Source organism: Herbaspirillum camelliae (assembly GCF_001929405.1).
Taxonomy (GTDB): domain Bacteria; phylum Pseudomonadota; class Gammaproteobacteria; order Burkholderiales; family Burkholderiaceae_D; genus Herbaspirillum; species Herbaspirillum seropedicae.
This window is the reverse complement of record NZ_KV880769.1, coordinates 2,096,254-2,151,931: the sequence shown is the minus strand read 5'-3', so window position 1 is coordinate 2,151,931 and position 55,678 is coordinate 2,096,254. Positions and strand designations below refer to the sequence as shown.

At 62.7% G+C, this 55,678-nt stretch carries 55 protein-coding genes (1 of these 55 cut by a window edge); 30 read left to right on the top strand and 25 right to left on the bottom strand.

The genetic code is table 11. From position 1 onward, the window contains the following. From mnmA to bfr, 8 genes are all read left to right on the top strand, one after another. Positions 1-853 carry the 3' portion of a tRNA 2-thiouridine(34) synthase MnmA gene (mnmA, locus tag BGK68_RS09630; protein ID WP_075256917.1) on the top strand. It extends 254 nt beyond the left edge of the window, so the window shows 853 of its 1,107 coding nt (coding positions 255-1,107); its start codon lies beyond the left edge, outside the window; the stop codon is at positions 851-853. A gap of 219 nt (positions 854-1,072) precedes the next feature. Then, complete coding sequence (hemP, locus tag BGK68_RS09625) at positions 1,073-1,261, top strand: hemin uptake protein HemP (protein ID WP_041310121.1); 189 nt, start codon at positions 1,073-1,075, stop codon at positions 1,259-1,261. Positions 1,262-1,354: 93 nt separating this feature from the next. Further along, complete coding sequence (locus BGK68_RS09620; protein ID WP_013232730.1) at positions 1,355-1,678, top strand: hypothetical protein; 324 nt, start codon at positions 1,355-1,357, stop codon at positions 1,676-1,678. Positions 1,679-1,708: 30 nt separating this feature from the next. Beyond that, positions 1,709-1,939, top strand: a complete 231-nt coding sequence (locus BGK68_RS09615; RefSeq protein WP_075256916.1) for a (2Fe-2S)-binding protein — start codon at positions 1,709-1,711, stop codon at positions 1,937-1,939. Positions 1,940-1,948: 9 nt separating this feature from the next. Continuing rightward, a complete protein-coding gene (locus tag BGK68_RS09610) occupies positions 1,949-2,647 on the top strand; it encodes an energy transducer TonB (protein ID WP_075256915.1) in 699 nt (232 codons plus the stop codon). 53 nt (positions 2,648-2,700) lie between these two features. Continuing rightward, positions 2,701-3,432 carry a MotA/TolQ/ExbB proton channel family protein gene (locus tag BGK68_RS09605; protein WP_075256914.1) on the top strand — a complete coding sequence of 244 codons (732 nt, stop codon included), beginning with the start codon at positions 2,701-2,703 and terminating at the stop codon, positions 3,430-3,432. After that, on the top strand, positions 3,432-3,848 hold the full coding sequence (locus tag BGK68_RS09600; RefSeq protein ID WP_075256913.1) for an ExbD/TolR family protein: 417 nt from the start codon (positions 3,432-3,434) through the stop codon (positions 3,846-3,848). The genes BGK68_RS09605 and BGK68_RS09600 overlap by 1 nt, the downstream gene beginning before the upstream one ends. 276 nt (positions 3,849-4,124) lie before the next feature. Beyond that, positions 4,125-4,604, top strand: a complete 480-nt coding sequence (bfr, locus tag BGK68_RS09595; RefSeq protein WP_075256912.1) for a bacterioferritin — start codon at positions 4,125-4,127, stop codon at positions 4,602-4,604. Positions 4,605-4,671: 67 nt separating this feature from the next. On the opposite strand, the gene BGK68_RS09590 is transcribed toward bfr, so the two are convergent. Beyond that, positions 4,672-5,286: a glutathione S-transferase family protein gene (locus BGK68_RS09590; protein WP_075256911.1), complete on the bottom strand. Its 615-nt coding sequence runs from the start codon at positions 5,284-5,286 to the stop codon at positions 4,672-4,674. A gap of 214 nt (positions 5,287-5,500) precedes the next feature. Between BGK68_RS09590 and purB the strand changes: the two genes are divergently transcribed. The 8 genes from purB to BGK68_RS09550 all read left to right on the top strand — a co-directional run bounded on the left by purB (position 5,501) and on the right by BGK68_RS09550 (position 12,119). Further along, the gene (gene purB, locus BGK68_RS09585; RefSeq protein WP_075256910.1) at positions 5,501-6,868 is read left to right on the top strand and encodes an adenylosuccinate lyase; all 1,368 of its coding nucleotides are present in this window, start codon (positions 5,501-5,503) and stop codon (positions 6,866-6,868) included. Between the two features lie 323 nt (positions 6,869-7,191). After that, positions 7,192-7,716: a cytochrome b gene (locus BGK68_RS09580; protein ID WP_075256909.1), complete on the top strand. Its 525-nt coding sequence runs from the start codon at positions 7,192-7,194 to the stop codon at positions 7,714-7,716. Positions 7,717-7,774: 58 nt separating this feature from the next. After that, on the top strand, positions 7,775-8,338 hold the full coding sequence (locus BGK68_RS09575) for a YceI family protein (RefSeq protein WP_075256908.1): 564 nt from the start codon (positions 7,775-7,777) through the stop codon (positions 8,336-8,338). Between the two features lie 91 nt (positions 8,339-8,429). Continuing rightward, positions 8,430-9,002 (top strand): YceI family protein, encoded by a 573-nt coding sequence (locus BGK68_RS09570; RefSeq protein WP_075256907.1) that lies wholly within the window; start codon positions 8,430-8,432, stop codon positions 9,000-9,002. Between the two features lie 220 nt (positions 9,003-9,222). Then, the gene (pdxH, locus tag BGK68_RS09565; RefSeq protein ID WP_075256906.1) at positions 9,223-9,858 is read left to right on the top strand and encodes a pyridoxamine 5'-phosphate oxidase; all 636 of its coding nucleotides are present in this window, start codon (positions 9,223-9,225) and stop codon (positions 9,856-9,858) included. Positions 9,859-9,920: 62 nt separating this feature from the next. Further along, the gene (locus BGK68_RS09560; protein WP_075256905.1) at positions 9,921-11,129 is read left to right on the top strand and encodes an SAM-dependent methyltransferase; all 1,209 of its coding nucleotides are present in this window, start codon (positions 9,921-9,923) and stop codon (positions 11,127-11,129) included. Positions 11,130-11,312: 183 nt separating this feature from the next. Beyond that, on the top strand, positions 11,313-11,588 hold the full coding sequence (locus BGK68_RS28665) for an integrase core domain-containing protein (RefSeq protein WP_075256904.1): 276 nt from the start codon (positions 11,313-11,315) through the stop codon (positions 11,586-11,588). A 69-nt stretch (positions 11,589-11,657) separates the two neighbouring features. Next, complete coding sequence (locus BGK68_RS09550) at positions 11,658-12,119, top strand: hypothetical protein (protein ID WP_233149275.1); 462 nt, start codon at positions 11,658-11,660, stop codon at positions 12,117-12,119. 46 nt (positions 12,120-12,165) lie between these two features. On the opposite strand, the gene msrA is transcribed toward BGK68_RS09550, so the two are convergent. Continuing rightward, positions 12,166-12,699 (bottom strand): peptide-methionine (S)-S-oxide reductase MsrA, encoded by a 534-nt coding sequence (msrA, locus tag BGK68_RS09545; RefSeq protein WP_075259758.1) that lies wholly within the window; start codon positions 12,697-12,699, stop codon positions 12,166-12,168. A 325-nt stretch (positions 12,700-13,024) separates the two neighbouring features. Here msrA and BGK68_RS09540 point away from each other — a divergent pair, with 325 nt between their 5' ends. Together BGK68_RS09540 and BGK68_RS09535 are read left to right on the top strand one after the other, a co-directional pair. Continuing rightward, positions 13,025-15,019: an acyltransferase family protein gene (locus BGK68_RS09540; protein WP_075256903.1), complete on the top strand. Its 1,995-nt coding sequence runs from the start codon at positions 13,025-13,027 to the stop codon at positions 15,017-15,019. A gap of 120 nt (positions 15,020-15,139) precedes the next feature. Further along, a complete protein-coding gene (locus tag BGK68_RS09535; RefSeq protein ID WP_013232715.1) occupies positions 15,140-15,649 on the top strand; it encodes a flavin reductase family protein in 510 nt (169 codons plus the stop codon). Positions 15,650-15,717: 68 nt separating this feature from the next. Here BGK68_RS09535 and BGK68_RS09530 read toward each other — a convergent pair whose 3' ends face one another. The 10 genes from BGK68_RS09530 to BGK68_RS09485 all read right to left on the bottom strand — a co-directional run bounded on the left by BGK68_RS09530 (position 15,718) and on the right by BGK68_RS09485 (position 25,684). Next, on the bottom strand, positions 15,718-16,455 hold the full coding sequence (locus tag BGK68_RS09530; RefSeq protein WP_075256902.1) for an OmpW/AlkL family protein: 738 nt from the start codon (positions 16,453-16,455) through the stop codon (positions 15,718-15,720). A gap of 320 nt (positions 16,456-16,775) precedes the next feature. Continuing rightward, positions 16,776-17,819: an L-threonylcarbamoyladenylate synthase gene (locus BGK68_RS09525; protein ID WP_075256901.1), complete on the bottom strand. Its 1,044-nt coding sequence runs from the start codon at positions 17,817-17,819 to the stop codon at positions 16,776-16,778. 11 nt (positions 17,820-17,830) lie between these two features. Then, the gene (locus tag BGK68_RS09520; RefSeq protein WP_075256900.1) at positions 17,831-19,036 is read right to left on the bottom strand and encodes a 5-(carboxyamino)imidazole ribonucleotide synthase; all 1,206 of its coding nucleotides are present in this window, start codon (positions 19,034-19,036) and stop codon (positions 17,831-17,833) included. Then, positions 19,033-19,530 carry a 5-(carboxyamino)imidazole ribonucleotide mutase gene (purE, locus tag BGK68_RS09515; RefSeq protein ID WP_075256899.1) on the bottom strand — a complete coding sequence of 166 codons (498 nt, stop codon included), beginning with the start codon at positions 19,528-19,530 and terminating at the stop codon, positions 19,033-19,035. The genes BGK68_RS09520 and purE overlap by 4 nt, the downstream gene beginning before the upstream one ends. A gap of 4 nt (positions 19,531-19,534) precedes the next feature. Next, positions 19,535-20,431: a phosphoribosylaminoimidazolesuccinocarboxamide synthase gene (locus BGK68_RS09510; RefSeq protein WP_075256898.1), complete on the bottom strand. Its 897-nt coding sequence runs from the start codon at positions 20,429-20,431 to the stop codon at positions 19,535-19,537. Positions 20,432-20,522: 91 nt separating this feature from the next. Next, positions 20,523-21,587 carry a class II fructose-bisphosphate aldolase gene (fba, locus tag BGK68_RS09505; protein WP_013232709.1) on the bottom strand — a complete coding sequence of 355 codons (1,065 nt, stop codon included), beginning with the start codon at positions 21,585-21,587 and terminating at the stop codon, positions 20,523-20,525. Positions 21,588-21,613: 26 nt separating this feature from the next. Then, a complete protein-coding gene (gene pyk / locus BGK68_RS09500) occupies positions 21,614-23,047 on the bottom strand; it encodes a pyruvate kinase (protein WP_075256897.1) in 1,434 nt (477 codons plus the stop codon). A 218-nt stretch (positions 23,048-23,265) separates the two neighbouring features. Next, positions 23,266-24,456 carry a phosphoglycerate kinase gene (locus tag BGK68_RS09495; RefSeq protein ID WP_075256896.1) on the bottom strand — a complete coding sequence of 397 codons (1,191 nt, stop codon included), beginning with the start codon at positions 24,454-24,456 and terminating at the stop codon, positions 23,266-23,268. 122 nt (positions 24,457-24,578) lie between these two features. Then, on the bottom strand, positions 24,579-24,902 hold the full coding sequence (locus tag BGK68_RS09490; RefSeq protein WP_013232706.1) for an AzlD domain-containing protein: 324 nt from the start codon (positions 24,900-24,902) through the stop codon (positions 24,579-24,581). Beyond that, complete coding sequence (locus BGK68_RS09485; RefSeq protein ID WP_075256895.1) at positions 24,899-25,684, bottom strand: AzlC family ABC transporter permease; 786 nt, start codon at positions 25,682-25,684, stop codon at positions 24,899-24,901. Before BGK68_RS09485 ends, BGK68_RS09490 begins: the two co-directional genes overlap by 4 nt. Before the next feature lie 163 nt (positions 25,685-25,847). Between BGK68_RS09485 and BGK68_RS09480 the strand changes: the two genes are divergently transcribed. From BGK68_RS09480 to BGK68_RS09460, 5 genes are all read left to right on the top strand, one after another. Further along, positions 25,848-26,768: a branched-chain amino acid transaminase gene (locus tag BGK68_RS09480; RefSeq protein ID WP_075256894.1), complete on the top strand. Its 921-nt coding sequence runs from the start codon at positions 25,848-25,850 to the stop codon at positions 26,766-26,768. Positions 26,769-26,865: 97 nt separating this feature from the next. Beyond that, positions 26,866-27,066 (top strand): zinc-finger domain-containing protein, encoded by a 201-nt coding sequence (locus BGK68_RS09475; RefSeq protein ID WP_013232703.1) that lies wholly within the window; start codon positions 26,866-26,868, stop codon positions 27,064-27,066. Positions 27,067-27,130: 64 nt separating this feature from the next. Continuing rightward, positions 27,131-27,562 carry a YybH family protein gene (locus BGK68_RS09470; protein WP_013232702.1) on the top strand — a complete coding sequence of 144 codons (432 nt, stop codon included), beginning with the start codon at positions 27,131-27,133 and terminating at the stop codon, positions 27,560-27,562. 55 nt (positions 27,563-27,617) lie between these two features. Beyond that, positions 27,618-28,610 carry a YheT family hydrolase gene (locus BGK68_RS09465; RefSeq protein ID WP_075256893.1) on the top strand — a complete coding sequence of 331 codons (993 nt, stop codon included), beginning with the start codon at positions 27,618-27,620 and terminating at the stop codon, positions 28,608-28,610. Further along, entirely contained in the window at positions 28,603-29,211 is a 609-nt protein-coding gene (locus BGK68_RS09460) for a DUF2946 family protein (protein ID WP_075256892.1), read from the top strand. The genes BGK68_RS09465 and BGK68_RS09460 overlap by 8 nt, the downstream gene beginning before the upstream one ends. Before the next feature lie 17 nt (positions 29,212-29,228). Here BGK68_RS09460 and BGK68_RS09455 read toward each other — a convergent pair whose 3' ends face one another. Further along, positions 29,229-30,785, bottom strand: a complete 1,557-nt coding sequence (locus tag BGK68_RS09455; protein WP_075256891.1) for a M48 family metalloprotease — start codon at positions 30,783-30,785, stop codon at positions 29,229-29,231. 107 nt (positions 30,786-30,892) lie between these two features. Between BGK68_RS09455 and moaC the strand changes: the two genes are divergently transcribed. Then, complete coding sequence (gene moaC, locus BGK68_RS09450; RefSeq protein ID WP_075256890.1) at positions 30,893-31,399, top strand: cyclic pyranopterin monophosphate synthase MoaC; 507 nt, start codon at positions 30,893-30,895, stop codon at positions 31,397-31,399. Positions 31,400-31,464: 65 nt separating this feature from the next. Here the strand turns inward: moaC and BGK68_RS09445 are convergent, their stop codons facing one another. The 6 genes from BGK68_RS09445 to recA form a co-directional block, all read right to left on the bottom strand. After that, positions 31,465-31,971: a pilin gene (locus tag BGK68_RS09445; protein WP_075256889.1), complete on the bottom strand. Its 507-nt coding sequence runs from the start codon at positions 31,969-31,971 to the stop codon at positions 31,465-31,467. A gap of 183 nt (positions 31,972-32,154) precedes the next feature. After that, positions 32,155-32,880 carry a TerC family protein gene (locus BGK68_RS09440; RefSeq protein WP_075256888.1) on the bottom strand — a complete coding sequence of 242 codons (726 nt, stop codon included), beginning with the start codon at positions 32,878-32,880 and terminating at the stop codon, positions 32,155-32,157. A gap of 162 nt (positions 32,881-33,042) precedes the next feature. After that, positions 33,043-33,924, bottom strand: coding sequence for a succinate--CoA ligase subunit alpha (gene sucD / locus BGK68_RS09435; protein WP_008325558.1), 882 nt, complete (start codon positions 33,922-33,924; stop codon positions 33,043-33,045). Positions 33,925-34,024: 100 nt separating this feature from the next. Continuing rightward, a complete protein-coding gene (sucC, locus tag BGK68_RS09430; RefSeq protein WP_075256887.1) occupies positions 34,025-35,185 on the bottom strand; it encodes an ADP-forming succinate--CoA ligase subunit beta in 1,161 nt (386 codons plus the stop codon). Positions 35,186-35,718: 533 nt separating this feature from the next. Beyond that, entirely contained in the window at positions 35,719-36,183 is a 465-nt protein-coding gene (gene recX / locus BGK68_RS09425; RefSeq protein ID WP_075256886.1) for a recombination regulator RecX, read from the bottom strand. 349 nt (positions 36,184-36,532) lie between these two features. Then, complete coding sequence (gene recA / locus BGK68_RS09420) at positions 36,533-37,594, bottom strand: recombinase RecA (RefSeq protein WP_075256885.1); 1,062 nt, start codon at positions 37,592-37,594, stop codon at positions 36,533-36,535. A 409-nt stretch (positions 37,595-38,003) separates the two neighbouring features. Here recA and BGK68_RS09415 point away from each other — a divergent pair, with 409 nt between their 5' ends. After that, positions 38,004-39,632: a tetratricopeptide repeat-containing response regulator gene (locus BGK68_RS09415; RefSeq protein WP_075256884.1), complete on the top strand. Its 1,629-nt coding sequence runs from the start codon at positions 38,004-38,006 to the stop codon at positions 39,630-39,632. 2 nt (positions 39,633-39,634) lie between these two features. Continuing rightward, complete coding sequence (locus tag BGK68_RS09410) at positions 39,635-40,243, top strand: sensor histidine kinase (RefSeq protein WP_075256883.1); 609 nt, start codon at positions 39,635-39,637, stop codon at positions 40,241-40,243. 421 nt (positions 40,244-40,664) lie between these two features. On the opposite strand, the gene BGK68_RS09405 is transcribed toward BGK68_RS09410, so the two are convergent. Continuing rightward, positions 40,665-41,627 (bottom strand): Tim44 domain-containing protein, encoded by a 963-nt coding sequence (locus tag BGK68_RS09405; protein ID WP_075256882.1) that lies wholly within the window; start codon positions 41,625-41,627, stop codon positions 40,665-40,667. A gap of 211 nt (positions 41,628-41,838) precedes the next feature. Then, positions 41,839-42,252, bottom strand: coding sequence for a hypothetical protein (locus tag BGK68_RS09400; protein ID WP_075256881.1), 414 nt, complete (start codon positions 42,250-42,252; stop codon positions 41,839-41,841). A 314-nt stretch (positions 42,253-42,566) separates the two neighbouring features. Here BGK68_RS09400 and BGK68_RS09395 point away from each other — a divergent pair, with 314 nt between their 5' ends. The 4 genes from BGK68_RS09395 to BGK68_RS09380 are packed head-to-tail and all read left to right on the top strand — an operon-like array spanning position 42,567 to position 47,218. Further along, positions 42,567-43,280 (top strand): response regulator, encoded by a 714-nt coding sequence (locus BGK68_RS09395; protein WP_075256880.1) that lies wholly within the window; start codon positions 42,567-42,569, stop codon positions 43,278-43,280. 42 nt (positions 43,281-43,322) lie between these two features. Continuing rightward, positions 43,323-44,891 (top strand): sensor histidine kinase, encoded by a 1,569-nt coding sequence (locus tag BGK68_RS09390; protein WP_075256879.1) that lies wholly within the window; start codon positions 43,323-43,325, stop codon positions 44,889-44,891. Between the two features lies 1 nt (position 44,892). Continuing rightward, a complete protein-coding gene (locus BGK68_RS09385) occupies positions 44,893-45,177 on the top strand; it encodes a DUF4212 domain-containing protein (protein ID WP_075256878.1) in 285 nt (94 codons plus the stop codon). After that, positions 45,167-47,218 carry a sodium:solute symporter family protein gene (locus BGK68_RS09380; protein WP_075256877.1) on the top strand — a complete coding sequence of 684 codons (2,052 nt, stop codon included), beginning with the start codon at positions 45,167-45,169 and terminating at the stop codon, positions 47,216-47,218. Before BGK68_RS09385 ends, BGK68_RS09380 begins: the two co-directional genes overlap by 11 nt. Positions 47,219-47,238: 20 nt before the next feature. On the opposite strand, the gene BGK68_RS09375 is transcribed toward BGK68_RS09380, so the two are convergent. The 4 genes from BGK68_RS09375 to BGK68_RS09360 all read right to left on the bottom strand — a co-directional run bounded on the left by BGK68_RS09375 (position 47,239) and on the right by BGK68_RS09360 (position 55,579). Further along, positions 47,239-48,174: a transglutaminase family protein gene (locus BGK68_RS09375; protein WP_075256876.1), complete on the bottom strand. Its 936-nt coding sequence runs from the start codon at positions 48,172-48,174 to the stop codon at positions 47,239-47,241. 10 nt (positions 48,175-48,184) lie between these two features. Beyond that, complete coding sequence (locus tag BGK68_RS09370; RefSeq protein WP_075256875.1) at positions 48,185-50,686, bottom strand: circularly permuted type 2 ATP-grasp protein; 2,502 nt, start codon at positions 50,684-50,686, stop codon at positions 48,185-48,187. 94 nt (positions 50,687-50,780) lie between these two features. Next, the gene (locus BGK68_RS09365) at positions 50,781-54,158 is read right to left on the bottom strand and encodes a transglutaminase family protein (RefSeq protein ID WP_075256874.1); all 3,378 of its coding nucleotides are present in this window, start codon (positions 54,156-54,158) and stop codon (positions 50,781-50,783) included. A gap of 194 nt (positions 54,159-54,352) precedes the next feature. Further along, the gene (locus tag BGK68_RS09360) at positions 54,353-55,579 is read right to left on the bottom strand and encodes a polyhydroxyalkanoate depolymerase (RefSeq protein ID WP_075256873.1); all 1,227 of its coding nucleotides are present in this window, start codon (positions 55,577-55,579) and stop codon (positions 54,353-54,355) included. Positions 55,580-55,678 lie beyond the last annotated feature (99 nt).

Here is a 55,678-nt window from a genome sequence, read left to right as displayed (position 1 = left end):
GCGTGAATACCAGGCCGGCCGCACGCCCAACCCGGACGTGCTGTGCAATGCCGAGATCAAGTTCAAGGCCTTCCTCGATCACGCCATGAAGCTGGGGGCCGACCTGATCGCCACCGGCCACTATGCACGCGTGCGCCAGGGGCCACAGGGCGACTTCCAGCTGCTCAAGGCACTCGACGCCAGCAAGGACCAGAGCTATTTCCTGCATCGCCTGAACCAGGAACAGCTCTCGCGCACCGTCTTCCCCTTGGGAGAGATCCACAAGACCGAGGTGCGCAGGATCGCCGAGCAGTTGCAGTTGCCCAATGCCAAGAAGAAGGACTCGACCGGCATCTGCTTCATCGGCGAGCGTCCCTTCCGCGAATTCCTGAACCGCTACCTCTCCTACCAGCCCGGCCCGATCAAGACCGCGGACGGCCAGACCGTGGGGGAGCATGTGGGCCTGTCGTTCTACACGCTGGGCCAGCGCAAGGGCATCGGCATCGGCGGCCTCAAGGCGCACCAGAATGCCGATGGCCATGGCGATGCCTGGTACGTGGCGCGCAAGGATGTGGAAAACAATACCCTCTACATCGTGCAGGGCCATGACCATCCCTGGCTGCTCTCGCCCACCCTGTCGGCCGGCCAGGTCAGTTGGGTGGCAGGCCATGCGCCGCAAATGGCCGCATTGTCGGCCAAGACGCGCTATCGCCAGACTGATGTACCCTGCGGCTTCAGCGATGCCGGCGCCAGCTTCTCGCTGGCCTTCGACACCCCGCAATGGGCGGTCACTCCGGGCCAATCGGCTGTGCTGTATGACGGCGATGTCTGCCTGGGCGGGGGCATCATCGAAACCGGAGCCCTGCCGGACTGAAGTTTCCCATCAGCAATCGAATTGGACGCCCTGCAGCGATTTCGCTACAGGGCGTTTTCTTTTTGGCAATATTGACATCCACTGTAGGCTGGAACTGTTTCCCTGACGCAGCCAAATGATAAAAATTATCAATCACATCGATAAAAGGGCTTGCAATCCCGCCGCAAATGGCAAATAATCTAAATAAGAATTGTTCGCATTTAATAGGAGGTGATTGTAATGAGCCAACTGAACGACCACAGCATGGAACGTCGCAACAAGCCGGGCACCACCGCCAACGGAACGCCGATCACCCGCATCAAGAGCACGGACCTGTTCCGTCAGATGCGTGAACTCGAGATCGATCACGGTGGTCGCATCTACAAGTTGCGACTGACCCAGTTGAACAAGCTGATCCTGACGGCCTGAGCCGTCCGGTATCAGACCAGGTGGATAAACAGGCCAGCCAGCGTTGATCGTCAGACGCGTCGCCAGCCAAGCTAGCCTAGTGAGGAGAGTTTGATGGTTACCGACAACATGACGTCCGCATTCGTGGAACCCAACGGCGCGCCGGCACAACCTGAACTTCTGGTTTCCGCCGTACTGCATCTGATGTCGCACTACACCGCCAACAACAGCCAGGAAACGCAGAGCTGCGTGAAACTGGCCTCGGTCATCGAGAGGCACCTGAAGGCCTTGGCGGAATTGCCCAACCTGGCGCCGGTCTTGCGGGCGACGTGCCAGCAACTGTCGGAACAGTGGGCCACCGTAGTGGAGCGGACGATGCCGCCGCCGGAAAAATTCAATTTCTTCTCGCGCATGGTTGCAGGAGCGAGATCCGCATAGGGCCTGTTGAAGCAGGCAGCGAGGCGTACAATGATCGTATGTGTTTGTAACAACATCTCCGAGGGAAAGATCCATCAGGCGGTCGATGCAGGCATGACATCCATGGCCGAGTTGCGCAAGCAGCTCGGCGTTGGCACTTGCTGCGGCAAATGCCATTCCTGTGCCAAGAACGTCTTGCGTGAGTGCCTCAGCAGTGCACGTCAAACACAACAACAGGGTGTGCGGCCGGTGGTTTTCCACCCGTCGCTGGCTGCCGCCTGAACCAGATCAATGAACGCCACGTCACCTCTACTCATGAGCATGTCCCCACCCAGCGCGCTGATGCGCCAGGTACGCAAGATTGGCCCGCTGGGCCTGATTATCCTGTTGCATATCGCTTTCTTCTGGGCGCTGCAAAGCGGCCTGGTCAAGCAGGCCGTCAATGCCGTGCCCAAGGAAGTGATCGCCACCTTCATCGTCCCCGAGAAAGCGCCTGAGCCGGCCCCGCCCAAGGCCCAACCGGCGCCGCCCAAGGAAGTGAAGATCGTCAAGAAGGCGGTAACGCCGCCCAAGCCCATCCCGGTGACCGAAACGCCCGCCCCCACGGCCATCACGGCGCCCCCGCAGCCGCCGCAGCCTGCCGCCCCGGCACCGCAGGTCGCCGCCGAACCGACTCCGGCGCCCGCCGCGCCGCCCGGACCGGTACTGCCCAAGCAGATCACCTCCGGCATCGAATACATCGAACGCCCCAACCCGACCTATCCCAGCGTCTCGCGTCGCATGGGCGAGGAAGGCGTGGTGGAATTCCGCGTGACCGTCAATACCAGCGGCCGCGCCGAGAAGGTCGAGATCACCAAGTCCTCGGGCTATTCGAGGCTGGACGACGCCGCCCGCAACGCCATCATGCGCGCCGTCTTCAAGCCCTACATCGAGAATGGCAAGGCCATTACCGTCAGCACCGTAGGCAGCCTGGCCTTCCGCCTGAACTGACAGCCGCTTTCGTATCACCATCCCCATCATTGACAGAAATAGAAGGAAACATCATGGAAGTTAGTCCGTACGGTCTGGAAAGCCTCTGGGCGCAAGGCGATTTCGTCACCAAGGGCGTTGCCGTCCTGTTGCTGGCCATGTCGATCGCATCCTGGTACGTGATCATCACCAAGGCGCTGCAGCTGCTGCGCTTCCGCAAGGCCTCGGCGGCCGCTGGCCACCAGTTCTGGGACACCACCAGCCTGCCCGAAGGTGTAGCCACCCTGGGCCAGGACAATCCCTTCGCGGATGTAGCCAAGGCCGGCGTGACTGCAATGAGCCACCACACCGCCCACAAGGGCCATCTGCACGACCAGCTCTCGGTGAGCGACTGGGTCACCCTGTCGCTGCGCCAGGCCATCGACGAGGCCTCCGGCAAGCTGCAGACCGGCATGGCCGTGCTGGCATCGGTAGGCTCCACCGCTCCCTTCGTGGGCCTGTTCGGCACCGTCTGGGGCATCTACCATGCACTGGTGTCCATCGGCACCACCGGCCAGGCCAGCATCGACAAGGTGGCCGGCCCCGTGGGCGAAGCCCTGATCATGACTGCGCTGGGTCTGGCCGTGGCCATCCCCGCCACCTTCGGCTACAACGCCCTGGTGCGCGGCAACAAGACCACCATCGCCAAACTCAACAAGTTCGGCTTCGACCTGCACGCCCTGTTCGTCACCGGCGCCCGCACTGCCGGTGAAGACGGCCAGCCCAATGGCGGCAAGGCCAAGCTGACCGCCGTCGGGAGGGCATGATGGCGATGGGTTCCCTGTCCGATTCGGACGACGATTTCAACCCGGAGATCAACACCACGCCGCTGGTGGATGTGATGCTGGTGCTGCTGATCATCTTCATCATCACCATTCCGGTCATGAACCATGCAGTCAAGATCGACCTGCCCAAGGCCAGCAGCCAGCCGGACCAGGTCAAGCCGGAAAGCATCAACCTGTCCATCGATGCCGGTGGCAATGTGTTCTGGAATGAGGAAAAGATCGACAGCGGTGAATTGAGCGTACGCATCGCCGCCGCCGCCCAGAAGCAGCCGCAACCCGAACTGCATCTGCGCGCCGAACGCACCACCCAGTACGAGAAGGTGGCGCAGGTGATGTCGGCGGCGCAATCCGGTGGATTGGCCAAGATCGGCTTCGTGACGGATCCTGACAAAAAATAACCTTTTGGCCGCCCGCACAGGATGCGGGTAGCCAATGCCAACGGCAGCAAACATCCTGCCCTCAAGGCTTTACAATAAGAACCTCTTTCGCTTGGCGAAGGGGGTTTTTTTTTGATATTTTTGGCAAGCGGCAATAGAGGCAAGAATGATTCCCGCTAATTGTTGATGATGAATTGAAACTCCTGGGCTATGATCCCGTCCGTCCGCAGCCAGGCAGCTCTACGTCACCCAGCAAAGCGGTCTCTTTCATCCACATTTCTCGTACAAAGGCGTCCCATGAAAGGCGATCCCGCAGTCATCAAATTGCTCAACGCTCAACTGACCAATGAGCTCACCGCCATCAACCAGTATTTCCTGCATGCACGCATGTACAAGCATTGGGGCCTGGACAAGATCGGCGCCAAGGAATACGCCGAATCCATCGGCGAAATGAAGCACGCCGACAAGTTGATCGACCGCATCCTCATGCTCGACGGCCTGCCCAACCTGCAGGCCCTGCACAAGCTGATGATCGGCGAGAACACCCAGGAGATGCTGCAATGCGACCTGAAGCTGGAGCAAGCCGCCCAGAAGACGGTCAAGGAAGGCATCGCCACCTGCGAACAGCATGGTGACTACGTCTCCCGCGAGCTGTTCCAGATGATCCTGGACGACACCGAAGAACACATCGACTGGCTGGAAACCCAACTGGACCTGATCGACAAGGTCGGCATCCAGAATTACCTGCAGAGCCAGATGTCCCCGGCCGACGAATAAGCGGCGACAGGCAAACAAAAAGCGCGCTTCAGAAGCGCGCTTTTTGTTTGCCCGGGACCAGGACCGCTCAGATGTGCGGCGCCGTGTCCTTGAAGGAAACCCGCTCGGACACCTTGTCGAACAGGCGCGCCAGCATGGGATAGTCCTCGCGCCAGGCCAGGTCGGGAAAACGGAACGCCAGCCAGCCCAGCCCACAGCACACCGCCACATCGGCCAGCGAATAATGGTTGCCGACACAGAAGGGCTTTTCGCCCAGGCCGTCCGCCATCGCCTTCAAGGAAGCCTCGACCTTGCTCCATTGGCGCTTGATCCATTCCGGGCTTTGCTGCTTGGTTGGACGCAAGGTCTTTTCCAGACGCACCAGCACGGCCGCGTCCAGCATGCCGTCGGCCAGCGCTTCCCAGCATTTGATCTCGGCGCGCTCGCGGCCATTGGGCGGCAGCAGCTTGCCTACCGGCGTGAGGGTATCCAGGTACTCGACGATCACGCGGGAATCAAACATCGCGCCACCATCGTCCATCAACAGACAAGGCACCTTGCCAAGGGGATTGCTTTGCTGGATGGTGGTCGACGCGCTCCAGACATCTTCCAGGATGAATTCGTAATCGATCTTTTTTTCGGCCATCACGACGCGCACCTTGCGCACGAACGGACTGGCATTGGAGCCGATGAGTTTTAGCATAGCGTTTCGAGTAATGTTCTGGCTGGATTATAACATTCGCATTTTCTGCCTCATTCTGGAAGCCCCGTGTAGAAACGGGAAAGCAACACCCCGCTAAAACTGGGCCGTGGCGTCGCCCAATGGTAGAATTGCCGGCCCGGGCGATTGCGGTTCTGCAGCCAATGCTGCCAAACACCCGCCAATCTTCAGTCAACGCACCTCATCCGTTTCCACCATGTCCCTCTCTGCTCTCTCGGCCCTGTCCCCGCTGGACGGCCGCTACGCCTCCAAGACCGATAAACTGCGTCCGCTGCTCTCTGAAGCGGGCTTCATGCACCATCGCGTGAAGGTCGAGATTGCCTGGCTGCAAGCCCTGTCCGAAGCCGGCTTTGCCGAGATCAAGCCGTTCTCGGCCAATGCCCTTGCCCTGCTGGACAAGCTGGCTGCGGACTTCACCGAAGCCGACGCCGCGCGCATCAAGGAAATCGAAGCCGTCACCAACCACGACGTGAAGGCAGTCGAATACTGGCTCAAGGAAAAAGTGAAGGATGTGCCCGAACTGGTGGCTGCCTCCGAATTCATCCACTTCGCCTGCACCTCCGAAGACATCAACAACACCTCGCACGGCATGATGCTCAAAGCCGCGCGCGACACCGTGCTGCTGCCTTCGCTGCAAGCCGTGATCACCAAGCTGACCGAACTGGCCCACGAACATGCTGCCGTGCCGATGCTCTCGCGCACCCACGGCCAGCCGGCCAGCCCGACCACCCTGGGCAAGGAAGTGGCCAACGTCGTGGCGCGCCTGCAACGCGCGGCCAAGCGCATCGCCAGTGTCGAGATCCTGGGCAAGATGAATGGTGCCGTGGGCAACTACAACGCCCACCTGTCGGCCTACCCGCAGACCGACTGGGCCGCCTTCTCCAAGGAAGTCGTGGAACAGCGCCTGGGCCTGACCTTCAACCCCTACACCATCCAGATCGAGCCGCACGACTACATGGCCGAACTGTTCGATGCCGTGGCCCGCACCAACACCATCCTGCTGGACCTGAACCGCGACATCTGGGGTTACATCTCCCTGGGCTACTTCAAGCAGCGCACCAAGGCCGGCGAAATCGGTTCCTCGACCATGCCGCACAAGGTCAATCCGATCGATTTCGAAAACTCCGAAGGCAACCTGGGCATGGCCAACGCCGTGCTGAAGCACCTCGCCGAAAAGCTGCCGGTCTCGCGCTGGCAGCGTGACCTGACCGACTCCACCGTGCTGCGCAACATCGGGGTGGGCTTCGGCTACACCCTGCTGGCCTATGACAGCTGCCTGCGTGGCCTGAACAAGCTGGAAGTGAATCCCCAGCGTCTGGCCGACGACCTCGACGCCACCTGGGAAGTGCTGGCCGAGCCGGTGCAGACCGTCATGCGCCGCTATGGCATCGAGAATCCGTATGAGCAGCTCAAGGAACTGACCCGCGGCAAGGGCATCTCCAAGGACGCCCTGCGCGACTTCATCAATGGCCTGGCCATCCCGCAAGAGGCCAAGGACCACCTGCTGGCCATGACGCCGGCCAACTACATCGGCACCGCCGTGGAACTGGCCAAGCAGATCTAAGCCGGTTCGGCTCCTGCTTCCGGTCCCGTCCGGCATCAGAAATCGGCAATGCAGAATGGCGCACAGCAATGTGCGCCATTTTTCATTTGCAGCACCGGTTAACGTAATAAAGTGGCGATTACTCGCAAAAGCGGACGGCTGATATGCCGTTTCCCCAAGTAATAAGGGCTGGGAAAGCTCTTTATACTCGACATTTGCAAAAAAGTGGCATGATGCCCCGCATCAAGAAAACTGCCCCGTCTCTTGATGCCGTCCGGCTTGCCAGCCCGATAGAACCATTTGTCGAGCCAGCCGCTCCAAACGCCACCTACTCGTCACCACCTATGGACCGCTACACCAAACCCGCCATTCTGCTGCACTGGCTGATCGCCCTGCTGATCATCTCCGCCTTCGGGCTGGGGCTGACCATGGTCGACATTCCCGGCCTCACGCCCACCAAGCTGAAGTATTTTTCCTGGCACAAGTGGCTGGGCGTGACCGTGCTGGCCCTGGCCTGCGCACGTCTGCTGTGGCGTCTGACGCACCGTGCGCCGGCTTATCCGGCGCACATGCCGCAATGGCAACAGTCGGCCGCGCATGGGCTGCACCTGGGCCTGTACGCGCTGATGTTCGCCATTCCTGTTTCCGGTTATTTCTACAGCCTGGCCGCAGGTGTCCCGGTGGTCTACCTGGGCGTGCTGCCGCTGCCGGTGTTCATGGCGCCCAATCCGGAGCTCAAGCCCCTGCTCAAGGAAACCCACTACTGGCTCAACATGATCCTGCTGGGCGCGTTTGCCCTGCATGTGCTGGCTGCGCTGAAGCACCAATTCATCGACCGCGACAATATCTTCAAGCGCATCCTGCCGTAGGCATCCACGGCAGTCCGCAGATTCTTTCCTCCCGCTCGTTTTTTCAACGGAACCCGATATGACTCTCAACCGCTTCATCAAACCGACCCTGCTGGCGCTGGCCGCTGCTTCCTTCGCCCTCTCCGCCCAGGCTGCTCCGCTGAAGGTGGATGCCGCCAAGAGCAACGTGGTAGCCACCTTCAAGCAACTGAACGTACCGGTGGACGCCAAGTTCAAGAAGTTCGCCGCCACCATCGACTTCGACGCCGCCAAGCCGGCTGAGGGCAAGGCCAACGTCGACATCGACGTGACCAGCTTCGACCTCGGCGAGCCCGACTACAACAAGGAAGTGCAGAAGAAGGAGTGGTTCAACGCCGCCCAATTCCCCAAGGCCAGCTTCGTCTCCAGCAGCATCAAGGCGGCCGGCGCGGGCAAGTACGATGTCGCTGGCAAGCTGACCATCAAGGGCAAGACCACCGACGTGAGCTTCCCCCTGACCGTGAAGAAGGAAGGGGCGGCCCAGGTCTTCGACGGTGTGCTGCCCATCAAGCGCCTGACCTACAACATCGGCGAAGGTGAATGGAAAGACACCGGCATGGTGGCCGATGAAGTCACGATCAAGTTCCACATCGTTGCACAGTAAGCGATAAATCAAAACAGCAGTTCCGCGCCATGACGCCCCGCTGCCCGCGGGCTTCCTCTGCGATTTTTCACACATCAAGGAAACACAACACATGAAACTGAACCACCTCCTGCTCGCCCTGGTCGCCGCCGGCGCCGCCATGTCCGCCAATGCCGCCGACATCTACAGCATCGATCCCAGCCACACCTATCCCAGCTTCGAAGCTGACCACATGGGCGTGTCGATCTGGCGCGGCAAGTTCGACAAGACCAGCGGCACCGTGACCCTGGATCGCGCCGCCAAGACCGGCACCGTGGACATCACCATCGATACCGCCTCGATCGACTTCGGCCACGCCAAGATGAACGAGCACGCCAAGAGCGCCGACATGTTCGACGTGGCCAAGTACCCGACCGCGCAGTACAAGGGCAACATCAAGTTCAACGGCGACAAGCCGGCCACCGTCGAAGGCGAGCTGACCCTGCATGGCGTGACCAAGCCGGTGACCCTGACCCTGAACAAGTTCAACTGCATCCAGCATCCCATGCTCAAGCGTGAAGTCTGCGGCGGCGATGCCTCGGCTAGCTTCAACCGTGCCGACTTCGGCATCGACTACGGCGCCAAGTACGGCTTCTCGATGGAAACCAAGCTGGCTATCCAGGTCGAAGCAGTCAAGACCAACTGATCCGGGGGATCCTTTTCCGGCGCGGTCGATGTCCTGACCGCACCCGGCAGCAAGGCAGAGCCGATGCGATAATGCATCGGCTTTTTTATTGCCCGGCTTGCTTGCGATCATGGAGCCATCGGGCCGCAGGCCGCACAATGGCTCGCATTCGCCGTTTTGCTGCCCTGCAAAACTTTTTAAAACGCGCTAATCTAGCGCCGTTCCCCAAGGAGCAAGTAGCATGTCCTTAGCCGACCTTCGTAAAGACTACAGCCGCGCCAGTCTGTCCGAGACCGAGACCGCCGCCGACCCCATCGACCAGTTTGCGATCTGGTTCGACGAGGCCAGCCGGGCCCAGATCCCCGAGCCCAACGCCATGAGCGTGGCCACCGTGGGCAAGGATGGACGACCGTCGTCGCGCATCGTGCTGATCAAGCAGTTCGACCAGCAAGGCTTTACCTGGTTTACCAACTATGACAGCCGCAAAGGCGTCGATGTAGCAGAAAATCCTTACGTCGCCTTGTTGTTCCACTGGGTAGAACTAGAGCGCCAGGTCCGCATCGAAGGAAAAATCGAGCGCGTGAGCCAGGAAGAAAGTGACGCCTATTTCTACAGTCGCCCGCTGGCCAGCCAGCTCGGCGCGATTGCCTCGCAGCAAAGCCGCACCGTAGAAAGCCGCGAAAAGCTGGAACAGCAATACGAAACAACCAAGCAGCAATTCGGCGAACATCCCTCCCGTCCCGAACACTGGGGCGGCTACCGGGTCATCCCCGAACGCATCGAATTCTGGCAAGGCCGCCCATCCCGCATGCATGACCGCGTGCTCTATACACGTGATGCCAGCGGGCAATGGCAGCGGCAACGCCTGCAGCCCTGAGGACGAGCACACCTGCCTGGCAGGGCTGTTGAGCATCCACATCACTGACGCGGAGGAACATCGTGTTTTGGGAAAAGAAGCTTGACGCCTGGGTAGAAAACATTCGTAACGTATCGGCCCTGCCCCTGCGGCTGGTGCTGTGGAACGGACAGCAGTACGACTTCGGCAGCGGCACGCCCGAGGTCACGCTCAAGGTTCCCAACGCATCAGCCATCACCTCTCTGCTCACCCCCTCGCTGGCCAACCTCGGGGAAGCCTATGTCGAAGGCAAGATCGAGGTCGAAGGCAAGGTCAAGAGCATCATCCAGGTCGCCAACGGCCTGGCCTCCAATACCCTCAAGGCCCAAGGCCGGCTGGGGCGCATGGTGCGCAGCGTGACCCACACCAGGAAGCGCGACGCCGAAGCCATCCAGTATCACTACGACGTCTCCAACGACTTCTACAAGCTCTTCCTGGACGAGCACATGGTCTATTCCTGCGCCTACTTCGAGAACGGCGACGAAGACCTCGCCACGGCCCAGGTCAAGAAGATCGACCATATCCTGGAGAAGATCCAGCTCAGGCCCGGCCAGACTCTGCTCGACATCGGCTGCGGCTGGGGCGCGCTGGTGCTGCGCGCCGCACAGAAATATGGTGCGCGTTGCGTGGGCGTCACCCTGTCCCGCAACCAGTACGCGCTGGCGCGCGAGCGCGTGGAGGCGGCCGGCTTGTCGGATCGCATCGAGATCCGCCTGCAGGATTACCGCGACGTCACCGGCAGCTTCGACCGCATCACCAGCGTGGGCATGTTCGAGCATGTGGGCATCAAGAATCTGCCGAGCTATTTTGCCCAGATCAGGAATTTGCTGGCCGATGGCGGCATGGCGATGAACCACGGCATCACCAGCACTGACATCGAGAACGGCGAATCTCCCTATGGCGCGGGTGAATTCATCGACAAGTACGTCTTCCCCGCCGGCGAGCTGCCGCACATCAGCACCGTGCTCAAGACCATGCAGGAAGGCGGGCTGGAAGCCTTCGACGTGGAAAACCTGCGCCGCCACTACGCCCGCACCTGCGGCATCTGGGCCGACAATTTCGAAGCCAATACCGAGGCCATCCATCGGGTGACCGACGAGAAGCACTACCGCATCTGGCGCGTCTATCTCGCCGGCAGCGCCTACGGCTTCGAACGCGACTGGATCTCGCTGTACCAGGTGGTCTGCACCAAGGCGGGCCGCAGTGCGCAGCAGTTGCCATGGTCGCGCAAGTACATCTACGCACAACAATAAGCATTCGCCAGCCCCATAAAGCAACGGGCCTGCCCTATTCGTAGGGCAGGCCCGTTGTACTTTTTGTACGCGCAGCTAGGGTTTATTCGCCTCGCTCTTCTCGGCAAGCACCTTCGTAGGCGCATCGGGATGACCGAACGTTTGCCACAGCTGCTGCCGGAACAGGCCAACGACACCTGATCAATGGACTTCATTCATGATCGCCAGGCCGACGGACCTCGCATCCGCTGCCTCCATATCGTCGACGACTTCACCAAGCAAGGCGTGACCATCGAAGTCGCTACGTCGAAACCAGCATTTACGCAGCCGCGCAAGCCAACGCAGAATGCCCACCTCGCGAACCTCAACAACCGGTTCAGGGACGAATGCCTCAATGACCATGGGTTCTCGACCTCGGATGAAGCTCGTTATCTGCTCGAGGCAGGGTGCCAAGATTACAATTCAGTGCGACCACGGTGAAGACTAGCGGCTCCATTTATCTGTGCTGACCGCTGGTTCGGTCCCGCGATTCCATAGAAGGAGAGTCAGGTGAAGCTTGAGCAAAATGAAGCGAATGCAAAATATGACGCATTCTTGATGGATATGGATGAACAGCTTGAATGGCTGGAAGAGGAAGCCGCGAAGCATGCTATTACGTTGGATGGAACGCCAGCTGACTTCGAGAATCTGGAGCGGCTATTTGATTTGATGGCAGGCAGTCAAGATAAAGAATTCGTCACCAAACTCAGTATTACTTTCGCGCGCCATCTAGGGGAAATCGTGCGCTTGAACAATGGTGGGCAATGGCGCCTATCGCAAGAAGATAAAAGCAGTCCTCATTTCGCCATGCCGGTCATCGTTTCCCACTCCCCCGTTGCAGGATTGGAATTTGCTCCAATTCTGGTCATGCGATCCTACGCGATATACCGAAAAGAAGGTACGTTGAGGCGAGCGGTTCAGGCGCAGACTCATCCGCGCCCTTTGGACTTGAGCGGCTTGGCTGAGGATTGACTGATCAAAGCATGGCCGACCATCTCGATCAGCCAGTAAGGCCGACTTACTCAGCCTTGCTCTTCTCGGCAAAGACTTCGCGCAGCTTGGCCACCTTGGGCGCAACCACGAAGGCGCAATATCCCTGGAAGGGGTGCTGCACGAAATAGTTCTGGTGATAATCCTCGGCCCGGTAGTAGGGCTGGGGCGGCGACAATTCGGTCACGATGGGCGCATCCCACACCAGCGCCATTTCGGCAATGATATGGCGGGCCGTGTCATGCTGCGCTTCATCCTGGTAGTAGATGACTGAGCGATACTGGGTCCCGACATCATTGCCCTGGCGGTTCAGGGTGGTGGGATCGTGGATGGTGAAGAAGATCTCCAGCAGCTCGCGGTAGCTGATCTGCTGTGGATCGAACTCCAGCTTGACCACTTCTGCATGTCCGGTCTGGCCGCCACACACCTGCTCATAGCTGGGATTGACGACGCTGCCGCCGGTGTAGCCGGACTCCACCGACTCCACCCCGCGCACCTGCTGGTAGACCGCCTCCAGGCACCAGAAGCAGCCGCCGCCCAGTACTGCGATTTCCTTGGTCATCATGTCCTCCCGATTCATTTGCTCCGGATGCAACTCTAACCGAAAACGAGCAGCCCCGCGCAAGGCTGCCGGAACACTTTTCAGTTCGACAACAAGCGTGCAGAACAGTGGACCAGACGAGGTGCAAAGGACACAAAAACGTAAATCCTGGTTAATAAGCTCATCAATAGCCGGTAAAATCTGCTCGCGGCAGACAACGAGGGGTCGTTGACTGGCGCGCAAGACATGAATTTTCCGGCGGGGTCCGGAATGTACGTCACTTTCCATCCTTGTCGTGGTGCGCATGGCGGGAATGCGTGCATCACTACACGGGGCAAGAACAACAATGCAAGTCAGCAAGCCGGAAAGCGCGCAGGGGAAGCCGCTTTCCTATCGCCCGGATATCGACGGGCTCAGGGCCATCGCCATTGTTTCAGTCGTGGTTTTCCATGCGTTTCCGCAGGCCATGCCGGGCGGTTTCATTGGGGTGGACATCTTTTTCGTGATCTCGGGCTTCCTGATTTCATCGATCATCTTCCGCCAGCTGGACCAGGGCCGTTTCTCCTTCACGGACTTCTATGTCCACCGCATCCGGCGCATCTTTCCCGCGCTGATCCTGGTGCTGGCCGCCTGCTTCGTGCTGGGCTGGTTCTCGCTGCTGCCTGACGAGTACCGCCAACTGGGCAAGCATATGGCCGCCGGCGCGGGCTTCATCCAGAACTTCGTGCTCTGGAAGGAATCGGGCTACTTCGATGTCGAGTCCGACATGAAGCCGCTGCTGCACCTGTGGTCGCTGTCGGTGGAAGAACAGTTCTACCTGGTCTATCCACTGCTGGTCTGGGGGCTCTGGCGCGCCCGGATGCCGCTGCGCAATAGCCTGGTGCTGCTGATGCTGGCCTCTTTCGGCCTGAACCTCTGGTGGGTGACGCAAGATCCGATCAAGACCTTCTACCTGCCGTTCACACGGGTGTGGGAATTGCTGGCTGGGGCCTTGTGTGCGTTCGGCGTGATGCGCAACGGCGTGGCCTTCTCCGCATCGTTCAGATTGCCCCACCTGCCCTCCATCCACCTGCGCTCCGTCCTGGGCCTGGCGCTGCTGCTGTGCGGCCTGGTGCTGATCGACCGGCACCGCTACTTCCCTGGTGCATGGGCGCTGCTGCCGGTGGCGGGCGCGGTGCTGCTGGTGAGCAGCGGACTGCAGGCGTGGGTCAACCGCCACGTCCTGAGCCGGCCGTTGATGGTGTGGATCGGTCTGATCAGCTATCCGCTCTACCTGTGGCATTGGCCCATCCTGTCGTTCATGCACATCCTCACCCCGACCCGGCCGGGAGCACAGTTGCGCCTGGCGGCCGTGGCCCTGAGCGTGCTGCTGGCGTGGCTGACCTACCGGCTGCTGGAACGCCCGGTGCGCTTCGGCCCCAAGTCCTGGATGGTGCCAGCCCTGCTGACGCTGCTGCTGGGCGTAACTGCAACGGCTGGCTACAACGACTTCCAGCGCAATGGCCTGTCCTTCCGCCTGGCTACCCGCTATGCCGAACAGCCGCTGTTCGTGGGCACCACCGACGCCACCTGCACGGCCGATGGCGGTGCAGGGTTGGAATTCTGCCGGCAGTCACGTCCCGGCGCACCGACCATTGCCGTCATCGGCGATTCTCACGCCTGGCATCTCTACGATGGCCTGGCCAGTTATGCCGAGCACAGCGGCGACATCATTGGTATGCGCGCGGTCGGGGCATGCCTTGGATTTTCGGGAGTCTCCGCTGATGCCAAGCGCCACGACTGTGCTCCCGTCAAGGACAACATCGCCAGCGCAGCCAAGCAGCCCAGCGTACGGACGGTGATCCTCTCCGCGCGTCTGGACATCTACGATCGCGAGCTGCCTAGCGCCGTCTTCGAAGGCGCGCTGCGCGACATGCTGGCTACGCTTACTGCGGCCGGCAAAAAGGTGATTTTCGTCATGGATATCCCCATCCTGGATTTCCATCCGAAATACTGCCTGGACATCAGCATGCCCCTTCGCCCCAAGACTTCGTCGCTGCCCAACTGCGCCATCACACAGGCCGTCTTTGCGCAGCATACCCAGCACTATCGGGATACCGTCGCCTCCTTGCTCAGGCAATTCCCGCAGGTGCAAGTGTTCGATGCAGCGGCCCCGCTATGCGATCACCAGCAATGCTGGGCCATGAAGGACGGGCAATTGCTCTATCGCGACTACGATCATCTATCCTCGGTCGGCTCCACCCTGGAGGCCCAATCCCTCTGGCCGCTCATCCACCCTGCCCCACAGCCCGGCCTGCGGGCAGCCGCCTCCAAGGCCAGCGCGGCACGCAAAAGAAGCTAGCGCCCCGCAGGCCAGCCGGACGGCAGGCGCGGTCAGTATCCGTTATCATGTGCGCATCTGCGCCGCTGCGCTGCCTTCACCGGCGCGCAGCAGGCGTCCACCAACCCGATCCGATTCCTGATGCACACTCGTTTTCCGCGCGCCGATGCGCGTCAGTTCGACGCCGCGCACTTCCGCCAGGCGCTGTCCCAATTCGCCACCGGCGTGACCGTGATCACCACGCGCCTGGCCGACGGCACCTTGCTGGGCCTGACCGCCAGCTCTTTCAACTCGGTCTCGCTGGACCCGCCGCTGGTGCTCTGGAGCCTGGGCAGCAAGGCCAACAGCATGCCGGTCTTCTCCGGCAATTCGCACTACGTCATCAACATCCTCAGCGCCGACCAGGCCCATCTGGCGCAGCAGTTCGCCAGCAAGATGGAGAACCGTTTCGAAGGCGTCGCCTATACTCTCTCCCGCACCGGCCAGCCCATTCTGGAGGGCGCGTCAGCCTGGTTCGAATGCCATAACCGCAGCCAGTATCCCGAGGGCGACCATGTCATCTTCGTGGGAGAGGTCGAACATTGCGAAGCCGATCCGCAGGCAGCGCTGGTTTTCCATGGCGGGCGTTTCATCAAGACGGGCGATCTCTGAGATAGGCGCTTACGCCCATGAAAAAAGCGCCTCGCAAGGCGCTTTTTTCGTTGGGATGGAAGGACGACTCAGAACTTGTAGCCGACCGACAGGAAGGTGACGATGGGGTCCAGAGTGATGGTGGTCTTGTAGCGCTGCGGACCCAGGCCAGCAAAGGCACCCGCCGGATTGGCAGTGATATCGGCGTCAGTCTTGAGCGGAATGTAGGACACCGACAAGCTGGCCGACCAGCGGTCGTTGAAGGCGTAGGTCGCGCCACCGGTCAGCACCGGCGCCCAGGAGGAGCTCAGGTTGGCCGTGGCGGTACCGCCGCTGTTGAGCGACGCGCGGTTCTGGAAGGCCTGCGACAGCGAAACGTCCGAATACCACACATAGGTCACACCGGCGCCGACGAAGGGGCGGAAGGCATCCTGGGCGCCGCCGAAGTACCACTTGGCGACGATGGCCGGGCTCCACTGCTTGGCCTTGCCCAGTTCACCCAATGCTTGCAGGTCGCCAGTGCCCTTGAGCTTGAACTCGGGAGGAATGCCCAGGTCGGCGGTCACTGCGAAGTTGTCAGTGAAGAAGTGGGTGAAGGCAATCCCCAGGGTATCCGCATTGCTGACCGTAGAAGTGCTGTTGGGGAAGAAACCGGCTTGCGGACCATTGAGCTTGGTCAGGCCGCTGCTCGAATCCTGCGGCTGCAGATGGAACCAGCCGACGTTGACGACATTGCTACCAGCGCTCTGTGCCATGACCGGCGCAGCAAAAGCGGCCATCACGGACAACGCGGCGATTTTGGGCAAGAAAGAAAATTGTTTTTGCATTGCTGTCTCCAAGAGTTGCGGGCGTGGCCCGGTTTTTTTGTTCCCGGCAGCTCGCGTCTGACGGGACCTTATCTACGGCTGATGACCGCTTTTCGTTATGTCTTGTCCGGCGTAATGATCAGTAACTTTGCATCACCTGAATTTACGCCCACACACCAAAAAGAACGTGCGTACTATTCTTGAGGCACACTATGCCAGCTTTGTCACAATTTGTATAGAAGTTGTGAAGCGATGTAGGCTTTTGGCAACCACGTACTGACCCAAGAGTCAGTACGGGTGCGGTTCAGCGGGGGATGAGGGCGAGGACAGAGTCGCCTGAATCAGCCTTGGAGCAGGCGTGCCAGCAAACCTTGGGAGTCAAAGGCAGCGCGCCGCAAGCGGTCGTTGACGCCCTGCCATTGGCCGCTGATGGGCAGCGCTTCGACCACGATCAGGTCGGCGCCAGTGTGATCCATGTCGCGCAGGGCGGCATAGAGGTCATGCGCATAGGCGTCGGCTGTGTCGGGCATGGTGCGGGTCACGCTGACCAGGCCGGAGCGCTGCAGGCGGGCAATCAGGGCGATCTTCTTGCCCAGCGCCGCCAGTTTCTCCAGCACCGTGGCCAGCTCATCCGGGGCGACCTGGACGACTGGCGTATGCGGCGCGTAGTGCGCATCGAGCGTGCCCGAAGCGCGCGGCGCGCTCGCATCGGGTGTGGCCAGCGGCACGCCGAGAACGGCCTCGATGCGCTCGGCGCTGATCTGGCCGGGACGCAGCAGCACCGGACCATGGGTATCGATACGGGACAGATCGACAATGGTCGATTCGATGCCCACCTCGCTCTGTCCGCCGTCGAGCACATAATCCACGAGACTGTCGGCGTCGCTGCCGAATTCCTCGCGCACGTGCTCGGCCGTGGTCGGGCTGACATGGCCGAACTTGTTGGCCGACGGGCCTGCGATGCCGCCCTTGCCGCCGCGGAATTCGCGCAGCAAGGCCTGCGCCACCGGATGCGCAGGACAACGCACGCCCACCGAATCCTGACCACCGGCCACGGCGTCGGGAATATGCGCGGCGCGCTTCAAGATGAGTGTGAGCGGCCCTGGCCAGAACGAGGCGATCAGACGACGCGCCTCCACCGGCACCGAGGCCGCCCAGTAGCCGATATCGGCCTCGGGGGAGACGTGCACGATCACCGGGTGATTGGCCGGACGGCCCTTGGCGGCATAGATGGCCGCAATCGCCGCCGGATTTTCGGCATCGCCGCCCAGGCCATAGACGGTCTCGGTCGGGAAGGCCACCAGCCCGCCCTGCTCCAGCGTGCGCGCCGCATGCATGACGGCCGCCGCGTCAATGACCGGAGAAGAGGCGCTCTTGTCGTTCATCGCCCGCCCTCTTACAGGGCAATGCCAAGGATGGCGCACGCCGCCGCCAGCTGCTGCTGCGCATCGGCCAGCGTAGCGCCGGTGAAGGTGACGTGGCCCATCTTGCGGCCACGGCGCGCCTCGGCCTTGCCATACAAGTGCACGTGTGCGCCCGGCAGCGCCAGCACCTGGTCCCAGGCGGGTTCGCGCTGGGCGTCGGTGTCGCCCTCGTACCAGACATCGCCCAGGATGTTCAACATCACCGATGGCGAATGCTGGCGCGTATCGCCCAGCGGCAGGCGCGCCATGGCGCGAGCCTGTTGTTCGAACTGGCTGGTGACGCAGGCATCGATGGTGTAGTGGCCGCTGTTGTGCGGGCGCGGGGCCATTTCATTGACCACCAGCGCACCGTCTTCCAGCACGAAGAATTCGATGCACAGCACGCCCACGTACTGCAGCGCGCCGATGATCTGCAACGCGGCCTGCTGTGCACGCGCAGCAGCATCAGCCTTGATGTTGGGACCGGGTACGGTGGTGGTGAAGAGGATGCCATCGCGATGCACGTTCTCGGCAATCGGATAGACCACGGCCTGGCCATCATGGCCACGCGCCACCAGCACCGAGACTTCATAGGCCAGCGGCAGCATCTTTTCCAGCACACAGGTCACGCCGCCCATCGAAGCGAAGGCGGCGCGCACTTCCTCGATGCTGCGCACGCGCACCTGGCCCTTGCCGTCGTATCCCATGCGGGCGGTCTTGAGGATGCCCGGCAGCAGGTTCGCGTCCAGTCCCCCGATGTCAGCCTCGCTGTTGATGACCAGGTGCGGCGCCGGCAGCACGCCGGACTGCGAGCCGCATTCGGTGAAGAAGGCCTTCTCGGCGGTGCGGTCCTGGGCAATCGACACACCCGATGCGGCGGGGGCGACGAAGGTCTGCGCCGCCAGCGTGGCCAGGCTCTTGGCCGAGACATTCTCGAACTCGGTGGTGATCGCTGCACACAGCGCGCCCAGTTCAGCCAGCGCCGGGCCGTCGTCGTAGGCCGCGTTGATAAGACGGTCCGCCACCTGCCCGGCCGGGCAATCGGCGTCGGCTTCCAGCACGGCGACCTTGAAACCCATGCTCTGCGCCGCCTGGGCGAACATGCGGCCGAGCTGGCCGCCGCCCATCACGCCCAGCCAGGTGGCCGGAGTGGTCGAGGGAACGGCGGGACGAAGGGTGGAGGCGGACTGCTGGGTCATACAGGCAACTTCATGTCGAGGGCGACTTGCGTCTGGGTCTTGCGGAAGGCTTCCAGCTTTTCAGCCAGGGCCGCGTCAGTGGTGGCCAGCATGGCGATGGCGGAGAGCGCCGCATTGGCGGCGCCGGCTTCACCGATGGCATAGGTGGCCACCGGAATGCCCTTGGGCATCTGCACGATGGACAACAGCGAATCCTCACCGCGCAGATACTTGGAAGGCACCGGCACGCCCAGCACCGGCACAATGGTCTTGGCGGCGATCATGCCCGGCAGGTGCGCCGCACCGCCGGCGCCGGCGATGATGGCGCGCAGGCCGCGCGTGCGGGCGCTTTCGGCATAGGCGAACATCTGGTCCGGCATGCGGTGCGCGGAGATCACCTGCGCTTCGAACGGCACGCCGAAGTCCTTGAGGATGGCGACCGCATTCTGCATCACTTCCCAGTCCGAGGACGAACCCATGACTACGCCGACCAAAGGCTTGACGGTATCGCTCATGATCTCAGTCCTTCAGCTTGTTGCCGGTCAGACGCTCCAGCGCTTCGCGGTACTTGGCGCCGGTCTTTTCGATGACGTCAGCCGGCAGCGGCGGCGCCGGCGGGGTCTTCTGCCAGCCCTCGACGGTTTCCAGGTAGTCGCGCACGAACTGCTTGTCGAAGGACGGCGGCGAGATACCGACCTGGTAGCTGTCGGCAGGCCAGAAGCGCGAGGAGTCGGCGGTCAGCACTTCATCCATCAGGTGCAGCACGCCGTTGTCGTCCAGGCCGAACTCGAACTTGGTGTCGGCGATGATGATGCCGCGGGTCGCCGCATAGTCAGCCGCTTCCTTGTAGAGCTGGATGGCGACGTCGCGGATCTTGTGGGCCAGTTCGGTGCCGATGCGCTTCTCGGTTTCTTCGAAGCTGATGTTTTCGTCGTGTTCGCCCAGGTCGGCCTTGGCGGCCGGGGTGAAGATCGGCTGTTCCAGCTTGGAAGCCTGTTGCAGGCCGGCCGGTAGCCGGATGCCGCAGATCGCGCCGGTGGCCTGGTAATCCTTCCAGCCCGAACCGATGATGTAGCCGCGCACCACAGCTTCCACCAGGATGGGCTTCAAGCGCTTGGCCACCACGGCGCGTCCGCGCACCTGCTCCACTTCGGCCGGGCTCACCACGGACTCGGGATCGACGCCGGTCAGGTGGTTGGGCACGATGTGGCCCAGCTTGTCGAACCAGAAATCGCTCATCTGGTTGAGCACCTTGCCCTTGCCGGGGATCGGTTCATTCATGATGACGTCGAAGGCCGACAGGCGGTCGGTGGTCACGATCAACAGCTTGTCGTCGCCGACGGCATAGTTTTCGCGGACCTTGCCTGTGCCCAGCAGCGGCAGGGAAGTGATCGAGGATTTGTAGAGACTGCTCATGGTGGTCTTCTCGTAAAGTCAAAAACCGGAACCGCCATTTTCAGGGCGATTCCGGTCGGTTAGTGCAGGCGCTTGATTGAGTGCTAAGCGCTTACTGGACGATCTGCGCCAGTTCACCGCTCTTGTACTTCTCGGCGATCTTTTCCAGCGAGATCGGCTTGATCTTGCCAGCCTGGCCTTCGCAACCGAAGGACAGGAAGCGCGCCTTGCAGACCAGCTTGGCCGCTTCGCGGGCTGGCTTGAGGTAATCGCGCGGGTCGAACTTGGACGGGTTCTCGAACAGATAGCGACGGATCGCACCAGTCATGGCCAGGCGGATGTCGGTATCGATGTTGATCTTGCGCACGCCGTGCTTGATGCCTTCCTGGATTTCCTCGACCGGCACGCCATAGGTTTCCTTCATGTCGCCGCCGAATTCGCGGATCTCGGCCAGCAGTTCCTGCGGCACCGAAGACGAACCGTGCATCACCAGGTGAGTGTTGGGGATGCGGGCGTGGATTTCCTTGATGCGGTCAATGGCCAGGATGTCGCCGGTGGGCTTGCGCGAGAACTTGTAGGCGCCGTGCGAAGTACCGATGGCAATGGCCAGCGCGTCGCACTGGGTGGCCTTGACGAAGTCGGCGGCCTGGTTCACGTCGGTCAGCAGCTGTTCGCGGGTCATGGTGCCGTCAGCGCCGTGGCCGTCTTCCTTGTCGCCCTTCATGGTTTCCAGCGAACCCAGCACGCCCAGTTCGGCTTCGACGGTGACGCCGATGGCGTGCGAGAACTCCACCACCTTGCGCGAGACTTCGACGTTGTACTCGTAGCTGGCCACGGTCTTGCCGTCGGCTTCCAACGAGCCATCCATCATCACAGACGAGAAACCGGACTTGATGGCCGCCATGCAGACCGCCGGCGACTGGCCGTGATCCTGGTGCATCACCACGGGGATGTGCGGATAGGCTTCCACGGCCGCCGAGATCAGGTGGCGCAGGAAGGCTTCGCCAGCATACTTGCGGGCGCCGGCGGAGGCTTGCATGATCACGGGCGCGCCGACTTCATTGGCCGCTTCCATGATGGCGGTGACCTGCTCCAGGTTATTGACGTTGAATGCTGGCAGACCGTAGCCGTTTTCGGCAGCGTGGTCCAGCAATTGACGCATGGATACGAGAGGCATGATGAAAACTCCAGAACGATAAAAAATCAGTACTCGCCAACGCGCAGGATCTTCAGCGCATTGGTGCCGCCGACCTGGCCGATGGGCTCGCCCCAGGTGACCACGATCAGGTCTCCCTTCTGCACCACGCCTTGCGCCAGCAGCAGATCCTGGGCGCCCTTCAACATGGCTTCGGTGTCGGGACACTGCGCCAGTTCCAGCGTATGCACATTGCGGAACAGCGCCGCCTTGCGGCGGGTCGCGACATTGGGAGTGATCGCAAAGATCGGGATATCGATGTTGTGACGGCTCATCCACAGCGCCGTCGAACCGGATTCGGTGAGCGCGGCAATGGCCTTCACGCGCAGATGGTGCGCGGTAAAGAGCGCGCCATAGGCAATGGACTGGTCCACGCGGGTGAAGCGCAGGTTCAGGAAGTCCGCATCCAGCTGCACATTATCGGAGCGCTCGGCTTCCAGGCAAATGGCGTGCATGGCTTCCACGGTTTCCACCGGATACTTGCCGGAGGCGGTCTCGGCCGAGGTCATGACGGCGTCGGTGCCATCGAGCACGGCGTTGGCCACGTCAGAGACTTCGGCGCGGGTCGGCACGGCATTGACGATCATGGACTCCATCATCTGGGTCGCGGTGATCGTCAGCTTGTTGGAGGCGCGCGCCATCTTGATCATGCGCTTCTGCAGGCCCGGCACGGCGGCGTTGCCCACTTCCACGGCCAGGTCGCCACGGGCCACCATGATGCCGTCAGAGGCGTCCAGGATTTCCTGCAGCAGCGGGATCGCTTCGGCGCGCTCGATCTTGGCGATCATCATCGGCTTGTGGCCGAAGGGCTCACCAGCGACATTGGAGAGCTGGCGCGCCATTTCCATGTCGGTGGCGTTCTTGGGGAAGGACACGGCCACGTAGTCGGCCTGGAAGCTCATGGCGGTCTTGATGTCGTCCATGTCCTTGGCGGTGAGCGCCGGCGCGGACAGGCCGCCGCCCTGGCGGTTGATGCCCTTGTTGTTGGACAGTTCGCCACCGATCTTCACTACCGTATGGATCTCGTTGCCCATGACGCGCTCGACCTTGAGCACGATCAGGCCGTCGTTCAACAGCAGCACATCGTTGCCCTTCAAGTCACGCGGCAGCGCCTTGTAGTCCAGACCCACGCGCTCCTGGTTGCCCATCTGGCAATCGGCGTCGAGGATGAACTTGTCGCCATTGGCCAGCATGATCTTGCCATTCTCGAACTTGCCCACGCGAATCTTGGGGCCTTGCAGGTCGGCCATGATGGCGACCTTCTTGCCGCATTCGTCGGCCACTTCGCGCACCAGGGTGGCGCGGTCGATGTGGTCCTGCGGCTTGCCGTGGGAGAAGTTCAGGCGCACGACATCAACGCCGGCGCGGATCATGCGGGTCAGGGTCTCGCGGTCGCTCGAGGCGGGGCCGATGGTGGCGACGATTTTTGTTGCTCTGGACATGAAAACCTTCTGGTTGCGACTTTTTTTGATGAAGAAGCCCGCTGCCCGGCCCGATGCAGGGCCGTTCAGGCGGAGAGCTTCCGCCCCGGGACGCGCGTCTCCTGCGCGTTCCCCTTTGGTGATGCTACAGACTCAGAATCCGGTTCAGGCCGCCACCGCCGCGCAAGGCGCGGCGTGCCGCCGTCATTGCTTGCTGCCTGCGGCGCTTATGCCGGCGCTTATTGCGCGCGTTGCAGCAGGATCTCGACCGCCGGCAGGGTCTTGCCTTCCAGGAATTCCAGGAAGGCGCCGCCACCGGTGGAGATGTAGCCGACCTTGTCGGCGATGTTGTACTTGGCAATGGCCGCCAGGGTGTCGCCACCGCCGGCAATGGAGAAACCCGAGGAGGCGGCGATAGCGCGCGCCAGGGTTTCGGTGCCGCCACCGAACTGATCGAACTCGAACACACCCACCGGGCCATTCCAGACGATAGTGCCAGCACGGCCCAGCTGTTCGGCCAGGGCGGCAGCGGTCTGAGGACCGATGTCGAAGATCATGTCGTCGTCGGCCACGTCAGCAGCCGCCTTCACGGTGGCCACTGCGGTCGGCGAGAATTCCTTGCCCACCACCACGTCGGTGGGGATGGGCACCGAAGCGCCGCGCTTGGCCATGAGGTCGATGATGGCCTTGGCGTCGTCCACCAGGTCAGGCTCGGCCAGCGACTTGCCGATCTTCAGGCCGGCGGCCAGCATGAAGGTATTGGCGATGCCGCCACCGACGATGAGGTTGTCGACCTTCTCGGCCAGGGTCTTCAAGATAGTCAGCTTGGTGGACACCTTGGAGCCGGCCACGATGGCCACCAGCGGACGGGCCGGCTGGTTCAGGGCCAGGCCCAAGGCATCGAGCTCGGCCGCCAGCAGCGGACCGGCACAGGCGACGGGGGCGAACTTGGCCACGCCGTAGGTGGTGGCTTCGGCGCGGTGGGCGGTGCCGAAGGCGTCGTTGACGTAGATATCGCAGAGCTTGGCGATCTTTTGCGCCAGCTCGTCACTGTTCTTCTTTTCGCCCTTGTTCAGACGGCAATTTTCCAGCAGCACCACCTGGCCCGGCTGCACGTCCACGCCGTCGACCCAGTCGGCCACCAGCTTGACCTCGCTGCCCAGCAGTTCGGACAGGCGCTTGGCCACTGGCGCCAGCGAATCTTCGGGCTTGAACTCGCCTTCCGTGGGACGGCCGAGGTGAGACGTCACCATCACCGCAGCACCTGCCTGCTGGGCTTCGCGAATGGCCGGGACCGAAGCGCGGATGCGCGTATCTTCGGTGATATTGCCGGCATCATCCTGCGGCACGTTCAGATCGGCGCGGATGAAGACACGTTTGCCCTGCAGTTGCTTGTTGGAGATGAGGTCGCTCAGTCGGTTGAATTTCATAGGTAGGAATTCTAAGAAGGGGGCGAAAAACGTCGTATTTTACTCCAGCCTGACCTGCTCCAGACGGCTTTTTGGCAGGTCCGCGGGCCGCTGGACGGTGCCGCCCGCCCTTGCAGGCAAGTTCACAACATCCAGCGCAATACTGTAAAGAGTGTCATTCCGGCCACAATAGTTCCCAGAAGATGCCGCGTCGCAGCAAAGAAAATGGCGCCGCCGATGCCTGCAAGCAACTTCGGATTGGCCAGACTGAGCTCGATGACGCCCCGCGCAGTGACCAGGTCGGGGAAGATGATGGCTGCCATCGCCGCCGCCGGGGCGTAGCCCAGCGCGTGCTTCAGGCGCGGCGGCAGCTTGACGGCATGACCGAAGAGGAAGAAGCCGCTGCGGGTGATCAAGGTGGACAAGGTCATCAGCACGATGGCCGACCAGATGTACCAGTCGCTCATGCAGCCCGCTCCTCTTCCTCGTCTTTACTGGGAAGCAACTTGTCGGCCAGCATGGCCGCGCTCATGCCCAGCACCATGGCCAGCAGCAAACCCAAGCGGTAAGGCAGCTCCAGCGCCAGCACCGCCACGGTGCCGGACACCACCACCCCGGCCAGCGCCGGCAGGCTGCTGGTCATCGGGATCATGATGGCGATCAGCGCCAGGGTGCCGGCGAAGCCGATGTTCCAGCTCTCCGGGATCTGGCTGGCCAGCAGGATGCCGATGGTGGCGCCGAGTTGCCAGGCCAGCCAGCCCGGATAGCAGATGGCCGAGAAATAACCGATCTTGCCGGCAGGTTGACCAAAGGTCGAGGGTGGGAAACGCTGCGGGAAGAAGGCCATCGAGATATCGCCATTGAAGAAGCCATACCAGATGCGGCGATACCAAGGCAGATGCTCAAAGTGCGGCGCCACGGCGGCAGAGAAGATGATGAAACGCAGGTTGACGATCATGGCCGTAAAGAACACCACCAAGAGGGGCGTCCCCACCGCCAGCAACGGCAACACCGCGAACTGCGCCGAGCCGGCGTAGACCAGCAGGCTCATTCCCAGCGACTGGAAGATGCTCATGCCCGACTTCACCATGGCCATGCCCGAGACCACGCCCCAGGCCAGCACGGCCGGTATGGTCGAGGCGCTGGCGCGCCAGCCTTCCTGGAAGGCTTCCTTCTCGATGCGGCGCTGTTCCGGCAGGGGGCTGTGCAGCCCCCGGGCTGAGTCGGACTCGCCTGTCTCCTGTTGCATTCTGGTTATTCCGTGAGGGACTTGCTTGTTAGCATTCTTACTCAGATTGACAATTGTACAGATGAAAGTTTTTACTCGCGTGAATCCGCTAGAATGGAGATCTTTGCTGTACACCAGTGCTTTGCACCCCTAGAGCAACCCTAGAAAATCCGGGAGATAGATGATGTCCATGGCTGACCGCGACGGCAAGATCTGGAAGGACGGCAAGCTCATCGATTGGCGCGACGCCACCGTCCATGTGCTGACCCACACGCTGCACTACGGCATGGGCGTCTTCGAGGGTGTGCGCGCCTACAAGACCCCTGACGGGACCGCCATCTTCCGCCTGCAGGAACATACCCGTCGCCTGCTGAACTCGGCCAAGATCTTCCAGATGGACGTCCCCTACGACCACGACACTCTGGCCCAAGCCCAGCGCCAGGTGGTGCGCGAGAACCAGCTGGAGTCCTGCTACATCCGCCCGCTGATCTGGATCGGCTCGGAGAAGCTGGGCGTCTCGGCCAAGGGCAACCAGATCCATGTGGCCGTGGCGGCCTGGTCCTGGGGCGCCTACCTGGGCGAGGATGGCCTCAACAAGGGCATCCGGGTGAAGACCTCCTCCTTTTCGCGCCACCACGTCAATGTCTCGCTGGTGCGCGCCAAGGCCTGCGGCTACTACATCAATTCCATCCTGGCCAACCAGGAAGCGCTGGCCGACGGCTACGATGAAGCCCTGCTGCTGGACACCGAAGGCTATGTCTCGGAAGGTTCGGGTGAAAATGTCTTCATCGTCAAGAACGGCAAGATCTATACTCCCGACCTGGCCTCCTGCCTGGATGGCATCACCCGCGACGCCGTCTTGACCATGGCGCGCGACCTGGGCATCGAAGTCATCGAAAAACGCATCACCCGCGACGAGATGTACTGCGCCGACGAAGCCTTCTTCACTGGCACCGCCGCCGAGATCACGCCGATCCGCGAACTGGATCGGCGCGTCATCGGCAGCGGCGCGCGCGGCCCGGTGACGGAAAAGCTGCAGACGCTGTTCTTCGACGTGGTGGCCGGGCGCGCGCCGCAGTACAAGCACTGGCTCACGCTGGTGTGAGGCGCTAAGCTAACGCTGTCCTGAAGCTGTTCACGCAACACAAACGTTCAACCTGTTTCAATTGCCTGTTTCAATTGCACTACCCACGGAGAAAAAGATGAGCCAAGCTCAAGCATCGCAGGGCGTCGTCCTGCTCGAAGGCAAGGACTTGCCGGCCCACTGCCCCGGCCCCGGCATGACCACCTGGAACTCGCATCCGCGCGTGTTCCTGGAACTGGACGCGCATGGCGCGGCCAAATGTCCATACTGCGGCACCCAGTACCAGCTCAAGCCGGGCACCGTAGTCAAGGGCCACTGAGTCCGCCAAGCCAGACACGAGAGGGCCCGCAAGGCCCTCTTTTCATCTGAACCGGAGTTTTGTCATGCCGCGCACCACACTGATCCATGGCTCCCCCGATGACATCGAGGCGGCCTACTACGACGCCCTCGCCCGCGCCGATCTGGACGCACTCATGGCGCTATGGGCCGAGGACGAGGAAATCGTCTGCATCCATCCCGGCGCGCAGCGCCTGGTGGGTCATGCCGAGATCCGCGCAGTCTGGGAAGATATCCTTTCCAGCGGCGGCCTGCATATCCGGCCGCGGCAGTTGCATGCAACGCAGAACATGATGACCTCGGTGCATAGCGTCATCGAAGAAATCGATCACGGCAACGAACAACCCGATGTCCACGTGATTGCCACCAACGTCTACCTCAAGACCGCCATGGGCTGGCGCATCGTGATGCACCATGCTTCGGTGGCGCCGGGGGCAGCGCCGGTGGAGGCGGTGGCCAGCGGGGCGATGCTGCACTGAGTCCGTCACCGAAGTACCAAGCACTGAAGCACCGAACATAGCGCAAGGCCGTCCCATGCTTTACATTCCGCCCCGCTGGCTTCCCGGCGGGCATCTCCAGACCATCTACCCGTCCACCTTCGTGCGCAAGCCGGCGGTGGCCTACCGGCGCGAACGCTGGGAAGCGCCGGATGGCGACTTCATCGACATCGACTTCGTCGATGGCCAGCCGGGCCGGCCCCTGGTGGTGCTGTTCCACGGCCTGGAAGGCTCGTCCGACAGCCACTACAGCCGCGCCCTGATGGCCGAGGTGGCGCGCCGTGGCTGGCATGGAGCGATCCCCCATTTCCGCGGCTGCTCGGGCGAAATCAACCTCGCTCCGCGCTTCTACCACTCGGGCGACAGCGCCGAGCTGGACTGGATCATCCGCCGCCTGAAGCTGCGCCAGCAAGACCTGGCCGCGACGCACTTCTATGCCTGCGGCGTCTCGCTCGGCGCCAATGCGCTGCTGCGCTGGCTGGGCGAATCGCAGCACCAGGCCGAGATCCTCGACGCCGCCTGCGCCGTCTCTGCGCCGCTGGACCTGGCCGGTGGCGGTGCGGCGCTGGGGGCGGGCTTCAACCGGCTCTACACCTGGGTGTTCCTGCGCACCATGCGGCCCAAATGCCTGGCCAAGCTGGACCAGTTCCCGGGCCTGTTCGACCGCGAGGCGCTGCTGTCGGCGCGCGACCTGTACGCCTTCGACAATATCGTCACCGCGCCCCTGCACGGCTATCGCAATACCGAAGACTACTGGGACCGCGCCAGCGCCAAGCACATCCTGCACGACATCACCGTGCCCACGCTGGTGCTCAATGCCCGCAACGATCCCTTCCTCCCGGAACAGCATCTGCCGCGCACGGCGGCGCCGGAAGTGGTGCTGGACTATCCTGAGCAAGGCGGCCATGTCGGCTTTGCCGACGGCGGACCGCCCGGTCGCCTGGACTGGCTGCCGCGACGGTTGCTGCATTTCCTGGAGGGCAAGTCCGAAAGCAGCTTCCCGACCCAGGCGGAGGCGTTCCATGGATGAGGTGGTGCGCCAGGCCATGGCCAGATGGCCCAATGTACCGCACTGCTTTGGCTGGCTGCGGCTGGACGCACGCGGCGGCTGGCGCATGCGCGACGAGCGCGCACAGCAGCTGGACCTGCCGGGCGATCCCATCCGCCACCCTGCCCTGCTGGCGTTCATTGACCGCAACTATGACTGCGACGAGACCGGCCGCTGGTATTTCCAGAATGGTCCGCAGCGGGTCTATGTCGATCTGGAATGGATGCCGCTGATTGCACGCACGCAACCGGGCTTGAATGACGCGTTACAGCTGGTGCTGCACACCGGCACAGCGCTGCCCGCCCTCGAGGCCGCATGGATGGATGAAAGCGGACGGCTGTATCTGCAAGCCGGTGGTCAGTTCAGCGGCGTCGATGATCGCGACCTGGCGCAGTTGCTGCCCTGCCTGCAGGCGGGGGGCCGCACGGACGAAGCGGCGCTCATGGCCTGGATGGAAGGCGACGATAGTGTCTCGCTGCAGTTCATCCATGACACCCAGGCCGTGCCGCTGCAGCGCATCGCCGCCGCCACGCTGGCCTCGCGCTTTGGTTTCGTCTCGCTGCCGCGCGCCCAGCAGGATTGAGCCTGCCCTCTAGTTGGCTAGCTGCGGTCCTTCATCTCTTTCTGCTCATCCTTCCAGCGTTCCTTCCACTCCCGCTCACGCGCATCGATCTGCGACTGGTCGTAGAAAGTCGCATCCGGCGCGCGGCGGGCGATACCCAACTGATCGATGGCGGCCAGCAAGCTGCCATTCAAGGCATAGGACTCGGCCAGGGCCAGATGCTGCAAGGCCTGCTTGCCCTGGGACGCATAGGCCTTGGCCAGCAATTGCTGCACCTGGGCGTCGCTGCGGTAGAGCTGGGCCTGGTCGCGCAGATAGGCCACGGCCTCATCGGTGCGGCGCGCAGCAATGAGCGCATCGGCGTACTGACGGGCGATAGTGCGCGAGATCGGAAACTGCTTGCGCAGCGCATCGGCCAGTTGCAGCGCTTGCTGTGACTGCTTGCGGGCGATCTTGATATCGATGTCGAGACTACCGAACATGATGCCGGTCTTCATCGGGATGGCCGCTTCCTGGGCTTCCTTCAGGGCGGTCTCGGCCTGTTCGAACTTGTTCTGGTGATAGTAGACGTAGGCCAGGCCATACTTGGCTGCGGCGGTCTGCAACTTGGTGTTCTGGCGGGCCTGGGCGATGAATTTCTCGGCATTCTCGCGCAAGCCTTGCACCGTGTCGTTCTGCAGCACCTGGGTGCGTGCGCGCACCAACTGAAACTCGGGATTATCGACGCGCTGCTTGTAGCGCTGGTCGCGGATGCGCGCCTCGATATCGGCAATACGCTCGGTGGTCAGCGGGTGCGTCATCAGGTAGGGCGGCACGGCATCGCTGTAGTTGCGTGAGGCCGCCTGCAGGCGCCCGAAGAAGGTCACCATGCCAGACGGATCGAAGCCGCCATCACGCATGATCTGCAAGCCGATGCGATCGGCTTCACGTTCAGCGTCGCGGCTGAAGTTGAGCTGGCGCTGCACGGCCAGGCCGGTGCCGCCCATCATGGTCGCCATGGCGGCATCGCCACCGGCCTTGGACACCCCGGCCAGTGCGCCCAGCACGATGGCAGCCAGCTGGATCATGGAATTCTGCTTCTGCTGACCCAGCATGCGCGCGATGTGGCGCTGCGCGACGTGGCCGATCTCGTGCGACATCACGCCCGCCAGCTCGGACTCCGACTGCGCCGCCAGCACCAGCCCGCTATTGACGCCGATGAAGCCGCCCGGCAAGGCGAAGGCGTTGAGCATGGGATCGCGCACCATGAAGAACTGGAAGTCGAAACCGGCCTCGCCGCGTACCTCAGGGTGGATGGAGACCAGGTTCAGGCCGAAATTGTTGAGGTATTCGGAGATCGGGCCATCATCGACATAATCGCGATCGCTGCGGATATCGCGCATGATCTCTTCGCCCAATCGGCGCTCCATCAGCGGCGACAGGCCTTCGCGCTCGGTATCGCCCAGCGTGGGCAGGCTCTGCGCCACGCCCGGATGAGGTAGCAGGGTCAGCGGCGCAGCAGGCAACAGCAGCAGGGCCGCGCTCAGCAGTCGGGTGATCAGCTTGCGCGCTGGCCGACGTGAGCAGGCAATGGCATCAGGAACGTATCGTTGCATGGACGAAGACGGGGACGGGTAAAGGAGCAATGGCGTCGCAAGGCAGCTTGCGACCTGCCTGCTATGATACCCGCTCCTTCGTTTCCTACTGAATTTTGGCACATCCTATGACCACATCCGGCGCACCCGCCCCCAACGGCGGCCTCACCCATTTCGACCAGGGCGGACAGGCCCATATGGTCGATGTCGGCGGCAAGCACGAGAGCCATCGCGTGGCCGTGGCCACTGGCGTGATCCGCATGCAGCCCGCCACGCTGGCCATCATCGAGTCTGGCACAGCCAAGAAGGGCGATGTCCTGGGCATTGCCCGCATCGCCGCCATCATGGCCGCCAAGCGCACGGGCGAGCTGATTCCGCTGTGCCATCCGCTGGCGCTGACGCACGTGTCGGTGGACTTCGAGACCGATGCCGCCAGCGCCTCCGTGCGCTGCACCGCCCGCGTGGAAACCTTCGGCAAGACCGGGGTGGAAATGGAGGCGCTGACCGCCGTGCAGATCGGTCTGCTGACCGTCTACGACATGAGCAAGGCGGTCGACAAGACCATGGTCATGAGCGATATCTGCGTCACCGACAAGCGCGGCGGCAAGAGCGACATCAGCATGCCGCGTCCCTGAGACGCCGGGCAGTGCCAAAAAAAAACGCGCCTTCGGGCGCGTTTTTCGTGACAGGGCCAGCCCGCTCATCCTCGGCAATTGGCCGGAGCGTACTTGGCCGGCAAGGTGCCCGCCACGAAGCCGGTATTGGCGGTGGCGCCCTGCGGTACTGCGGCCTGCTTCACGCCTGCTGCCGCACATTGCCATTGGATGGTGCCGGAGGCGATGGTCGGCGTGAGGGTGAGCGTGCCGCCCTCGCCCACCTGCGCGCTATAGGTGATGGTGATGACGCCGCCTACGCCGCGCGGCTGCATCGGCGAGACGCTGATGCCGGTGACGTTGGCCGTGGGCGTAAAGGCGGGCAGGCCCAGTTGCGCCACGGTGAAGACGCCGTTGTTGGAGCTGATCTGCTCGGTCACGGCCAGCTTGTAGGGCTCGGCCAGGTTGAAGCCTTCGGACACGCGTGCACGGGCGATGTAGTCCTGGTATTGCGAAGCGCCCAGCATGGCCAGGATGCCGACGATGGCCAGCGTCACCATCAGTTCGAGCAGGGTGAAGCCTTGTTGGGATGAACGGGTGACGGCTGCTTTCATGGGTTCCTCGTGAAAATGAAAGGGCGTTGCCAGTATGGGCAAGGCCGGAAATACGCACTAGCGAATAAGTTGCAAAGCTTAGCGCTTTGATGCCTGTTGGCGCTGACCTGGGTCAACGCCGCGCAAGACTTGAAAGTACTTCGGGAAAAACTTCGGCCACCGCCCCTCGGCAGCAAGGGCGGGCTAGCCCGCCAGTTGCTGCCGGCGGCGCTTCAGGCTCAGGCCGATCAGCACCACCCCCAGCGCGCCCACCAGGCCAGGCAGGCTCAGGTGCACGGAGGCGCCTGGCACCAGGAATTCGGTCTGGTCGATGAAGTCCTGCAACAGCCCCTGGATGGCCGCATCGCTGAAGATCATGCCACCGGCAATATAGCCCAGCAAGGCAGCACCCAGCGTGACGATAACTGGGAATCTTTCCATCAGTTTCAAGACCAGCGTACTGCCCCAGACGATGATGGGAATGCTGACCACGATCCCGAACACCACCAGCATGAGCCGGTGTTCGCCGGAGGCCTGTTCGGCCGCGCTGGCAATGGCGATCACATTGTCCAGGCTCATCACCAGGTCGGCCACGATGACGGTCTTGACCGCGCCCCACAGGCGTTCGCTGCCATCGACCTCGGCGTGGTCCTCATCCTCATTGAGCAGCTTGATGCCGATCCACAGCAGGAGCAGACCGCCCACCAGTTTCAGGTAAGGCAACTGCAGCATGGTCACGGCAAAGGAGATGAGCGCGATGCGGATGGCGATGGCGCCAACGGTCCCCCATACGATGCCCTTCATGCGCAACTTGTCCGGCAGGTTGCGGCAGGCCAGAGCGATGACGATGGCATTGTCGCCGCCGAGCAGGATATCGATCAGGATGATCTGCACGACCGCGATCCAGTTCAGGTTGGCAAGCAATTCCATGGTGATCCTTGTCGAGGAAACGGCGATGCGGCCTACATACGATCCAACAGATGAGCCCGCGCCACCAGAAAACGACATGGGGAGCCGGAGCTCCCCATGCAGATGTTGCTGGACGATTTTCCGCCCGAGACGCCGGGCGCCGGGGCGGAAAAGGTCTGGCTATTACAGCACCGACTTCAGCAGACGGCCCATTTCGGACGGGTTGCGGGTGACCTTGATGCCGCACTCTTCCATGATGGCCAGCTTGGCTTCGGCGGTGTCAGCACCACCGGAGATCAGGGCGCCTGCGTGGCCCATGCGCTTGCCCGGGGGCGCGGTCACACCGGCGATGAAGCCCACCACCGGCTTCTTCATGTTGTCCTTGATCCAACGTGCAGCATTGGCTTCGTCAGGACCACCGATTTCACCGATCATGATGACGGCGTCGGTTTCCGGATCGTCGTTGAAGGCCTTCATGACGTCGATGTGCTTCAGACCATTGATCGGGTCGCCACCGATACCGACGGCGGAAGACTGGCCCAGGCCCAGGGCGGTCAACTGGCCCACGGCTTCATAGGTCAGGGTGCCCGAGCGGGACACCACGCCGATGCGGCCCTTCTTGTGGATGTGGCCGGGCATGATGCCGATCTTGATTTCGTCCGGGGTGATCAGGCCGGGGCAGTTCGGGCCCAGCAGCAGGGTCTTGGAACCGGCCTTGGCCATGCGGTCCTTCAGGGCCAGCATGTCACGCACGGGGATGCCTTCGGTGATGCAGATGGCCAGGTCCAGCTCGGCTTCGACGGCTTCCCAGATGGCGGCGGCAGCGCCGGCGGGCGGCACGTAGATCACCGAGACGGTGGCGCCGGTGGCGTTCTTGGCTTCGGTGACGTTGGCGTAGATGGGGATGCCTTCGAAGTCTTCACCGGCCTTCTTCGGGTTCACGCCTGCGACGAAGGCGTTCTTGCCGTTCGCGTAGTCGCGGCACATGCGGGTGTGGAACTGGCCGGTCTTGCCGGTGATACCTTGGGTGATGACCTTGGTGTCTTTGTTGATGAGGATCGACATTTCTCTTCCTTGACTGTGATGCCTGCGCCGCGGGCGGCGCCTGGGCTGCAATGGCTTGCAGCCGGCGGCTCGCGCCGCGCAGGCTTGCGTGTTGGGTTACTTACTTGGCGGCTGCCACGACCTTTTGGGCGGCTTCTTCCATGGAATCGGCCGAGATGATCGGCAGACCGGAATCGGCCAGCAGCTTCTTGCCCAGGTCTTCGTTGGTGCCCTTCATGCGCACCACGAGGGGCACCTTCAGCGAGACCGCCTTGGAAGCCGCGATCACGCCTTCGGCGATCACGTCACAGCGCATGATGCCGCCGAAGATGTTGACCAGGATGGCCTTCAGTTCGGGGTTCTTCAGCATGATCTTGAAGGCTTCGGTGACCTTCTCGGTGGTAGCGCCGCCGCCCACGTCCAGGAAGTTGGCCGGCTCGCCGCCGAACAGCTTGATGGTGTCCATGGTGGCCATGGCCAGGCCGGCGCCGTTGACCAGGCAGCCGATGTTGCCGTCCAGGGAAATGTAGGCCAGGTCGAACTTGGAGGCTTCGACTTCAGCCGGATCTTCTTCGTCCAGGTCGCGGTAGGCGACGATTTCCGGATGACGGAACAGGGCGTTGGAGTCGAAGTTGAACTTGGCGTCCAGGGCGATGACCTTGCCGTCGCCGGTCAGGATCAGGGGGTTGATTTCAGCCAGGGAAGCGTCGGTTTCCCAGTAGGCCTTGTACAGACCTTGCAGGTTCTTGCGGGCTGCGGGGATGGAAGCAGCAGGCACGCCGATCTTGGCGGCCACGTCGTCGGCTTGCGCATCGGTCAGGCCATCGATCGGGTCGATGATGACGTTGTGGATCTTTTCCGGGTTGCTGTGGGCCACTTCTTCGATGTCCATGCCGCCTTCGCTGGAGGCCATCAGCACGACCTTCTGCGAAACGCGGTCGGTCACCAGGGAAACGTACAGTTCCTTCTTGATGTCAGCGCCTTCTTCGATCAGCAGGCGACGGACCTTCTGGCCTTCAGCACCGGTCTGGTGGGTGACCAGCTGCATGCCCATGATCTGGTTGGCGTATTCCTTGACCTGTTCGATGGACTTGGCCACCTTCACGCCACCGCCCTTGCCGCGACCACCCGCATGGATCTGGGCTTTGACGACCCACACCGGACCACCCAGCTCTTTGGCGGCCGCTTCGACTTCGTCGACCGACATGCACGGAATGCCGCGCGGCACGGTTACGCCGAACTGGCGCAGGATTTCTTTACCCTGATACTCATGGATTTTCATGGGAGCTTCCCTTTAGACACTGAATGAATGAAACTTGCCGGATTGAAATTCGGTGGCCAGCGCAATGCCGACCGACGAGAAAGCAGACTGCAACCCGCAGGCGGGTGTCGCATCCGTAACCGGATGGGGACGGGCGCAGGCGTGAGCTGCGCGGGTTGCGCGTGAATTCGTAGAATTGGGCATATGCATGCCGTCTGCTTTTAGTTGGTCTGATATTCGTGACGCGCCGGCTTGCGCCAGTGCGTTCGCATTATCCATTCCTGCTGCTGTCGTGAGCCTTACATCGTGGCGCCGTCTGAAAAACGGCTACCGGCGATATCTCCTCAGGCTTGCGCGCCGCAGCAAAAACTTCCGAATTTTAGCACAGGCAAGACGGGGTGTTGGCTGGTAGCGCTAACAGGCTGGAGAAAGAGCAGAAATTACCGCTGGTCGGGAGAGGTACCGCACCAAATCCCGGATACCGGGAAAACGGCCTGCCGAATCGCCCAGCAATTACCTCGAGGCAACGGCTCGGACGGTCGTGCAAGGCGCGGTCAGTTCAGATCGTCCTCGTCCAGCCAGGCGGTCTGGAAGGCCTCGCGGATGCTGCGATGAGAAAAGCCACGCTGCTGCAGGAAGCGCATCTGCTTTGCGCGGGTCTCGGCATCCGCCGGGGGTGTACTGAATTTACGGCGCAGCACCTGGGCGGCCCGCTCGGCTTCGCCGGAGGCCAGATCCGCCTTCAGATCGGCGATGGCCTCGCCTTCGATGCCATGGCCATGCAATTCGGAGAGGATGCGCTGGTTGCCATAGCGCGCGGCGCGACGATGCACCAGCGATTCGGAAAAGCGTTCCTGGGAAAGGAAGCGGGACTGCTCCAGCCATTGGAGCAGCGCTTCGATGTCATCGCCCTCTTGCGCGTAAGGGGCAAGCTTACGCGCAAGTTCCAGGCGACTATGCTCACGTGAAGAGAGATATTTGAGCGCCCGTGCTTTCAGGCTGATCGGCGGTCTGGGCATGACGTTCGACTACACGGACGAAGGAACAGATGAATACACGGGAAACTGATGCAGTAAAAACCATTCAGGGCATCGCAACGGTGAGGCAAGGATGCAATGAAAGGGTAATGCAGTGAGGCGATAAAGCGATGATGCGATGATGCAATACTGCAGCAAAACAACCGCAGTGCCGCGCAACTCCCCCAGTCGCCCGCATTGCGGAACAACCAGGATACGACGACTACGACTGCATCCCATCGCCCACCAGAACAGCAACGCGTGGCAGGCGCAGGGCAATCAAACGCCTCCCTGTCGGCAACGGCTCAGGCAAACCTAGCCGCCACGAAGGCGCATGAATGAGAGAGGACGATCAGGAGGCTTTCGCTTTCGCTTCGGTTTCCGCTTCGCCACCCGCCAGTTCCGGCACACCGAGGGCCACGCGCACCTTGTTCTCGATCTCGCGCGCCAGTTCCGGATGTTCCTTCAGGTAGTTGCGGGCATTGTCCTTGCCCTGGCCGATGCGCTCACCGTTATAGCTGTACCAGGCGCCGGACTTCTCGACCACCTTGTGCTCGGAACCGAGGTCCAGGATCTCGCCTTCGCGCGAGGTGCCTTCGCCATACAGGATGTCGAAGTGGGCTTCGCGGAACGGCGGAGCGACCTTGTTCTTGACGACCTTGACCTTGGTCTCGCTGCCGATGACTTCGTCGCCGGACTTGATCGAGCCGGTGCGACGGATGTCCAGGCGCACGGAGGCGTAGAACTTCAGCGCGTTACCGCCGGTGGTGGTTTCGGGGTTGCCGAACATGACGCCGATCTTCATGCGGATCTGGTTGATGAAGATGACGGTGGTATTGGTGCGGTTGATGCTGCCGGTCAGCTTGCGCAGCGCCTGCGACATCAGGCGAGCTTGCAGGCCAGGCAGGGAGTCGCCCATGTCGCCTTCGATTTCAGCCTTGGGGGTCAGTGCGGCGACGGAGTCGACCACGATCAGGTCCACGGCACCGGAGCGCACCAGGGCGTCACAGATTTCCAGGGCCTGTTCGCCGGTGTCGGGCTGCGAGATCAGCAGGTCGCTCAGGTTCACGCCCAGCTTTTGCGCGTAGGTGACGTCCAGTGCGTGCTCGGCATCGATGAAGGCGCAGGTGCCGCCCAGCTTCTGCATCTCGGCAATCGCTTGCAGGGTCAGGGTGGTCTTGCCCGAGGATTCTGGACCATAGATCTCGATGACGCGGCCACGCGGCAGGCCGCCGATGCCCAGGGCGATGTCCAGGCCCAGGGAGCCGGTGGAGACCGACTGGATTTCCTCAGCGATGACGCCATCTTCCATGCGCATCACCGAGCCCTTGCCAAACTGCTTTTCAATCTGTGCCAACGCGGCGGCCAGCGCCTTGCTCTTCTCAGAGTTGTTCGCAGCTTTTTTGTCGTCCATAAGTCTCTCTCGGCAAAATGTCGTGAAGAAGGGGTACCCGGGGAAATGTCATGCTGGGGCGGCCGGTGGGCCGGCAATACAATGCGATGCCTGTGCGGCTGGGCCGCGCGCATCGGTGCAATGCCCCGATAGAGCGATACTGTATAAAAAAACAGTGCTTCGTGCAAGCGTTTTGTTCGTCGCCCTGGAAGCGTTCGGAAGGAAAGCCACAATTATAAGAGAGTCATGGCCCCTCCAAGCGGCTAAATCGCAGAGGAATGATGCAAGCGCGGCAAAAAAACGGCACACTCGCGACTTGGTAGAATTTTTCGTCAGCTTTACGTCAATATAAGTGTAAAACTACGCCATCTTGACGATTGTTGTATTAAAGCAATATTTTGCAGTCCACATCGTTGGATACATTGTTCCCATGAGTTTAGTGCCTTTCAGCCATATCAGCGCCCTGCGCAGCCTGATCATCGACGACATGCCGACGATGCGTCAGAACATCCGCATGCACCTGGGGCAGCTGGGCGTGACCAAGGTCGATCAGGCCGCCACGCCTGATGAGGCCATCCGCTTCGTGCAATCGGGCAACTATGACCTGATCATCTGCGACTACAACCTGAACAAGGAAAGCAACGGCCAGCAGTTGCTGGAGTTCTTCCGCACCCAGAACATGCTCTCGCCGACCTGCATGTTCATCATGGTCACCGCCGAGAGCGGCTACAACCTGGTGGCCAGCGCGGCCGAGTTCCAGCCTGACGCCTACATGTTGAAGCCGCTGACGGCCAGCCGCATCGCCGAGCGCGTGGACCGCCTGCTGGAAAAGCAGCACGCCATGCTGCCGGTGACCGAGAAGATGAAGCGCAAGGACATCAGCGGCGCCATCGCCGAATGCGACAACGTGCTCAAGGCGGCGCCCAAGTGGATCGTCGAGATCATGAAGACCAAGGGCACGCTGCTCATCGAGCAGCGTCGCGTGGATGAGGCCCGCGAAGTCTACAAGCAGGCACTGGGCATGCGCGACGACCTGGTCTGGGCCAAGATCGGCCTGGCCCGTTGCAATATCGTGGCCGGCCAGATGGATGATGCCCGCACCATCGTCGAAGATGTGCTGGCGCAGAACAAGCAGTTCATCGCCGCCTATGACCTGCTGGCCCAGATCGACGAGGCCCAGGGCAACCAGGAAGGAGCGCTGGAGGCGCTCACGCGCTCATCGGAGATCATTCCTTCGGCGCGCCGCAGCCGGCTGGTGGGCGACGTGGCCTATCGCAGCGGCCACCTCGACCAGGCGCGCGAGGCCTATGACAAAGTGCTCAAGCACACCAAGGGCTCGCTGACCGCACAACCCACCGACCTGCTCTCGCTGGCCCAGGTGCATATCGACAGTGGTGACGCCGATGCGGCGCTGCGCCTGCTGGAAAGCGCCCCGCGCCGCTATGAGGAATCCAAGATATTCGTTTCCGCCCAGGCCGCCGTGCAAGCCCAGGCCTACGTACAGCTGGGCGATACCATCTCGGCCCAGCAGGCCTTCGAGACCGCCCGCCAGGCCGCCGGCGAAGAGACCTCGGACATGGCCACGCTGGCCCTGGCCAAGGCCGCCTTCTCGATGGGCCGCGACGAGGAAGGCAGCAAGCTCATCGCCGACGCCGTCAAGTCCGATCACGAAAACAAGACCCTGCTGATGCTGGCGCGCAAGGTGCTGGCCGATACCGGCCGCGCCAGCCTGGCCGACGAGCTGGTCGATGGCGCCGTCAAGCACTGCATGAGCGTCATCGCCGAAGCCAACGCCCTCATGCGCAGCGCCAAGCCGGATGAATCGCTGGCCAAGCTGGAGGAAGCGCTGGCCAGCATGCCGGAGAACACCGGCGTGCTGCTGGCCTCGGCCCAACTGCATCTGCTGTGGATGAGCCAGCGCGGGTGGAATGAGGAATACGTCAAGCGCGTGCGCCGTTACCTGGCCACGCTGGATCGCCTGATTCCGGGCAACGATAGAGTCGCCAAGATGCACAAGTTCCTGCGCGACACCCTGAGCAAAGTAGCCCCGAAGAGCTGACCATGGATCCCAAGCTTGCCGCGATCATCATTCACGACATCAAGAATTCCCTGGGCGTTCTGGAGGGCGAATTGCGCCGTCTTTCCGACGACGTCCCGCGCGTCCAGCAGGCCCACGTGACCTGCCTGGCCTTGCAGGAAAAGCTGATCGCTTTCCTCACGCTCTACAAGGCCGACTCCCAGGGGCTGCGCGCGCAGGTGGACGCGGTCTCGCCGCAGGACTTCCTGCAGTCGCTGGTGCGTGAGCAGGCCGTCGCGCGCGCCCAGGGCGCCATCACCCTGGTGGTCGACGAGACGGATATGCCCATCATCGGCTTTTTCGATGAACACCTGGTGGCGCTGGCGCTGGAGGCTGCGCTGCAGAACGCCAGCCGGTTTGCGCGCACGCGCATCGCGCTGGGCTGCCGCAATCACCCTGAGGGCGGCGTCGTCTTCAGTGTGCGCGACGATGGTCCCGGCATCGGCACCCAGGAAAAGAAACCCTCCACCGGATTGGGCATGGACCTGTGCAACGCCATCGCCACTGCGCACAACAAGGAGACGCGCCAGGGTGAGGCGCGCCTGTCCAATCATCCCGAGGGCGGCGCAATCTTCGAACTCTGCCTGCCCTGAATGCGCACGGCGGGGCTGCTGGCGCAGCCTCTTCGGCGCAGTGTCTCTTAGCTACTTCATCACGCCGCGGCCTCCCTGGCTCACTGCGTTAGCGCCCACTACTGCACCGTGCCACTCCATGAGCGCACATTGGCAGGACCCCATCACTACAGCGGTACATCACCACTCATCTACAGGACCGCATGACTGCTGCCGGCAGCAATAGCGCGCCTGGCGCAATCGCATCAATGGCTGGAGGAAAGGGAGAGGAAGCAGGAGGACGAGGACACGCAAGAGCGTCGGTACATCAAGGCAAGGCGTGGAACGGACATAAAAAAACCGCCGGCAAAAGCCGGCGGTAAAACGGACTGGCGACGCTCATCCACTAACCGCCGCCTTCCGCGCCAAACTGTTACTTGTTACATGAACCTTGGTGTCCCGCTCAGACGGAAACCGGGTCGATCTGCTGGATACCGGCCAGCACCCAGCCACCTTGGCCGGCAGCCGGCTTGGACAGGTTCCAGATTTCCGCGAACTGGGCCGGCGAAGCGGTCGGATCTTCCTTGATGAAGCCGAAGAACTTCACGCTGGCCAGATAGTCGTTGCCCACGGTTTCCACACCCAGCACTTCGGCATCCAGCGAGACCACATCGGTCTGGTTGCTGGCGGCGCCACGTTCCTGGATCTGCAGACGCAGCTCGGCAAACATTTCAGGCGTGGTGAATTCGCGGATGTCGTTGATGTCGGCCTTGTCCCATGCCGCTTGCAGGCGGATGAAATAGGTCTTGGCATTGCGCACGAAGCCCACGGTGTCGAAACCGGCCGGCACGCCATACGCCGGAGCCTGTTCGGCATTGCCGAAGCCACCGCCGAAACCGCCTTGCGTCGCTGCGGCTGCAGACTGGTCGGTCTTGAGCATGGAGCCGATCTGGGGCGTGGCCGAAGCGTTGTCAGCCGCTTGCGGTGCTGCACCCGCCCAGGCCGGCGCCGGCTGCGAAGCCTGCGAGGCTTCCGACTTGCGACGGAACATGCGCACCACGAACATGATCGCCAGGGCGATCAGGGCCACGGTCAGGATGGTGCTGATCATGCTGGCCAGGGCGCCGCCCAGGCCGAAGTGCGACAGCAGCGCGCCCAGGCCCAGACCCAGCAGCGCGCCACCCAGCAGACCCTTCCACATGCTCGGCTTGGCAGCGGCGGCAGCCGGAGCCGCCGCAGGGGCGGCCGGCTTGGCGGCGGCGGCCTGGTTCTGCTGCATCGGGGCAGGGCTCTGCGCCTGACGGCTGGCGCTCGAGGACTGTTTGCCGATCGAGCCGCCGCCGCCAAGACGTTTGGCTTCAACGGTCGAAATGCCAACAGACAGCGTCATCACCGCCACTATCAGCGCGACAAATGCTTTTTTCATGCTTTCTCCTAGAGGATTCTGATGATGTGATGCGGTCACATCGGCCGTGATTCGTGAAACTGGTGGTTTGCCCTGGAAGGATCAGCACCGGCGCAGGCTGGCGGGTGCTGGCCGCAGGCGCGCAGTTGCCTGCTGTCGCACGACGCGTGGCCTCGATGGTTCAGGGGCGGTTCAGCGGGCGCAGCAAGACAGGTCGCGCGCAGCGACGGGATCAGGCCCGGGGAGGACGTCCTGCGCGGGGCAGGAAGGGAGGTTGCAGGGCGGCATCGCTACTGAGAGCGGGCGCCAGGCTGGAAGCTTGCGGCACGACGGCCAGCGACTGGATCAGCACGGGTTCGTCACCAATGCCGGCATGCGTGGAAAAATCTTCACCGTTGTCCAGATAACCGGCGCTGTCGTCGTCGGACGAGCCGTTATCGGCCAGCAGCGCCTGCGACGCATCGTCGGCGGCGGCCTGGTCGGACAGGGAAACCGTCTTGTCAGCCAGGTGCTGCACGGCGGCAGCCTGTACGGGGACGGGAGCGGCGAAATCGGTTGCGGCCATCGAGCTGGCGTACGTCAGCACCGCTGCAAATACTTGCACCGGCAACAGACAGATCAGCAGAAGGACCCACAAACGTTTCATCGGAGATTCCGGATATTCCAGCAATGGATGCGAGAAATTATAACAACAAAAATTGCGCTGCCAGCAAGTAAATGTTGCTGACGCTCCATACTATAAGGCCTAAGCTTCAGAGTTCAATGCCTATGGCTGAATTGTTACACTTCCGGGCAAGGCAAGGAAAGCAGGAGAAGCAAGGAAGCGGCCGCAGAGACAAGCGCATCAGGATAACCCTGATTTGCATTGGCCAATGAATTAGTGGAATATGAATGAAAAGTTCCACAAGAATTCGACAACACGAGACAAATCAGCCGAGCCCGCCTCGCTGACCGATTCCTATGCGCATCCTCCTTGCTGAAGACGACAGCGTACTGGCCGACGGTCTGACCCGGTCCCTGCGCCATTCCGGCTACGCCGCCGACTGCGTCAAGAATGGCGTGGAGGCCGATTCGGCGCTCTCCACCCAGGACTTCGACCTGCTGATCCTGGACCTGGGCCTGCCCAAGATGTCCGGCCTGGAAGTGCTGCGCCGCCTGCGCGCACGCAACTCGCGTCTGCCGGTGCTGATCCTGACCGCTGCTGACTCGGTGGAACAGCGCGTGCAGGGCCTGGACCTGGGCGCGGACGACTACATGGCCAAGCCCTTCGCCCTCTCCGAACTGGAAGCGCGGGTGCGCGCCCTGACCCGGCGCGGCGCCGGCGGCGGACCGACGGTGATCCGCCATGGCCCGCTCTCCTATGACCAGGTCGGCCGCATCGCCTACATCGGCGAACAGATGCTGGAATTATCAGCGCGGGAACTGGGGCTGCTGGAAGTATTATTGCAACGCACGGGTCGCCTGGTCTCCAAGGAACAGCTGGTGGACCACCTGTGCGAATGGGGAGAGGAAGTCAGCAACAATGCCATCGAGGTCTATGTCCATCGCCTGCGCAAGAAAATCGAAGTTGGCGGCGTCCGCATCGCAACCGTGCGCGGGCTGGGCTATTGCCTGGAGAAACTGCCCGAGGCCGGCAATGCCGCAGCGCTGGCCGCAGCCAACAACGCTGCCTGATGCCCTTGCCGCTCGTGCGGCACGCCTGCGCGCCGGACAGCCATGAGCGCGCGCGATCCCGCCCAGGGTGCTACCGAGCAGGCCGCCGACGCCCCGGCGCCGCGTAAAAAGCGCCGCGCCGCCCTGGCCACCCAGCCGGTGGAGCGCATCCAGCGCTCCCTGTTCGGCGAGATCCTCGACTGGATGCTGGCACCGCTGCTGCTGCTGTGGCCGATGAGCATCGCCATCACCTACCTGATCGCGCAATCGATCGCCAACCAGCCCTTCGACCGCGCTCTGGAAGACAGCGTCACCGTGCTCGCGCAACAGGTCTCCGAAGTCAACGGCAAGGTCGTGGCGCGCCTGCCGGTGTCGGCGCGCGACCTGCTGCGCGCCGACGACATCGACAACATCTACTACAAGGTCACCGGCCCCGAGGGGGAATATATCGAAGGCGATGTGGACATGCCGCAGCCGCCGCCCGACGAGGACCGCAGCACTATCGGCACGGTGCAGTTCCGCAATGACATCCTGCACGGCAGCGACGTGCGCATCGCCACGCTGCAGGTGGACCTGCGCCGCAGCGCCGCCCAGCGCGCTGCCTCGCGCGAGCCGCGCCTGGCCACGGTGCAGGTGGGCGAGACGCTGGAAAAGCGCGCCCAGCTGGCCAATGAAATCATCAAGGGCGTGATCCTGCCGCAGTTCATCATCCTGCCGGTGGCGCTGGCGCTGGTGTGGTTTGCGCTCTCGCGCGGCCTGTCGCCGCTGTCGGAACTGCAGCAGCGCATCCGCGCGCGCCGGCCCGATGATCTCTCGCCCATCGATTCCGGCCAGGTGCCGGAGGAAATCTCGCCGCTGGTGCGTTCCCTCAACGACATGCTGGCGCGGCTGTCGCAGACCATCGCCATCCAGAAGCGTTTCATCGCCGATGCTGCGCACCAGATGAAGACCCCGCTGGCGGGCATGCGCATGCAATCCGAACTGGCGCTGCGCCAGGATGACCAGGTCGATGTGCGGCGTTCGCTGGAACAGCTGGCCAAGAGTTCGGAAACCGCCACGCGCCTGGTCAACCAGCTGCTCTCGCTGGCCCGCGCCGAAAACCAGCAATCGCAATCCGGCGGCATGATCCCGGTGGAACTCAATGAGCTGGCCCGCAGCGTCGTGCAGGACTGGGTGCCGATGTCCTTCACCCAGCGCATCGACCTGGGCTTCGAGCAACCCGATCATCCCATCCTCATCACCGGCAACCCGGTGATGCTGCGCGAACTATTGTCCAACCTGCTGGACAATGCCCTGCATTACACCCCGCATGACGGCAATGGCCGCGTCACCGTGCGCGCCCGTACCGACGAGGGCGGTGGCCTGGCCATCCTGGAAGTGGAAGACAATGGCCCCGGCATTCCCATTGCCGAGCGCGCCAATGTGTTCGAACGCTTCTATCGCATCCTCGGCACACCCAGCACCGGCAGCGGCCTGGGCCTGGCCATCGTGCGCGAGATCGCCCAGCAGCACGAAGCGGTGGTGGAGATCACCAGCAATCCGCGCAGCACCGATCCCAAGTATCCGGGCTGCGTCTTTCGCGTGAGCTTTCGCATGATGCCGCGCACGCCCTTCTTCGATGACATCACCTGACATGGACCACGGCGCCCTCCCCTCCGATCCTGGCAACCAATGGCACCGCACCCGCCGCATGACGGCCTGGCTGCTGGCGCTGTGGTTCCTGGCCACGTTCTTCTTCATCTATTTCGCGCGCGAGCTGGACCGGGTGCACCTGTTCGGCTGGCCGATCTCCTTCTACATGGCCGCGCAAGGGATGATGCTGATCTACCTGGCCATCGTGGTCATCTACGTGCGCCGCATGCGGCGCATCGAACAACTGGTGCGGCGGGAACAAGGCGAGAGCGGCAATGGAGAGTAACAAGGACTTCTTCCGGCGCCTGTGCCGCTACTACGGGCTCTACACGCTGGGCTTCATCGCCTTCCTGTGCGTGCTGGCCATCCTGGAACGCGAGGGCATGCCGCGCACCTGGATCGGCTACCTGTTCCTGTTCGTCACCATCGGCCTGTACGCCGGCATCGGCGTGGTCTGCCGCACCTCCGACGTGCCCGAATACTATGTCGCCGGTCGGCGCGTGCCGCCGCTCTTCAACGGCATGGCCACCGCCGCCGACTGGATCTCGGCGGCGACCTTCATCAGCCTGGCCGGCGGCCTCTACCTGCAAGGCTTCGACGGCCTGGCCTACATCCTCGGCTGGACCGGCGGCTATTGCCTGGTGGCGCTGCTGATCGCCCCCTACCTGCGCAAGTTCGGCCAGTACACCATCGCCGATTTCCTCGCCGCGCGCTATCCGGGCCGCCCGGGCAGCCAGGGCGTCAACGTCATCCGCATCCTCGCCGTGGCCGCCACCATCCTGATCTCCTTCACCTACGTGGTGGCGCAGATCTATGGCGTGGGCCTGATCACGTCGCGCTTCACCGGCATCGATTTTTCCATCGGCATCTTCCTGGGACTGGCCAGCATCCTGGTGTGCTCCTTCCTGGGCGGCATGCGCGCCATCACCTGGACCCAGGTCGCGCAGTACATCATCATCCTGCTGGCCTACCTGATCCCGGTGATCTGGCTCTCGGCCAAGCACACCACGGTGCCGGTGCCGCCGGTGGCCTATGGCGCGGTGCTGCCCAAGCTCAGCGCCATCGAGCAGCGGCTGGAGGATGATCCCAAGGAAAAGGACATCCGCAAGATCTTCCAGGCGCGCGCCGACGACTATGAGCGCAAGCTCAAGGACCTGCCGCAATCCTGGGTCGATGGCCGTCTCGAAGCGCACAACCACGCCGACCAGGTCCGCCGCGACAACCACGCCTCCCTGGCCGAGATCAAGGCAGCCAGCCGGGCGCTGTCGTCCTATCCCAAGTCCCCCGAGGAAGCCGAACGCAAATGGACCGACGCGCGCGCGGCCAACCTGGCGCGCGCCCAGCCACCGGTCTCGCAGACCGAACCCTTCCCTGGCCGCGACCAGGAGAGTTCGGACATCAAGCGCAACAATTTCCTGGCGCTGGTGTTCTGCCTCATGCTCGGCACAGCCGCCCTGCCGCACATCCTGATGCGCTACTACACCACGCCCACCGTGGCCGGGGCGCGCACCTCGGTGTTCTGGACGCTGTTCTTCATCATGCTGATCTACCTCACCGTGCCGGCCCTGACCGTGCTGGTGAAGTACGACATCTACACCTCGCTGGTGGGCAGCAGCTATAGCCACCTACCCGACTGGGTGTACTACTGGGCCAACATGGACAAGCTCAATCCGCTGGTCTCCATCACCGACCTGAACCGCGACGGCCTGGTGCAGCTGGGCGAGATTTCCATGGATGGCGACATCATCGTGCTGGCCATGCCGGAGATCGCCGGCCTGCCCTATTTTGTCTCCGGGCTGGTGGCCGCTGGTGGCCTGGCGGCGGCGCTGTCCACCGCGGATGGACTGTTGCTGACCATCTCCAATGCGCTCTCGCATGACATCTACTACAAGGTGGTGGACCCCAGCGCCTCCACGCAGAAACGCGTGACCATTTCCAAGCTGCTGTTGCTGGTGGTGGCGCTGCTGGCGGCCTATGCGGCCTCGCTCAAGCCGGGTGACATCCTCTCGATGGTGGGCGCGGCCTTTTCATTGGCGGCCTCCACACTCTTCCCGGCGCTGGTGCTAGGCGTGTTCTGGAAGCGCGCCAACCAGGCCGGCGCGATTGCGGGGATCGTCTGCGGCTTCCTGATGTGCGTGTACTACATGCTGCACACCAATCCCTCCTTCGGCGGCAGCGCGGCGGGCCAGTGGTTCCACATCGCGCCGATCTCGGCGGGCATCTTCGGTGTGCCGGTGGGGATGGCCGCGATGGTGATCGTGAGCCTGCTCACGCCGCCGCCGGATGAAGCGACCATTGCGCTGATCGATCACATCCGCACGCCCTGAATGGCCGGACGGTCCAAGGCTCAGATGGAGAGCTGCAAGCCCTGTGCTTCTTCGGCGGGCAGCACGGTCACAGCCACCTGCATGCTCTGCTGGCCGCCGCCGATGAGCACACCGCGCAAGGGCGAGATATCGAGGAAATCGCGCCCCCAGCCCAGCGTGATGTGACTGGTATCGGGGAAGACGCCATTGGTCGGATCGGCATCGATCCAGCTTCCTTCCGCGCCCTCCGCGCCAGGGCAATACACCGACACCCAGGCATGGGAAGCATCCGCGCCGATGAGACGCGGCTGGCCCGGCGGCGGTTCGGTCAGCAGATAACCGCTCACATAGCGCGCCGCCAGCCCGATGGAACGCAGGCAGGACAGCATCAGGTGCGCAAAGTCCTGGCACACGCCGCGCCGATTGACGAAGACCTCGGTGACCGGCGTGGAGACGGTGGTGGCTGCAGGATCAAAGGCGAATTCCTCATGGATGCGCAGCATCAGCGTGCGCACCCCCTCCAGCACCGACACCCCCGGCCCGAAACACTCGGCCGCATAGCGGATGAATTCACGCTTGATGCGCACATGGGAGGATTCAAACAGGAAATTGGACGCCTCCAGCATCCCCGGCGTCATCACGCGCCCGCCGTGATAGGCCATCTGCATGGCCGCCTCATCCCAGGCCATCTGCGCCTGCGGCTGGCCGCGCGCGCTCAGCGCCACCCAGGAATCGGCTTGCACATCGAGACTGGTGTGATCGGTATCGAGCGAAAAGGCCTTGATGATGTTGCCGAAATTGTCTTCGTAGCTGCGCACCAGCTGCGGCTGCGGAAGGATGTTGACGGTATGCGAAAGACAGGCCTGCCAGGGCAGCTCGCGCGGCGTCAGGTGCAGCACCTGGTGCGACAGCCGTACCGGCAGCGCATACTGGTAGGTGGTCTGGTGATGGATGCGATAGACGTGGCGGTCGCTCATGGCTGTCCTCTCAGACCCCCTGGCTGACCGGTGCGGTCAGCGGCGTGAAGTAATGGCGCGAGAGATCATCGGAGAGCATGTAGCCGCCGCTGACGGCGTCTCGCATCAGTTGCGTCAGGCGTGCATTGGCCTGTTCCACGTTGGGATGCTCATGGGCGAATTCGCTCAGGTTCATCGCCTCCAGCTGGCTGGACAGGTGGCTGGGAATGGTCATGCTGAGCAAGCCCAGCTGTTGCGCGATCTCGCTCATGTACTGCTGCAGCATGCGGAACTGGTAAGCCATGCCATGCGGATTACTCACGTCGAACACCAGCAGGTGCAGCACCGGCAGCCATTCCGGTGTGCGGCGATAGCGCACGCGATAGGTGACGATGCTGCTGGCCGCTTCCAGCAGCCAGGACAACGCCGCCGTCTGGCGCTGCGGCGGCAGCCGCAGGAAGTTGTCGAACAGCGCGGCCATGTTGGCCATGCGCTCGATGTGGCGACCCACCATCAGGAATTGCCAGGCGGCGTCGCGCGTCATGTCATCCAGCGCATGACCAGCGAGACCCGAGCAGGCATCGATTACATTGCCCAGCACGTGCTGCGCAGCCGCCGGGGTATTGATGCGTTCCTGCACCATGGCCGGCATCTTGGTCAGGGCATGCCAGTTGTCCAGCGAGAGGTGTTCGCGCACCTGGTAGGCGGCATTGGCCAGCTGGCGCAATTGCGTGGCCACGCTCACCGGGACGGACGGGTCCACCACCGCCGCCTGCAGGCTCTGCTGCAGGCCGGTGATGGTCGGGCGCGGGTCCGACTTGGGCATCTGCACGCCCAGCTGGCTGCAGATCCAGGAGACGCTGCCGAGCATGCCGCGGCTCTCGGTCTGGCCATCCATGGTGTATTGCAAGGTCGTACGTAACAGGCGCGCAAGGTTCTTGACGCGTTCCGAATAGCGCCCCATCCAGAACAGGTTCTCGCCCGAGTGCGAAGAGACGTCCACCGTGCCCTTGATGAGGGTGACGTTTTCCGCACCATGCCCCTCGTGGGCGTCATTGGCCTCCAGTCTGTCGGCCTCCCGCAGCACCCACACATCCTTGCTGGTGCCGCCCTGCTGCATCGACACCACATCGCGCCGCTGACGCGGCGCCACGCGAGTCAAGCCGCCCGGCATCACCTGATACCCACCCTCGCCATCGGCCACCACAAACACTCGCAGGCTGATGGTGCGATTCATGAGGCGATAATCGCCACTGCGCGACATGACCGGCGCTTGCGACAGCCGTACCCATTCCTGCGCAGCATAGGCATGCGGTTGCAATTGCAGGCTTTCGATCAGGCGCCGACGCGCCGCGCCAGTGACGCTGTGGCCAAACACCGGTTGCATGCGCATGGAAGAAAACGCCGGCACGATCACCAGTTCATCGAAGTGCGCCAGCGTGTAATCCAGTGCAGGCTTCTCGCCACACCACCACGAGGCCACCGAAGGCAGCAGCAGCGGCTCACCATACAGGCGCTCATTGATGGCCGGCAGGAAGCCATGCAGCGCCGTCGATTCCAGCACGCCGCTGCCCAGCGAATTGGCGATGAGCACATTGCCCAGGCGCGCCGCCTGGGTCAGGCCCGGCACGCCCAGCGCGGAATCGGCGCGCAACTCCAGCGGATCGCAATAGTCATCGTCCATGCGGCGCAAGATGGCGTGGACGCGACGCAGGCCATTGAGCGTCTTCAGGAAGACCTGCTCGCCGCGCACCGTCAGGTCCACCCCTTCCACCAGCGGGAAGCCCAGCGTATGCGCCAGGAAGGCATGTTCGGAATAGGTTTCGTTATAGGGACCGGGCGTGAGCAGCACGATCAGCGGCACTTCCCCCTGGGCCGGGGCCAGCCGCGCCAACATCGCGCGCAAGGTATGGAAGTAGCGATGCGGCGACTCCACATGCATGTCGCGCAAGGCTTCGGGCATGGCGCGCGCCATGATCTGGCGGTTCTGCAAGGCGTAGCCTGTGCCGGAGGGTCCTTGGGTGCGATCCGACACCACCCACCAGGTGCCATCGAGCGAGCGCGCCAGGTCGATCGCATAGGCGTGCAGATGTACGCCGCCCGGCGGCTGCCAGCCGTGACAGGGCATCAGGTAGCCATGCTGGCCGAACACCAGCGCCGGCGGCAGCAAGCCTTCGGCGATCAGGGTCTGCGGTCCATAGATATCGGAGAGCAGTCCATTCATCAGCCGCGCCCGCTGGGCTACCGCGCGCTCCAGGAAATCCCATTCCTCCGACGACACCAGATGCGGCAGCAGGTCCAGCTCCCAGGGCCGGTTGGCGCCCTTGGGGTCGGCATAGACGTTGTAGGTCACGCCGTCGGAGGCGATGGCGTCGCGCACCTCGTTGGCGCGTCGGCGCAGCATGTCCGGCGACAGGTTTTCAAGCTGGTCGATCAGCGTTCGCCAGTGCGGGCGCAGGCGGCCGTCGGCTGCCAGCATCTCGTCGTAACGATCGCTGGCCACCGGATAGCTTTCCAGGAGACGCTGGGGCATAAGTCATTGGCGACCGGGCGGCGCACGCGCACAGGGCAGGCCCCGCTGCGGCGTGTCGCGCTGGAAGCAGCGCTGGGCCGCGCCCGGCTCAGTTTTAGAAGTAGCGTAAGTCTAACGTAAAAGGAAACTCGATAGACGCTCGCGCCGGCGCGACCTGCAATTTTCCCGGCGTATGGTTCATGCGGAAATAACGCGCCAGACGACGGCTTTCCGCCTCGAAGGCATTGACCGGGAAGGTCTCGTAATTGCGTCCGCCCGGATGCACCACGTGGTACTGGCAACCGCCGAGGCTGCGGCCATTCCAGGTGTCGACCAGGTCGAAGGTCAGCGGCGAATCCACCGGGATGGTGGGGTGCAGCGCCGACGGCGGCTGCCAGGCCCGGTAGCGCACGCCGGCCACGAACTGTCCGACCGTGCCGGTGGGCTGCAGCGGCACCGAGACACCGTTGCAGGTGAGCACGTAGCGGTCGGACGCCATGCCGCTGATCTTGACCTGCAGGCGTTCCAGCGACGAATCCACATAGCGCGCCGTGCCGCCGCCGCTGCTCTCTTCGCCCAGCACATGCCAGGGTTCCAGTGCAGTACGCAATTCGATCTGCATGCCCTTGACCGCATAGTCGCCGATCTTGGGGCAGCGGAATTCCATGTGCGGGGCGAACCACTCGGCACGCATGGGGTAGCCGGCCTCGTTCATGTCGGCCATCACATCGGCAAAATCCTGCTCGATGAAATGCGGCAGCAGGAAGCGGTCATGCAGCTCGGTCCCCCAACGCACCAGGCGCGCCGGCTTGTAGGGCTGCTTCCAGAACCGCGCCACCAGGCCGCGCAGCAGCAATTGCTGGGTCAGGCTCATGCGCGCATGGGGCGGCATCTCGAAGGCGCGCAGCTCCAGCAGGCCCAGGCGACCAGTGGCACTGTCGGGCGAATACATCTTGTCGATGCAGAACTCGGCGCGGTGGGTATTGCCGGTGACGTCGATCAAGAGATTACGTAACAATCGGTCAACCAGCCAGGGCGGGCAACCGCCACGGGCGACCTGCTTGTCCATCTCGCTGAAGGCCAGTTCGATTTCCACCGTCGAATCATTGCGCGCCTCATCGATGCGCGGCGCCTGCGAGGTCGGGCCGATGAACATGCCCGAGAACAGGTAGGACAGCGAAGGATGGTTGTGCCAATACGAGATCAGGCTGCGCAGCAGATCGGGACGGCGCAGGAAAGGCGAATCGCTGGTGGTGATGCCGCCCAGCACCATGTGGTTGCCGCCGCCGGTGCCGGAGTGATGACCATCGAGCATGAATTTCTCGGTGGTCAGGCGCGAGGCGCGCGCAGCGTCGTAGAGGTGCGTGGTCTGTTCGACCAGCTCGCTCCAGTTGTTGGCGGGCTGGATGTTGACTTCGATCACACCGGGGTCGGGCGTGACGCTGAACTTGCGCAGGCGCGGATCATGCGGCGGCTCATAGCCTTCCAGCAGCACCGGCTGTTTCAGTTCCTCGGCCACGGCCTCGATGGCGGCGACCAGTTCCAGGTAGTGTTCCAGTTGCGCCAAGGGCGGCATGAACAGGTAGAACACGCCATTGCGCACCTCGGCACTGAGTGCAGTGCGAGTCAGCCAGTTGGCCGATTCAAACGGCGCGGGCACAGGCTGGGTCGCGCTTGCCGCATTGGCACGGCTCATATCGGAAGCGGTGGCAGCGCTGGAAGCAGTGGCAGCCCTGCTGGCAGCCTTGCCCAGACCCGCCAAGGGTTCTTGCGGACTGCCCATCTGGCGGCGGATCTCGGCGCTGCCCGGCAAGGGGCGGAAGGCCTGGGTCGGATCGGCCGGATAGACGGCGGGATACTCGCCCTCCTTCACCCAGGGCAGCGAATCCAGCGGCAGGCGATAACCCAAGGGAGAATCACCGGGATAGAGGTAGCAGCGTTCGCTGCGCAGGAACCACGCACCGCTCTGCCAGCTCTGTCCATCATCGCTGCGCGCCAGCGGCAAGACGTGGCCCACCGCGCTTTGCAGGCCCTGCGTGAAGACCTTCATGAGGCGCTCGCGCTCCTGCTTGTCATCCACGCGCGAATCGAAGGGATCGACATTGCCCGGCAGGCGGCGTTCGCGCCACATGTAGTAGAACACGTCTTCATAGGCAGGGAAGACGTTCTTGCCATCCACCCGGAGACGCTGCGCCACGCGATGCAGGAAGTGGCTGGTGACGATCTTGTCGCTGACATTGGGACGGGTCTCGTCACCGATCAAGGCCGGATTGAGCCAGATCGGTTCGCCATCGCGCCGCCAATAGCAATTGAGCGCCCAGCGCGGCAGTTGCTCGCCCGGATACCACTTGCCCTGGCCGAAATGCGGCAGGCCCTGCGCGGCATACTTGTCGCGCATGCGGTGATAGAGCTCGGCGGCCAGCGGCTTCTTGGTCGGGCCCATGGCGGCGGTATTCCACTCGGGCTCGTCGGGATGATCCAGCGAGACGAAGGTCGGCTCACCGCCCATGGTCAGGCGTACGTCATTGGCTTGCAGGTCGGCATCGATGGCATGGCCCAGCTTTTCGATGTCGGCCCACTGTTCCTCGGTATAGGGCTTGGTCACGCGCGGCGCTTCCCAGATGCGCTTGACCGCCATCAGGTGCTCGAACTCCACTTCGCAAGGATCGACCAGGCCGCTGACCGGCGCGGCCGAGGCCGGCTCGGGCGTGCAGGACAAGGGAATGTGACCTTCGCCGGCAAACAGGCCCGAGGTCGGATCGAGTCCGACCCAGCCGGCGCCGGGCAGGTAGACCTCGCACCAGGCGTGCAGGTCGGTGAAGTCGGCTTCGGGGCCGGAAGGACCGTCCAGCGATTTCTGGTCGGCAGTCAACTGGATCAGGTAACCGGACACGAAGCGCGCCGCCAGCCCCAGGTGGCGCAGCAACTGCACCAGCAGCCAGGACGAGTCGCGGCAGGAACCGGATTTCAGTTCCAGCGTTTCTTCCGGCGTCTGCACGCCCGGCTCCATGCGGATGGTATAGCCGATGTGATTGGCCAGCTTCTGGTTCAGCGCCACCAGGAAGTTGGCGCTGCCGACCTTCTCGCGCGGGATGCTCTTGAGGAACGCTGCGAACAGCGGCGACAGCGGCAGCTTCTGCCGGTAGGGCATCAGTTCATTCTGCAGGTCCTTGGCGTACTCGAAGGGGAACTCCTCGGCATAGGGTTCGAGGAAGAAATCGAAGGGATTGATGACCGACATCTCGGCCACCAGATCGACCTCGATCTTGAATTCGGTGGTCTTCTCGGGAAACACCAGGCGCGCCAGGTAATTGGATTCCGGGTCCTGCTGCCAGTTGATGAAATGCGGCTCCGGCAGCACCCGCAGCGAATAGCTCAGGATGCGCGTGCGGCTGTGCGGCGCGGGACGCAAGCGGATGACTTGCGGCCCCAGGTTGATGGCGCGGTCGTACTTGTAAGAAGTGACATGGTTCAGGGCCACGTGGATCGACATGGAATTCCTTTACGACAAGCAAATGGTCAAGCCTGGTGGCTCGTATTATGGGTCACATGCAGGCAACACATGCATACCTGTTTTTTCTTACCGCCTTGTTACCTCGTTGGTTACCTTGTTACTTTCGTGATCGACCGTAGTCCTCACTGGATTTTGTTAGTTTTCGAAAAGCGCCGGGCGCATGCTTGCTGGCCTTACCTGTGATGCATATTAATGAAATCCCGCAGGCGCGGGTAGATTTCATTGTCCCAGCGGCGGCCATTGAAGACACCGTAATGGCCCACCGCCGTCTGAACATGGTGCAGGCGCATATAGGGCCGGATGCCGCTGCACAGTTCCTGTGCGGCCAAGGTCTGGCCGACGGCGCAGATGTCATCCTTCTCGCCTTCGATGGTAAAGAGCGCCGTACGGCGGATCGCGCGCGGCTCCACCGGCCGTCCTGCATAGCTCAGCTTGCCCAGCGGCAAGGCGTGTTCCTGGAAGACCGTACGCACGGTTTCCAGATAGAACTCGGCTGGCAGGTCGGCCATGGCGAAATATTCTTCGTAGAAGTCCTTGATCTGGTCCGCCCGGGCGTGCTCACCATCGACCAGATGGTGGTAGAGCTTGCCGAAGGCCTCGACATGGCGACTCAGGTTCATGTTCATGAACGCCGCCAGCTGCACAAAGCCCGGATAGACCCGCCGCCCCGCACCGGCGTGGCGGGCCGGCACGGTGCTGATCATGTTCTTTTCGAACCAGGCGATGGGCTTGCTCTTGGCCAGGGCGTTGACAGCGGTGGGATTGACGCGGGTATCGATCGGCCCGGCCATCAGCGTCATGCTGCGCGGCTGGGCCGGATGCCCGTCGGCCGCCATCACGGCAGCCGCGGTCAGCGCCGCGACCGTGGGCTGGCACACCGCCAGCAGATGGGCGCCGGGGCCGAGCACGCCGAGGAAGTCGATGATGTGGCTGACATACTCGTCCAGGCCGAAGCGGCCATGGGCGGTAGCCACATCACGCGCATTGCGCCAGTCGGTGATGTAGACGTCGTGGTCGCGCAGCAAGGTCCTGACGGTGCCGCGCAGGAGGGTGGCGAAGTGCCCTGACATGGGCGCCACCACCAGCACCTTGGGCTGGACGGTGGCGCTGTCCTTGCGGAAATGCAGCAGGCCGCAGAAGGGCGTGGCGTGGATTTCCTCTTCATGCACCGAAATCGTGCGCCCCTCCTCTTCCACGGTCGCGATGCCGAATGGCGGACGCGCATGGGTGAGCTGGGTGCGCGCAAAGACCTCGCAGGCCGAGGCCATCTTGCGCCAATAGGGATGCACTGGCATCCCCGGCCAGGTTGCGCCCAGCGCCTGCGCCATCATCCGGGCGCAAGCCCGCAGCGGATCGGTGGCATCGGCGTAGTTCTGGTAGAGCTGATAGGTAGGGATCATGGGAACGCCGCCTCTGGATGGTCTTTTCGCCTGTCGATCGTCCTGTCGAGGATGCAATTGTCGTGCCACGGAATCGCCCGCCTTGCCGCCCGCGGCGGC

What these genes read in the sequence shown, in the direction of transcription:
- BGK68_RS09465 (WP_075256893.1), top strand. Translation starts at nt 27,618, where the DNA reads ATGCTTTACATTCCGCCCCGCTGGCTTCCCGGCGGGCATCTCCAGACC.
- moaC (WP_075256890.1), top strand. Translation starts at nt 30,893, where the DNA reads ATGACCACATCCGGCGCACCCGCCCCCAACGGCGGCCTCACCCATTTC.
- BGK68_RS09600 (WP_075256913.1), top strand. Translation starts at nt 3,432, where the DNA reads ATGGCGATGGGTTCCCTGTCCGATTCGGACGACGATTTCAACCCGGAG.
- BGK68_RS09575 (WP_075256908.1), top strand. Translation starts at nt 7,775, where the DNA reads ATGACTCTCAACCGCTTCATCAAACCGACCCTGCTGGCGCTGGCCGCT.
- recX (WP_075256886.1), bottom strand. Translation starts at nt 36,183, where the DNA reads ATGCCCAGACCGCCGATCAGCCTGAAAGCACGGGCGCTCAAATATCTC.
- BGK68_RS09540 (WP_075256903.1), top strand. Translation starts at nt 13,025, where the DNA reads ATGCAAGTCAGCAAGCCGGAAAGCGCGCAGGGGAAGCCGCTTTCCTAT.
- BGK68_RS09520 (WP_075256900.1), bottom strand. Translation starts at nt 19,036, where the DNA reads ATGACCCAGCAGTCCGCCTCCACCCTTCGTCCCGCCGTTCCCTCGACC.
- BGK68_RS09370 (WP_075256875.1), bottom strand. Translation starts at nt 50,686, where the DNA reads ATGCCCCAGCGTCTCCTGGAAAGCTATCCGGTGGCCAGCGATCGTTAC.
- BGK68_RS09490 (WP_013232706.1), bottom strand. Translation starts at nt 24,902, where the DNA reads ATGAGCGACTGGTACATCTGGTCGGCCATCGTGCTGATGACCTTGTCC.
- hemP (WP_041310121.1), top strand. Translation starts at nt 1,073, where the DNA reads ATGAGCCAACTGAACGACCACAGCATGGAACGTCGCAACAAGCCGGGC.
- BGK68_RS09460 (WP_075256892.1), top strand. Translation starts at nt 28,603, where the DNA reads ATGGATGAGGTGGTGCGCCAGGCCATGGCCAGATGGCCCAATGTACCG.
- sucC (WP_075256887.1), bottom strand. Translation starts at nt 35,185, where the DNA reads ATGAAAATCCATGAGTATCAGGGTAAAGAAATCCTGCGCCAGTTCGGC.
- BGK68_RS09535 (WP_013232715.1), top strand. Translation starts at nt 15,140, where the DNA reads ATGCACACTCGTTTTCCGCGCGCCGATGCGCGTCAGTTCGACGCCGCG.
- BGK68_RS09510 (WP_075256898.1), bottom strand. Translation starts at nt 20,431, where the DNA reads ATGAGCAGTCTCTACAAATCCTCGATCACTTCCCTGCCGCTGCTGGGC.
- BGK68_RS09415 (WP_075256884.1), top strand. Translation starts at nt 38,004, where the DNA reads ATGAGTTTAGTGCCTTTCAGCCATATCAGCGCCCTGCGCAGCCTGATC.
- BGK68_RS28665 (WP_075256904.1), top strand. Translation starts at nt 11,313, where the DNA reads ATGGACTTCATTCATGATCGCCAGGCCGACGGACCTCGCATCCGCTGC.
- BGK68_RS09485 (WP_075256895.1), bottom strand. Translation starts at nt 25,684, where the DNA reads ATGCAACAGGAGACAGGCGAGTCCGACTCAGCCCGGGGGCTGCACAGC.
- BGK68_RS09530 (WP_075256902.1), bottom strand. Translation starts at nt 16,455, where the DNA reads ATGCAAAAACAATTTTCTTTCTTGCCCAAAATCGCCGCGTTGTCCGTG.
- fba (WP_013232709.1), bottom strand. Translation starts at nt 21,587, where the DNA reads ATGCCTCTCGTATCCATGCGTCAATTGCTGGACCACGCTGCCGAAAAC.
- recA (WP_075256885.1), bottom strand. Translation starts at nt 37,594, where the DNA reads ATGGACGACAAAAAAGCTGCGAACAACTCTGAGAAGAGCAAGGCGCTG.
- BGK68_RS09375 (WP_075256876.1), bottom strand. Translation starts at nt 48,174, where the DNA reads ATGAGCGACCGCCACGTCTATCGCATCCATCACCAGACCACCTACCAG.
- pdxH (WP_075256906.1), top strand. Translation starts at nt 9,223, where the DNA reads ATGTCCTTAGCCGACCTTCGTAAAGACTACAGCCGCGCCAGTCTGTCC.
- BGK68_RS09495 (WP_075256896.1), bottom strand. Translation starts at nt 24,456, where the DNA reads ATGAAATTCAACCGACTGAGCGACCTCATCTCCAACAAGCAACTGCAG.
- BGK68_RS09365 (WP_075256874.1), bottom strand. Translation starts at nt 54,158, where the DNA reads ATGTCGATCCACGTGGCCCTGAACCATGTCACTTCTTACAAGTACGAC.
- BGK68_RS09410 (WP_075256883.1), top strand. Translation starts at nt 39,635, where the DNA reads ATGGATCCCAAGCTTGCCGCGATCATCATTCACGACATCAAGAATTCC.
- BGK68_RS09605 (WP_075256914.1), top strand. Translation starts at nt 2,701, where the DNA reads ATGGAAGTTAGTCCGTACGGTCTGGAAAGCCTCTGGGCGCAAGGCGAT.
- pyk (WP_075256897.1), bottom strand. Translation starts at nt 23,047, where the DNA reads ATGTCCAGAGCAACAAAAATCGTCGCCACCATCGGCCCCGCCTCGAGC.
- sucD (WP_008325558.1), bottom strand. Translation starts at nt 33,924, where the DNA reads ATGTCGATCCTCATCAACAAAGACACCAAGGTCATCACCCAAGGTATC.
- BGK68_RS09360 (WP_075256873.1), bottom strand. Translation starts at nt 55,579, where the DNA reads ATGATCCCTACCTATCAGCTCTACCAGAACTACGCCGATGCCACCGAT.
- BGK68_RS09475 (WP_013232703.1), top strand. Translation starts at nt 26,866, where the DNA reads ATGAGCCAAGCTCAAGCATCGCAGGGCGTCGTCCTGCTCGAAGGCAAG.
- BGK68_RS09525 (WP_075256901.1), bottom strand. Translation starts at nt 17,819, where the DNA reads ATGAACGACAAGAGCGCCTCTTCTCCGGTCATTGACGCGGCGGCCGTC.
- BGK68_RS09615 (WP_075256916.1), top strand. Translation starts at nt 1,709, where the DNA reads ATGATCGTATGTGTTTGTAACAACATCTCCGAGGGAAAGATCCATCAG.
- BGK68_RS09395 (WP_075256880.1), top strand. Translation starts at nt 42,567, where the DNA reads ATGCGCATCCTCCTTGCTGAAGACGACAGCGTACTGGCCGACGGTCTG.
- BGK68_RS09400 (WP_075256881.1), bottom strand. Translation starts at nt 42,252, where the DNA reads ATGAAACGTTTGTGGGTCCTTCTGCTGATCTGTCTGTTGCCGGTGCAA.
- msrA (WP_075259758.1), bottom strand. Translation starts at nt 12,699, where the DNA reads ATGACCAAGGAAATCGCAGTACTGGGCGGCGGCTGCTTCTGGTGCCTG.
- bfr (WP_075256912.1), top strand. Translation starts at nt 4,125, where the DNA reads ATGAAAGGCGATCCCGCAGTCATCAAATTGCTCAACGCTCAACTGACC.
- BGK68_RS09470 (WP_013232702.1), top strand. Translation starts at nt 27,131, where the DNA reads ATGCCGCGCACCACACTGATCCATGGCTCCCCCGATGACATCGAGGCG.
- BGK68_RS09385 (WP_075256878.1), top strand. Translation starts at nt 44,893, where the DNA reads ATGGACCACGGCGCCCTCCCCTCCGATCCTGGCAACCAATGGCACCGC.
- purB (WP_075256910.1), top strand. Translation starts at nt 5,501, where the DNA reads ATGTCCCTCTCTGCTCTCTCGGCCCTGTCCCCGCTGGACGGCCGCTAC.
- BGK68_RS09445 (WP_075256889.1), bottom strand. Translation starts at nt 31,971, where the DNA reads ATGAAAGCAGCCGTCACCCGTTCATCCCAACAAGGCTTCACCCTGCTC.
- BGK68_RS09580 (WP_075256909.1), top strand. Translation starts at nt 7,192, where the DNA reads ATGGACCGCTACACCAAACCCGCCATTCTGCTGCACTGGCTGATCGCC.
- purE (WP_075256899.1), bottom strand. Translation starts at nt 19,530, where the DNA reads ATGAGCGATACCGTCAAGCCTTTGGTCGGCGTAGTCATGGGTTCGTCC.
- BGK68_RS09405 (WP_075256882.1), bottom strand. Translation starts at nt 41,627, where the DNA reads ATGAAAAAAGCATTTGTCGCGCTGATAGTGGCGGTGATGACGCTGTCT.
- BGK68_RS09480 (WP_075256894.1), top strand. Translation starts at nt 25,848, where the DNA reads ATGTCCATGGCTGACCGCGACGGCAAGATCTGGAAGGACGGCAAGCTC.
- BGK68_RS09570 (WP_075256907.1), top strand. Translation starts at nt 8,430, where the DNA reads ATGAAACTGAACCACCTCCTGCTCGCCCTGGTCGCCGCCGGCGCCGCC.
- BGK68_RS09380 (WP_075256877.1), top strand. Translation starts at nt 45,167, where the DNA reads ATGGAGAGTAACAAGGACTTCTTCCGGCGCCTGTGCCGCTACTACGGG.
- BGK68_RS09440 (WP_075256888.1), bottom strand. Translation starts at nt 32,880, where the DNA reads ATGGAATTGCTTGCCAACCTGAACTGGATCGCGGTCGTGCAGATCATC.
- BGK68_RS09590 (WP_075256911.1), bottom strand. Translation starts at nt 5,286, where the DNA reads ATGCTAAAACTCATCGGCTCCAATGCCAGTCCGTTCGTGCGCAAGGTG.
- BGK68_RS09620 (WP_013232730.1), top strand. Translation starts at nt 1,355, where the DNA reads ATGGTTACCGACAACATGACGTCCGCATTCGTGGAACCCAACGGCGCG.
- BGK68_RS09610 (WP_075256915.1), top strand. Translation starts at nt 1,949, where the DNA reads ATGAACGCCACGTCACCTCTACTCATGAGCATGTCCCCACCCAGCGCG.
- BGK68_RS09390 (WP_075256879.1), top strand. Translation starts at nt 43,323, where the DNA reads ATGAGCGCGCGCGATCCCGCCCAGGGTGCTACCGAGCAGGCCGCCGAC.
- BGK68_RS09455 (WP_075256891.1), bottom strand. Translation starts at nt 30,785, where the DNA reads ATGCAACGATACGTTCCTGATGCCATTGCCTGCTCACGTCGGCCAGCG.